General features: G+C 65.7%; 51 protein-coding genes, 1 other RNA gene and 1 pseudogene (2 of these 53 only partly in view). 19 read left to right on the top strand and 34 right to left on the bottom strand.

From position 1 onward, the window contains the following. Positions 1 to 344, bottom strand: partial view of a PepSY domain-containing protein gene (locus tag ABS761_RS00515; RefSeq protein WP_350405943.1) — the 5' portion only. It extends 43 nt beyond the left edge of the window; only the first 344 of its 387 coding nucleotides appear in the window; it begins with the start codon at positions 342 to 344; the stop codon falls past the left edge of the window. A gap of 147 nt (positions 345 to 491) precedes the next feature. Here ABS761_RS00515 and ABS761_RS00510 point away from each other — a divergent pair, with 147 nt between their 5' ends. Beyond that, positions 492 to 1,046, top strand: coding sequence for a cytochrome b (locus ABS761_RS00510; RefSeq protein ID WP_350405942.1), 555 nt, complete (start codon positions 492 to 494; stop codon positions 1,044 to 1,046). A gap of 15 nt (positions 1,047 to 1,061) precedes the next feature. Here ABS761_RS00510 and ABS761_RS00505 read toward each other — a convergent pair whose 3' ends face one another. From ABS761_RS00505 to ABS761_RS00480, 6 genes and pseudogenes are all read right to left on the bottom strand, one after another. After that, on the bottom strand, positions 1,062 to 1,286 hold the full coding sequence (locus ABS761_RS00505; protein ID WP_350405941.1) for a DUF2783 domain-containing protein: 225 nt from the start codon (positions 1,284 to 1,286) through the stop codon (positions 1,062 to 1,064). An 8-nt stretch (positions 1,287 to 1,294) separates the two neighbouring features. Continuing rightward, on the bottom strand, positions 1,295 to 2,959 hold the full coding sequence (locus ABS761_RS00500; RefSeq protein WP_350405940.1) for an FAD-dependent oxidoreductase: 1,665 nt from the start codon (positions 2,957 to 2,959) through the stop codon (positions 1,295 to 1,297). Positions 2,960 to 3,000: 41 nt separating this feature from the next. Beyond that, complete coding sequence (locus ABS761_RS00495) at positions 3,001 to 3,963, bottom strand: MBL fold metallo-hydrolase (RefSeq protein ID WP_350405939.1); 963 nt, start codon at positions 3,961 to 3,963, stop codon at positions 3,001 to 3,003. Between the two features lie 59 nt (positions 3,964 to 4,022). After that, complete coding sequence (locus tag ABS761_RS00490) at positions 4,023 to 4,724, bottom strand: ABC transporter ATP-binding protein (protein WP_350406599.1); 702 nt, start codon at positions 4,722 to 4,724, stop codon at positions 4,023 to 4,025. A 213-nt stretch (positions 4,725 to 4,937) separates the two neighbouring features. Then, positions 4,938 to 5,336: pseudogene (locus tag ABS761_RS00485) on the bottom strand (hemerythrin domain-containing protein); the annotation flags it as partial. 12 nt (positions 5,337 to 5,348) lie between these two features. Next, a complete protein-coding gene (locus ABS761_RS00480; protein WP_350405938.1) occupies positions 5,349 to 5,954 on the bottom strand; it encodes an ABC transporter ATP-binding protein in 606 nt (201 codons plus the stop codon). Here ABS761_RS00480 and ABS761_RS00475 point away from each other — a divergent pair. The 7 genes from ABS761_RS00475 (at position 5,944) to ABS761_RS00445 (ending at position 13,857) form a co-directional block, all read left to right on the top strand. Continuing rightward, positions 5,944 to 6,993: an aldehyde dehydrogenase family protein gene (locus ABS761_RS00475; protein WP_350405937.1), complete on the top strand. Its 1,050-nt coding sequence runs from the start codon at positions 5,944 to 5,946 to the stop codon at positions 6,991 to 6,993. The genes ABS761_RS00480 and ABS761_RS00475 overlap by 11 nt on opposite strands. A gap of 18 nt (positions 6,994 to 7,011) precedes the next feature. Next, a complete protein-coding gene (gene paaG / locus ABS761_RS00470) occupies positions 7,012 to 7,806 on the top strand; it encodes a 2-(1,2-epoxy-1,2-dihydrophenyl)acetyl-CoA isomerase PaaG (RefSeq protein ID WP_350405936.1) in 795 nt (264 codons plus the stop codon). Positions 7,807 to 7,825: 19 nt separating this feature from the next. Beyond that, positions 7,826 to 8,314, top strand: a complete 489-nt coding sequence (paaI, locus tag ABS761_RS00465; protein WP_350405934.1) for a hydroxyphenylacetyl-CoA thioesterase PaaI — start codon at positions 7,826 to 7,828, stop codon at positions 8,312 to 8,314. A gap of 27 nt (positions 8,315 to 8,341) precedes the next feature. Beyond that, positions 8,342 to 9,664: a phenylacetate--CoA ligase PaaK gene (gene paaK / locus ABS761_RS00460; protein WP_350405932.1), complete on the top strand. Its 1,323-nt coding sequence runs from the start codon at positions 8,342 to 8,344 to the stop codon at positions 9,662 to 9,664. A gap of 7 nt (positions 9,665 to 9,671) precedes the next feature. After that, entirely contained in the window at positions 9,672 to 10,898 is a 1,227-nt protein-coding gene (gene pcaF, locus ABS761_RS00455) for a 3-oxoadipyl-CoA thiolase (RefSeq protein WP_350405930.1), read from the top strand. Continuing rightward, positions 10,895 to 12,040 carry an ABC transporter substrate-binding protein gene (locus tag ABS761_RS00450; RefSeq protein WP_502881350.1) on the top strand — a complete coding sequence of 382 codons (1,146 nt, stop codon included), beginning with the start codon at positions 10,895 to 10,897 and terminating at the stop codon, positions 12,038 to 12,040. Before pcaF ends, ABS761_RS00450 begins: the two co-directional genes overlap by 4 nt. A gap of 185 nt (positions 12,041 to 12,225) precedes the next feature. After that, positions 12,226 to 13,857: an acyl-CoA synthetase gene (locus tag ABS761_RS00445; protein WP_350405928.1), complete on the top strand. Its 1,632-nt coding sequence runs from the start codon at positions 12,226 to 12,228 to the stop codon at positions 13,855 to 13,857. A gap of 173 nt (positions 13,858 to 14,030) precedes the next feature. Here ABS761_RS00445 and pstB read toward each other — a convergent pair whose 3' ends face one another. From pstB to ppk1, 5 genes are all read right to left on the bottom strand, one after another. Continuing rightward, positions 14,031 to 14,813 carry a phosphate ABC transporter ATP-binding protein PstB gene (gene pstB / locus ABS761_RS00440; protein WP_350405926.1) on the bottom strand — a complete coding sequence of 261 codons (783 nt, stop codon included), beginning with the start codon at positions 14,811 to 14,813 and terminating at the stop codon, positions 14,031 to 14,033. A 23-nt stretch (positions 14,814 to 14,836) separates the two neighbouring features. Further along, complete coding sequence (pstA, locus tag ABS761_RS00435) at positions 14,837 to 15,697, bottom strand: phosphate ABC transporter permease PstA (RefSeq protein WP_350405925.1); 861 nt, start codon at positions 15,695 to 15,697, stop codon at positions 14,837 to 14,839. A gap of 27 nt (positions 15,698 to 15,724) precedes the next feature. Then, positions 15,725 to 16,666, bottom strand: a complete 942-nt coding sequence (gene pstC, locus ABS761_RS00430; RefSeq protein ID WP_350405924.1) for a phosphate ABC transporter permease subunit PstC — start codon at positions 16,664 to 16,666, stop codon at positions 15,725 to 15,727. Between the two features lie 132 nt (positions 16,667 to 16,798). Next, complete coding sequence (pstS, locus tag ABS761_RS00425) at positions 16,799 to 17,842, bottom strand: phosphate ABC transporter substrate-binding protein PstS (RefSeq protein WP_350405923.1); 1,044 nt, start codon at positions 17,840 to 17,842, stop codon at positions 16,799 to 16,801. A gap of 115 nt (positions 17,843 to 17,957) precedes the next feature. After that, on the bottom strand, positions 17,958 to 20,030 hold the full coding sequence (gene ppk1, locus ABS761_RS00420) for a polyphosphate kinase 1 (RefSeq protein ID WP_350405922.1): 2,073 nt from the start codon (positions 20,028 to 20,030) through the stop codon (positions 17,958 to 17,960). A 66-nt stretch (positions 20,031 to 20,096) separates the two neighbouring features. Between ppk1 and ABS761_RS00415 the strand changes: the two genes are divergently transcribed. After that, positions 20,097 to 21,602, top strand: a complete 1,506-nt coding sequence (locus ABS761_RS00415; RefSeq protein ID WP_350405920.1) for a Ppx/GppA phosphatase family protein — start codon at positions 20,097 to 20,099, stop codon at positions 21,600 to 21,602. Positions 21,603 to 21,644: 42 nt separating this feature from the next. Here the strand turns inward: ABS761_RS00415 and ABS761_RS00410 are convergent, their stop codons facing one another. The 5 genes from ABS761_RS00410 to ABS761_RS00390 form a co-directional block, all read right to left on the bottom strand. Then, positions 21,645 to 22,427, bottom strand: a complete 783-nt coding sequence (locus ABS761_RS00410; protein ID WP_502881349.1) for a GNAT family N-acetyltransferase — start codon at positions 22,425 to 22,427, stop codon at positions 21,645 to 21,647. Between the two features lie 72 nt (positions 22,428 to 22,499). Beyond that, positions 22,500 to 23,840 carry a phosphoglucosamine mutase gene (gene glmM, locus ABS761_RS00405; RefSeq protein WP_350405919.1) on the bottom strand — a complete coding sequence of 447 codons (1,341 nt, stop codon included), beginning with the start codon at positions 23,838 to 23,840 and terminating at the stop codon, positions 22,500 to 22,502. Next, the gene (gene folP, locus ABS761_RS00400; RefSeq protein WP_350405917.1) at positions 23,837 to 24,673 is read right to left on the bottom strand and encodes a dihydropteroate synthase; all 837 of its coding nucleotides are present in this window, start codon (positions 24,671 to 24,673) and stop codon (positions 23,837 to 23,839) included. Before folP ends, glmM begins: the two co-directional genes overlap by 4 nt. An 11-nt stretch (positions 24,674 to 24,684) precedes the next feature. Further along, positions 24,685 to 26,583, bottom strand: a complete 1,899-nt coding sequence (gene ftsH / locus ABS761_RS00395; protein ID WP_350405915.1) for an ATP-dependent zinc metalloprotease FtsH — start codon at positions 26,581 to 26,583, stop codon at positions 24,685 to 24,687. A gap of 146 nt (positions 26,584 to 26,729) precedes the next feature. Beyond that, entirely contained in the window at positions 26,730 to 27,386 is a 657-nt protein-coding gene (locus ABS761_RS00390) for an RlmE family RNA methyltransferase (RefSeq protein ID WP_350405913.1), read from the bottom strand. 17 nt (positions 27,387 to 27,403) lie between these two features. Here ABS761_RS00390 and ABS761_RS00385 point away from each other — a divergent pair, with 17 nt between their 5' ends. After that, on the top strand, positions 27,404 to 28,027 hold the full coding sequence (locus tag ABS761_RS00385) for a YhbY family RNA-binding protein (RefSeq protein WP_350405911.1): 624 nt from the start codon (positions 27,404 to 27,406) through the stop codon (positions 28,025 to 28,027). Here ABS761_RS00385 and greA read toward each other — a convergent pair. From greA to carA, 4 genes are all read right to left on the bottom strand, one after another. Beyond that, positions 28,014 to 28,490, bottom strand: coding sequence for a transcription elongation factor GreA (gene greA, locus ABS761_RS00380; RefSeq protein WP_350405910.1), 477 nt, complete (start codon positions 28,488 to 28,490; stop codon positions 28,014 to 28,016). The two genes, ABS761_RS00385 and greA, sit on opposite strands and share 14 nt — an antisense overlap. A gap of 291 nt (positions 28,491 to 28,781) precedes the next feature. Then, positions 28,782 to 30,113, bottom strand: a complete 1,332-nt coding sequence (locus tag ABS761_RS00375; RefSeq protein ID WP_350405909.1) for a solute carrier family 23 protein — start codon at positions 30,111 to 30,113, stop codon at positions 28,782 to 28,784. Between the two features lie 209 nt (positions 30,114 to 30,322). Further along, on the bottom strand, positions 30,323 to 33,562 hold the full coding sequence (gene carB, locus ABS761_RS00370; protein WP_350405908.1) for a carbamoyl-phosphate synthase large subunit: 3,240 nt from the start codon (positions 33,560 to 33,562) through the stop codon (positions 30,323 to 30,325). Between the two features lie 18 nt (positions 33,563 to 33,580). After that, on the bottom strand, positions 33,581 to 34,750 hold the full coding sequence (gene carA / locus ABS761_RS00365; protein ID WP_350405906.1) for a glutamine-hydrolyzing carbamoyl-phosphate synthase small subunit: 1,170 nt from the start codon (positions 34,748 to 34,750) through the stop codon (positions 33,581 to 33,583). Positions 34,751 to 34,873: 123 nt separating this feature from the next. Between carA and tal the strand changes: the two genes are divergently transcribed. After that, on the top strand, positions 34,874 to 35,830 hold the full coding sequence (tal, locus tag ABS761_RS00360; protein WP_350405905.1) for a transaldolase: 957 nt from the start codon (positions 34,874 to 34,876) through the stop codon (positions 35,828 to 35,830). Positions 35,831 to 35,968: 138 nt separating this feature from the next. On the opposite strand, the gene recR is transcribed toward tal, so the two are convergent. From recR to ffs, 4 genes are all read right to left on the bottom strand, one after another. Further along, complete coding sequence (gene recR / locus ABS761_RS00355) at positions 35,969 to 36,577, bottom strand: recombination mediator RecR (RefSeq protein ID WP_350405904.1); 609 nt, start codon at positions 36,575 to 36,577, stop codon at positions 35,969 to 35,971. After that, positions 36,577 to 36,903 (bottom strand): YbaB/EbfC family nucleoid-associated protein, encoded by a 327-nt coding sequence (locus ABS761_RS00350; RefSeq protein WP_350405903.1) that lies wholly within the window; start codon positions 36,901 to 36,903, stop codon positions 36,577 to 36,579. The genes recR and ABS761_RS00350 overlap by 1 nt, the downstream gene beginning before the upstream one ends. Positions 36,904 to 36,954: 51 nt before the next feature. Next, the gene (gene dnaX, locus ABS761_RS00345) at positions 36,955 to 38,961 is read right to left on the bottom strand and encodes a DNA polymerase III subunit gamma/tau (protein ID WP_350405902.1); all 2,007 of its coding nucleotides are present in this window, start codon (positions 38,959 to 38,961) and stop codon (positions 36,955 to 36,957) included. A 27-nt stretch (positions 38,962 to 38,988) separates the two neighbouring features. Next, positions 38,989 to 39,086: signal recognition particle sRNA small type (gene ffs, locus ABS761_RS00340), an RNA gene on the bottom strand. 97 nt (positions 39,087 to 39,183) lie between these two features. Between ffs and ABS761_RS00335 the strand changes: the two genes are divergently transcribed. Beyond that, positions 39,184 to 39,996, top strand: coding sequence for a TOBE domain-containing protein (locus ABS761_RS00335; RefSeq protein ID WP_350405901.1), 813 nt, complete (start codon positions 39,184 to 39,186; stop codon positions 39,994 to 39,996). A gap of 11 nt (positions 39,997 to 40,007) precedes the next feature. Here the strand turns inward: ABS761_RS00335 and ABS761_RS00330 are convergent, their stop codons facing one another. The 3 genes from ABS761_RS00330 to modA are packed head-to-tail and all read right to left on the bottom strand — an operon-like array spanning position 40,008 to position 42,214. Beyond that, entirely contained in the window at positions 40,008 to 40,727 is a 720-nt protein-coding gene (locus tag ABS761_RS00330) for a sulfate/molybdate ABC transporter ATP-binding protein (protein ID WP_350405900.1), read from the bottom strand. Then, on the bottom strand, positions 40,724 to 41,410 hold the full coding sequence (modB, locus tag ABS761_RS00325) for a molybdate ABC transporter permease subunit (protein ID WP_350405899.1): 687 nt from the start codon (positions 41,408 to 41,410) through the stop codon (positions 40,724 to 40,726). Before modB ends, ABS761_RS00330 begins: the two co-directional genes overlap by 4 nt. Before the next feature lie 6 nt (positions 41,411 to 41,416). Beyond that, positions 41,417 to 42,214 carry a molybdate ABC transporter substrate-binding protein gene (gene modA, locus ABS761_RS00320; RefSeq protein WP_502881348.1) on the bottom strand — a complete coding sequence of 266 codons (798 nt, stop codon included), beginning with the start codon at positions 42,212 to 42,214 and terminating at the stop codon, positions 41,417 to 41,419. 250 nt (positions 42,215 to 42,464) lie between these two features. Between modA and ABS761_RS00315 the strand changes: the two genes are divergently transcribed. Further along, positions 42,465 to 43,328 carry an AraC family transcriptional regulator gene (locus ABS761_RS00315; RefSeq protein ID WP_350405898.1) on the top strand — a complete coding sequence of 288 codons (864 nt, stop codon included), beginning with the start codon at positions 42,465 to 42,467 and terminating at the stop codon, positions 43,326 to 43,328. A 113-nt stretch (positions 43,329 to 43,441) separates the two neighbouring features. Here the strand turns inward: ABS761_RS00315 and ABS761_RS00310 are convergent, their stop codons facing one another. Genes ABS761_RS00310 through ABS761_RS00290 form a run of 5 tightly spaced genes read right to left on the bottom strand, consistent with a single transcriptional unit; the run spans position 43,442 to position 50,098 of the window. Next, the gene (locus tag ABS761_RS00310) at positions 43,442 to 44,224 is read right to left on the bottom strand and encodes an enoyl-CoA hydratase/isomerase family protein (protein WP_350405896.1); all 783 of its coding nucleotides are present in this window, start codon (positions 44,222 to 44,224) and stop codon (positions 43,442 to 43,444) included. Between the two features lie 32 nt (positions 44,225 to 44,256). Further along, positions 44,257 to 45,774, bottom strand: coding sequence for an AMP-binding protein (locus tag ABS761_RS00305; RefSeq protein ID WP_350405895.1), 1,518 nt, complete (start codon positions 45,772 to 45,774; stop codon positions 44,257 to 44,259). Further along, on the bottom strand, positions 45,755 to 46,291 hold the full coding sequence (locus tag ABS761_RS00300; protein ID WP_350405894.1) for a (2Fe-2S)-binding protein: 537 nt from the start codon (positions 46,289 to 46,291) through the stop codon (positions 45,755 to 45,757). The genes ABS761_RS00305 and ABS761_RS00300 overlap by 20 nt, the downstream gene beginning before the upstream one ends. Beyond that, entirely contained in the window at positions 46,275 to 47,105 is an 831-nt protein-coding gene (locus tag ABS761_RS00295; protein ID WP_350405893.1) for an FAD binding domain-containing protein, read from the bottom strand. The genes ABS761_RS00300 and ABS761_RS00295 overlap by 17 nt, the downstream gene beginning before the upstream one ends. Then, positions 47,102 to 50,098 carry a xanthine dehydrogenase family protein molybdopterin-binding subunit gene (locus ABS761_RS00290; protein ID WP_350405891.1) on the bottom strand — a complete coding sequence of 999 codons (2,997 nt, stop codon included), beginning with the start codon at positions 50,096 to 50,098 and terminating at the stop codon, positions 47,102 to 47,104. The genes ABS761_RS00295 and ABS761_RS00290 overlap by 4 nt, the downstream gene beginning before the upstream one ends. 267 nt (positions 50,099 to 50,365) lie before the next feature. On the opposite strand from ABS761_RS00290, the gene ABS761_RS00285 reads away from it, so the two are divergent. Genes ABS761_RS00285 through ABS761_RS00260 form a run of 6 tightly spaced genes read left to right on the top strand, consistent with a single transcriptional unit; the run spans position 50,366 to position 55,941 of the window. Then, positions 50,366 to 51,550 (top strand): ABC transporter substrate-binding protein, encoded by a 1,185-nt coding sequence (locus tag ABS761_RS00285; protein WP_350405890.1) that lies wholly within the window; start codon positions 50,366 to 50,368, stop codon positions 51,548 to 51,550. Positions 51,551 to 51,558: 8 nt separating this feature from the next. Further along, positions 51,559 to 52,437, top strand: a complete 879-nt coding sequence (locus ABS761_RS00280) for a branched-chain amino acid ABC transporter permease (protein ID WP_350405889.1) — start codon at positions 51,559 to 51,561, stop codon at positions 52,435 to 52,437. 2 nt (positions 52,438 to 52,439) lie between these two features. Next, positions 52,440 to 53,432, top strand: a complete 993-nt coding sequence (locus ABS761_RS00275) for a branched-chain amino acid ABC transporter permease (RefSeq protein WP_350405888.1) — start codon at positions 52,440 to 52,442, stop codon at positions 53,430 to 53,432. After that, a complete protein-coding gene (locus tag ABS761_RS00270) occupies positions 53,429 to 54,172 on the top strand; it encodes an ABC transporter ATP-binding protein (protein ID WP_350405887.1) in 744 nt (247 codons plus the stop codon). The genes ABS761_RS00275 and ABS761_RS00270 overlap by 4 nt, the downstream gene beginning before the upstream one ends. 17 nt (positions 54,173 to 54,189) lie before the next feature. Next, complete coding sequence (locus tag ABS761_RS00265; RefSeq protein ID WP_350405886.1) at positions 54,190 to 54,888, top strand: ABC transporter ATP-binding protein; 699 nt, start codon at positions 54,190 to 54,192, stop codon at positions 54,886 to 54,888. Positions 54,889 to 54,933: 45 nt separating this feature from the next. Then, positions 54,934 to 55,941, top strand: coding sequence for a LysR family transcriptional regulator (locus ABS761_RS00260; protein ID WP_350405885.1), 1,008 nt, complete (start codon positions 54,934 to 54,936; stop codon positions 55,939 to 55,941). Here ABS761_RS00260 and ABS761_RS00255 read toward each other — a convergent pair. Beyond that, positions 55,896 to 57,292, bottom strand: partial view of an aldehyde dehydrogenase family protein gene (locus tag ABS761_RS00255; RefSeq protein WP_350405884.1) — the 3' portion only. The gene runs 85 nt beyond the window's last position; only the last 1,397 of its 1,482 coding nucleotides appear in the window; its start codon lies off the right edge, out of view; it ends in the stop codon at positions 55,896 to 55,898. The two genes, ABS761_RS00260 and ABS761_RS00255, sit on opposite strands and share 46 nt — an antisense overlap.

The following is a 57,292-nucleotide window of genomic DNA, read 5'->3' as shown; positions in this document are numbered from 1 at the left end:
ACGCTCAAGATCCGGCCATCGCGCGCATCGACCTTGAGTTTCACCAGTCGCCCCTCGCTTTGCAGGATCCTCAGCTCGTAGATCCAGCGCGACGGACAGGCGGCGGGCCGCGCGTCGCGCACGCAATCCTCGTCATCCTCGAATTCCACCCGCAGTACCTGGCCCGGATAGTCGCGGGCGACCAGTCCGAGGACCTCCTGCAAGGGCAGGACCTCGCCGGCGGCCTGCAGCCGCCCGGCAAGATCCTGGTCATGGCTGTGAGCCGAGGCGAGGACGGGCGCCGCAAGGGCGAGGCACAGCGCCAGCCACAGGGACGGCCCACCCGATCGTCCAAAAATGCGCATGCGAGATTTCCGCGAAAGTCATTGTCCCGACACCTTAGTCCGGCCAGGATGAATGATCAATGAACAGAAATCGGATCGCCGTTCATCCGACATTCATGCGGATATCGCCACAATCGAGTCATAATCCACCGACGCAAAGGAAACCTCATGTCTGGATCCACCGCCCCCCGCTACAGCCGCCCCCTGATCGCCTTGCACTGGATCACCCTCCTGCTGGTCGCGGCCGCCTACGCCCTGATGGAATTCAAGGGAATATTTCCCAAGGGCAGTGCCGAGCGCGACCTTATGAAGAACATCCACTACTCGGTGGGCGTGACCCTGCTCGGGCTCACCGCCTTGCGGCTGGCCCTGCGATGGGTGGCCGGGGCGGCGCCCGCCATCGTGCCGGAGCCGCCGCGCTGGCAGCAAGCGGCGGGCCATGCCATGCACCTCGCCCTGTATGCCATGCTGATCGTCCTGCCGGTCACCGGATGGCTGACCATGAACGGACACGGGGTGTCGATCAGCGCCTGGGGCGTGCCGCTGCCGACACTCATCGGCACCGACAAGGCCCTGGCCGGCAACCTGAAGGACATCCACGAAAGCATCGCCCTCGCCGGCTACGGCCTGATCGGCCTGCACGCGATGGCCGCGCTCTACCACCACTACGTGGCGCGCGACAACACCCTGCGCCGCATGCTGCCGGGCAAGACCGCGGCCTGATTTTCAACGCCGGGGTCAGAGGTGCTTGCGCGCGATGGCCATGGCCTCGCGCAAGACGGCCAGGTCGCCGATATGGTTGGCCAGCAGCAGGATCAGGCGCGCATTGACCTGCGCGCTCTGCTCGTCGCTGAGATCGCGGTGCAGCTCGATCAGTTCCTCGTAGAAATCATCGCCGGGCGTGTAGGCGCGGATATAGCGTTTGCCTTGTTCGCCCAGGTTGGGCCGCAAATTGATGGACATGAGGGCTCCTAGGACTTGCAGGTGGCGCGCGCCAGGGCGGCGCGGATGGCGGCGGGATCGACCTTGCGCCAGCGGGCGGCGACGTGCTGGTCGGGTCGCAGCAGGTACGTCGTTCCCGGGTGGGCATCGTAGCGTTCGGCGAAACGTCCCGTGTAATCCTCGAATACGCGCAACCCGTCGGGCGAGCGCCCGCCGCGCGGGGCCACCAGGATGACCTCGACGGGCACGTCGCCGGCGACCAGTGACTGCAGCGCCGCGGCTTGCGGCACCTTGGCGGGATCCTCGACATAGACCAGCAGTTGGAAATGGTTGCCCAGCCTGCCGAGCAGCCAGAAGTTGTCCACCTGGGCGCGCATCGGGCTGTCGTCGCACGGCGTGCCCGGCGCCATGTCTCCCAGGAAGGACGCGGTATCCGGGGTGTTCAGGCGCGACTCCTCGAGACAGCTGGGCACCGACAAGCGCCCCGAGTTGACCAGGGCGCGCGCAAAGGGATAGTCGCGCGCCAAAACCAGGACCGCATTGCGGAACACGAGCGACATGCGGCTCTTGGGCGTGATGAAGTCGGTCGAGCGCGTAGAGTTCAGGATGTTCTCGTCGGCGGCGTACACGCGTTCCTCGGAATAGGTGTCCAGCAGGGTCTCAGGCGCCCTGCCTTCGATCACGAGCTTGAGCTTCCAGATGAGGTTGTCGGTGTCCTGGATGCCGGAATTGGCCCCGCGGGCGCCAAACGGCGAGACCTGGTGCGCCGCGTCCCCCACGAACAGTGCGCGGCCGTGGCGGAACTTGCTCATCCGGCGGCACTGGAAGGTATAGACGCTCACCCATTCCAGCTCGAATTCCCGTTCGTCGCCCAGCATCGCGCGGATGCGGGGAATGACGTTCTCGGGGCGTTTCTCCTCCTCGGGATCGGCATCCCAGCCGAGCTGGAAATCGATGCGCCAGACGTTGTCGGCCTGGTGGTGCAGCAGCACCGATTGCCCGGGATGGAACGGCGGATCGAACCAGAACCAGCGCTCGGCCGGGAAATCGGCCTTCATCACCACGTCGGCGATCAGGAAGCGGTCCATGAAGATCTTGCCATCGACCTCGAGTTCCATCATGCGACGCACGCTGCTGCGCGCGCCGTCGGCCACCACCATCCAGTCGGCGTCCAGGGTATAGATGCCGTCCGGGGTTTCGACCTGCAGGGCCACGCCATCGGCCTCCTGGCTGACCGAGATGACCTTGTTGCGAAAGCGCAGATCCAGCCCGGGCAGCGCCTGCGCATGCCGCACCAGATATTCCTCGAGGTAATACTGCTGCAGATTGATCATGCCGGGACGCTTGTGGTCGGCCTGCGGCAAAAGGTTGAAATTGTAGACCTCCTCCTCGCGAAAGAATGTGCGGCCCACATTCCAGCTCACCCCTTTTTCCACGCACTCGTCGCCCACGCCCAGGCGATCGAGAATCTCGAGCGCCCGCTTGGCATAGCAGACCCCGCGCGAGCCAATCGATACCGTGTCGTCGTCATCGAGCAGGACCACCGGTACGCCCTGCTGGGCCATGTCGATGGCCGCGGCCAGGCCCACGGGCCCGGCACCCACCACGACCACGGGATGCCTCACGGTCACGTCGCCCCGCAGTTCGGGCGGCATCGAGTATTCATATTTCGGGTACTGATAGGTACTGAGCATGGGGGGTCTCCTCGATATGACTTCTTGTGCCGGCGCCGCCATCAGGATTGCAGGCCGTGCCACATTTCCTTGTCGCGCTCGGCCGTCCAGATTCTGGGGTGCTTCACGCCCTGGGCCTCGTCCATGGCCCGCACCACATCGAAGGGCAGGCAATGCTCGTAGATGAACACATCGGCGAACTTGGGATCCATCGCCTGGCGGATGTGCGCCATGGCGTCCTTGAGGCTCAGCTTGCGGGCAGCCGCTTCGCGCGCCGAGCCGTAGAGCGTGGTCACGAAATCGCGGGTGTAGGCCAGGCCCGCCGCGACTTTCTCGGGCGTGTCGAGCGCGGGGCCTCGCCCCGGGACGAGTTTTTCCGCACCCAAGACGGCCAGGGCGTCCAGCGTCGCGGGCCACTCCTCGAGCTGCGCGTCGCCGGTGTAGCAGGCCGCCTCGTACTCGACCAGATCGCCGGAGAACAGCACCCGCTCGGACGGCACCCACACCACGGTATCGCCGCGCGTATGGCCGGCGCCGGGATGCATGATCCGGACCTCGAGGCCTTCGCCCATCCACAGCGTGATTTCGTCAGGAAACACCAGCGTGGGCCAGGTCAGGCCCGGGATCGACTCGAAGGCCTGGAACAGGCGCGGAAAGCGCTCGTACTCGGACTGCATGTCCTGGGCGCCGCGCTCGACGATCATCTCGTAGGTGGCCTGGCTGGCGATGATCTCCTGCATGCCCTCGGCGCGATAGGCCGAGGCGCCCAGCACGCGCACGGCATGGTAGTGCGACAGCACCACGTATTTGATGGGCTTGTCGGTGAGCTTGCGGATCTCGGCGATCAGGCGGCCCGCCATGACCGGCGTGGCGAGCGCGTCGCAGATCAGCACGGCGTCCTCGCCGATGATCACGCCCGTGTTCGGATCGCCTTCGGCGGTATAGGCCCAGCAATGCTCGGACAGCCGGGCAAACGTGGTCGTTTTTTCCTCCAGATCGGCGACGGAGGCGAATTGCTTGCTCATGATGATTTCCTCTTGATGACGATGATTTCGGACAGGTCCGGCGCGCGGCGCCGCATGGCTCACATCCCGAGATATGCCGCCCGGACCTCCTCATTGCGGCTCATGTCGCGGCCCGTGCCCGAGAGCACGATGCGGCCGGTCTCGAGCACATAGGCGCGATCGGCGATTCCCAGGGCGGCGAAGGCGTTCTGCTCGACCAGCAGGATCGTGATGCCCTCGGCCTTGAGGGTCTTGATCACGTTGAAGACCTCCTCGACCAGCAAGGGCGCCAAGCCCATCGAGGGCTCGTCGAGCAGCAGCAGGCGCGGGCGGCCCATCAGCGCACGGCTGATGGCCAGCATCTGCTGCTGGCCGCCCGACAGCGTGCCGGCGGGCAGGCGGCGCTTTTCCTTGAGAATGGGGAACATGGCGTAGACGCGCTCCAGGTCCTGCTCGGCCTGCGCGCGCGGACGCGTATAGGCGCCCAGGCGCAGATTGTCCTCGATGGCGAGCGGGCCGAAGACCTGGCGCCCCTCGGGGCTGTGGCAAATGCCCCGGCGCACCCGCAGATCCGAGCGCAGTCGCGAAATGTCCTGGCCATTGAAGCGGATGCTGCCCGCGCTCATGGGCTGCACGCCCGAGAGTGTGCGCAGGAACGTGGTCTTGCCCGCGCCGTTGGCGCCAATCAAGGCCACCAGCTCGCCCTTGCGGACCTCGAGATCGATGCCCTTGAGCGCCTGAATGCGCCCGTAGCAGGATTCCAGGCCCGAGACCTGCAGCAAGGCGCTGTCGGCCTCCGCCGACAGGTGCCGCAAGCCGCCCGCAGTGCTGCCGCCCAGACCAATGGACTCGGGGGCGAGAGTTGCAATGCGGTGATAGAGCTCGCGATACTCGGCGCGCGCCTGCTCGCCGAACAGCGGGTCGGTGTTATCGCCGAATGCGGCGTCGATGCCGATCCAGTCCTCGGGCCGCAGCAACTCGCGCGCCAGCGGAAAGGCATCCTTTTCCTCGGAGCGGATGTGTGCTTTGAGGTCGCGTGCGTAGCCGCGCAGGCCGGTGATGAAGGCCTCGTGACGCACCAGCGCCTGTGCACCGCCGGCCAGATGCGCGCGCAAGGCGCGCAGGTTGGCGGGGCCGTTACGGTGCTCGGCCTGCAGGCGATCGAGAATGACTGCCGCCTCGACGCTGCGCCGCCGCATGGCCAGAAACAGGTATTCGTCCTCTTTGGCGTGGTGACAGCCGTCCATGAACTCGTGGATATAGTCGAACAGGGCCGTGAAAAACCCCAGATCGACCGTGCCGCCGTTGGCGAGTTCATCGGCCACCAGATCGATCGTGGTCGCGATCCGCCACAGGTTGCGATGCTCTTCCTGAATGATGTCGAGTGCGTGCATATCGGTTCCCGCTCAGGCGTGGCCGCCCAGGTATGCGGCGATGACCTCGGGGTTCTGGCGGACCTCGGGACCGGTGCCCTCGGCCAGCCGCTTGCCATAATCCAGCACCAGAATGCGGTCGGACAGGTGCATCACCATCTTCATGTCGTGCTCGACCAGGACGATGGTGATGCCCGAGGCGGCGATCTTGCGCACCAGCTCGTCCACGTCCTGGGTTTCTTTGGGATTGAGGCCGGCAGCCGGTTCGTCCAGAAAAATCATGCGCGGCTGCATCGCCAAGGCGCGCGCAATCTCGAGACGCTTGAGCGCGCCATAGGGCATGCTGTCGGCACGCGCACCCACGTAATCGCCCAGGCCGACGAAGGCCATCAGCTCGGCGGCCTCCTCGCGCAAGGCGCGGTCGCGGTTGCGCAGCGCGGGCAGACGCAGCATCGCCTTGAATATGCTGCGGTCCAGCCGCAGGTGCGCGCCGACCATGACGTTCTCGATGGCGCTCATATTCATCCAGACTTGGAGGTTCTGGAAGGTGCGCGCCACGCCGCGTCGCGCCAGCTCGTCGGGCGAGCGGCCCTGGATGTCATCCCCGTCCAGGCGGATCGAGCCGGAGGTGGGCCCCACCTGGAATACCTATCCAGGCCTGTTCGCCGCCCTCGCAACCGGCAATCCCGTCCTGCTCAAACCCCACGGCCAGGTGATCCTGCCGGCGGCCATCACGGTGCGCGTGATCCGCGAGGTCCTGGCCGAGCATGGCTTCGATCCCAACCTGGTGTCGCTGTGCGTGCCCGCCGACCGCGAGGCGGCGCGCGCGCTATTCATCCACCCCGAGGTCCGGTCGATCGACTACACAGGCGGCAACACGTTCGGCCACTGGCTGATCGAGCACTGTCGCCAGGCCCAGGTCTACGCCGAACTCGCGGGCGTCAACACCATCGTCATCGAATCCACCGACGCCTACCGCGCAATGCTGCGCAACCTCGCCTTCACACTATCGCTGTATTCAGGCCAGATGTGCACCACGTCCCAGGCCATCGTGGTGCCGGCCGGCGGCATCGACACCGACGAGGGCCACCGAACCTTCGAGCAGGTCGGCGAGGACCTGGCCGCCGCGATCGATGCCTTTCTGTCCAAGCCCGAGGTTGCGCACGCGGTGCTGGGCGCCATCCAGTCCGACGACACCCTGGCGCGCATCGAGCAGGCTTCGGCGGGGGCGATGGGACGCGTCGTCCTGGCCTCCCGGCCCCTCGACAACCCGGATCACCCCAAGGCGCGCGTGCGCACGCCGGTGCTGGTGGCCTGCGACGCCGAGGACGCCGCGCATTACTCGCAAGAGCAATTCGGTCCCATCAGTTTCATGGTGCGCGCCAAGGACGCCGATGCCGCCATCGCCCTGGCCGAGGACATCGTCCGCCGCCACGGGGCATTGACCGCCGCGATCTACAGCACGCGCGAGGATATCATCGAGGCCATGACGCAGGCCTCTTGGCGCGCCCAGGTCGCCCTGTCGATCAACCTGACCGGCGGCGTCTTCGTCAATCAATCGGCCGCGTTCTCGGATTTCCACGGCACGGGCGGCAACCCCGCGGCCAACGCATCCTACGCCGACTCGGCCTTCGTCGCCAACCGCTTCCGTGTCGTGCAGCGCCGCCGACACGCCTGAATCCACACCGGAGCCCCCATGGACTACGCCAATATCCTCTTTGAAACCGCTGACGGGATCGCCCGCATCACGCTCAACCGGCCCGACAAGCTCAACAGCTTCACCGAGGCCATGCACGCCGAACTACGCCACGCGCTCGACAGGATACAGACCGATGCGAGCGTGCGCGCGCTGGTGCTAAGCGGTGCCGGCCGCGGCTTTAGCGCGGGCCAGGATCTCGGAGACCGGGCCATGCAGATACAGGCGGGCCGCAAGCCCGACATCGGCCAGACCGTCGAGCGCTTCTACAAGCCGCTGGTCCTGGCCCTGCAAAACCTGCGGGTGCCCACCCTCGCCGCGGTCAACGGCATCGCGGCGGGCGCGGGCGCCTCGATCGCCCTGGCCTGCGACCTGGTCGTCGCGACCGAGTCGGCGTCCTTTCTGCAAGCCTTCAGCAAAATCGGCCTGATCCCCGACACGGGCGGCACTTGGTTCCTGCCGCAGCGCGTGGGCATGGCTCGGGCCATGGGCCTGGCCCTGCTGGCCGACAAGTTGCCCGCGCAACGGGCGGCCGAGTGGGGCCTGATCTGGGCCTGCGTGGCGGACGCCGACTTCGGTGCCGAGGTCGACCGCCTGGCGCGCCAACTCGCCCAAAGCCCGACCAAGGCGCTGGTGCGCACCCGCCAGGCCATGTATGCGGCGCCCACGCACACTCTCGAGCAGCAGCTCTCGATGGAGGCCGGCTTCATGCGCGAGCTGGGCTGGAGCGCGGATTACGCCGAAGGCGTGGCCGCCTTTACCGAAAAGCGGCTCGCCCGCTTCACGGGGGAATGATTTTCCACGAGGCCCATCCATGACAGAGACATCCGAGACCCAGGCCCAAGGCGCGCAGGCCACCGCCGAGGCCGCCGCGCAGGCCATGTGGCACCGCGACCTGACCGCCCACGCGCTGGACATGGCGCTGGCGGCGGTCGGCCCCGGCACGGCCATGCTGACCATGACCGTGCGCCGCGACATGCTCAACGGCCACGGCATGTGCCACGGCGGCATGATCTTCACGCTGGCCGACACGGCGTTCGCCTACGCCTGCAACAGCTACGACCAGAACACCGTCGCCTCGGCCTGCCACATCGATTTCCTCGCCCCGGCGCGGGAAAACGACGTGCTCCAGGCCACTGCCGCCGAGCGCGCCCTGGCGGGGCGCAGCGGAGTCTACGACATCACCGTGCGCAACCTCGCCACACAGCGGGACATTGCGCTGTTCCGGGGCAAGTCGCACCGCATCCAGGGCACGGTCACCGAATCGCTGGCGGACGAACCCGGCCCGGCGCCCCACGCCTGAAAGAACAAGCACACCAGGAGACCTCACATGCCCGTCAAACAACCCAAGCCGGGAGACCTCGAACCCATCGAGCGCGCGAGCCGCGACGAGATCACGGCACTGCAACTGCAGCGCCTGCAATGGACCGTCCGACACGCCTACGAACACGTTCCGCACTACAAGCGCGCCTTCGATGCGCACGGCGTCCACCCGGACGACCTCAAGACCCTCGCCGACATCGCCAAGTTTCCCTGTACCTCCAAAGCCGACCTGCGCGAGAACTACCCCTTTGGCATGTTCGCGGTGCCGCGCGAGCGCATCGCCCGCATCCACGCCTCCTCGGGCACCACCGGCAAGCCCACGGTCGTGGGCTACACGCTCAACGATATCGACCACTGGGCCAACCTGGTGGCGCGCTCGATCCGTGCGGCGGGCGGGCGCCCGGGGGACATCTGCCACGTGGCCTACGGCTACGGGCTGTTCACCGGCGGCCTGGGTGCCCACTACGGGGCCGAGCGCGCGGGCTGCACCGTCATCCCCATGTCCGGCGGCCAGACCGAAAAGCAGGTCCAGCTCATTCAGGACCTGCGTCCGGACATCATCATGGTGACCCCCTCGTATTCCCTGGTGATCGCCGAGGAGTTCGATCGTCAGGGCGTCGCGCCCGAGGACATCTCGCTAAAGGTCGGCATCTTTGGCGCCGAGCCCTGGGGCGAGGGCATGCGCGGCGAGATCGAGCGCAAGCTCGGCCTGGACGCCGTGGACATCTACGGCCTGTCCGAGGTGATGGGCCCGGGCGTCGCCTCGGAATGCGTCGAGACCAAGGACGGCCCCGTCATCTGGGAGGATCATTTCTACCCCGAGATCGTCAACCCCGAGACCGGCAAGCCGGTCCCGGACGGCGAAGAAGGCGAGTTGGTCTTCACCTCGCTCACCAAGGAGGCCCTGCCCATCATCCGCTACCGGACCCGCGACCTGACGCGCCTGCTGCCGCCCACCGCCCGCAGCTTCCGGCGCATGGGCCGCATCACGGGCCGTTCGGACGACATGCTGATCATCCGCGGCGTCAACGTGTTCCCCACCCAGATCGAGGAGCAGATCCTGCGCGATCCGGCGCTGGCGGGCACCTACCAGATCATGCTCACGCGCGAAGGCCCTCTCGACAACGTCGAGATCCGCTGCGAGCTGCAGCACGACGCCGACGGGCTGGGTCCCGAGCAGATCGCCGAGATCGCCAAGCGCCTGCAATACCACATCAAGACCCATATCGGAATTTCGACCAAGGTCTCGGTCACGCACTACGGCAACCTGCCACGCACCCAGACCGGCAAGGCCCGGCGGGTGTTCGACGACCGCCCGAAACAGCACTGAGGCCAGCATGCACGCATACATCTGCGACGCGATACGCACCCCGATCGGACGCTATGGCGGCGCGCTGTCCAGCGTCCGCGCCGACGACCTGGCCGCCCTGCCGCTGCGCGCATTGGCGGCGCGCGCAGCGGGCCTGGACACGGCGGCCATCGACGACGTCCTGATCGGCTGCGCCAACCAGGCGGGCGAGGACAACCGCAACGTGGCCCGCATGGCGACGCTGCTGGCCGGCCTGCCCGAGACCGTGCCGGGCACCACGCTCAACCGCCTCTGCGGCTCGGGGATGGATGCGGTGGGCCTGGCGGCACGCTCGATCAAGGCGGGCGAGGCGGACCTGATGATCGCCGGCGGGGTCGAGAGCATGTCGCGCGCGCCCTTCGTGATGGGCAAGGCCGAGCAGGCCTGGTCCCGCCAGGCCGCGATCTTCGACACCACGATCGGCTGGCGCTTCGTCAACCCGCGCATGCAAGAGGCCTACGGGACGCACTCCATGCCGCAGACGGCCGACAATGTCGCCGAGGATTTCGGCGTGTCGCGCGCCGATCAGGACGCGTTCGCGCTGCGCAGCCAGCAGCGCTGGGCCGCCGCCCACGCGGCGGGCCGGTTCAAGGACGAGATCCTGCCGGTCGAGATTCCACGCCGCAAGGCCGAGCCCCTGATCTTCGATACCGATGAGCATCCGCGGCCCGACACCACGCTTGAGGGCCTGGCCCGACTCAAAGGCATCAACGGTCCCGCGCTGACCGTGACCGCCGGCAACGCCTCGGGCGTCAACGACGGCGCCTGCGCGCTGCTGATCGCCTCCGAGGCGGCTGCCCGACGCCACGGCCTGACGCCGCGGGCACGGGTGGTCGGCATGGCAAGCGCCGGGGTTGCGCCACGCGTCATGGGCATGGGGCCCGCGCCCGCCGTGCGCAAGGTGCTCGAGCGGACCGGGCTCACGCTCGATCAGATGGACGTGATCGAGTTGAACGAGGCGTTCGCGGCGCAGTCACTGGCCGTGCTGCGCGCACTGGGCCTGCCCGATGATGCACCCCACGTCAATCCCAACGGCGGCGCGATCGCCATTGGCCACCCGCTAGGCATGAGCGGCGCGCGGCTGGTGACCACCGCCATGTACGAACTGGCCCGCCGCGGCGGACGGTACGCCTTATGCACGATGTGCATCGGAGTCGGCCAGGGCATCGCTCTGGTCATAGAAAACCTAGTCAATCCGCAAGGAGACAAACCATGAAGTTCACTTTAAAACATTGGGTGGCTGGCGCGGCTTTGGCCATGATCAGCCTCGGCGCGACCGCCGCTGATCCCATCAAGATCGGCTCGGTCCTGTCGGCCACCGGCCCGGCATCCTTCCTCGGGGACCCCGAGGTCAAGACCCTCGAGATGTACATCGAGTCCATCAACAAGGCCGGCGGCGTACTCGGCCGGCCGCTGGAGCTCGTCTACTATGACGATGGCAGCGATTCGAACAAGGCCAACGGCTTTGCCAAGCGCCTGATCCATGACGACAAGGTCGACCTCATCATCGGCGGCACCACCACCGGATCGACCATGTCGATGGATCCGCTGGTCGAAAAGGCAGGCATTCCCTTCATCTCGCTGGCTGGCGCGGTGGTGATCATCGACCCCGTCAAAAAATGGCTCTTCAAGACCCCGCACACCGACCGGATGGCTGCGGAAAAGGTCTTCGAAGACATGAAGAAACAAGGCATCACCAAGATCGCCCTGGTGACCGAGACCAGCGGCTTCGGCCAATCCGGCAAGAAGGAAGCCGAGACCGTGGTGGGCAAGTACGGCATCCAGATTGTCGCCGAGGAAACCTACGGGCCCAAGGACACCGACATGAGCCCGCAGTTCACTAAAATCAAGAACAACGCCGACGCGCAGGCCGTCTTCATCATCGGCCTGGGTCAGGGCCCGGCGCTCGCCACGCGCAACTACAAGCAGCTCGGCATCAAGTTGCCGCTCTACCACGCGCACGGCGTGTGCTCGGATGAGTTCATCAAACTCTCGCGCGATGCCGCCGAAGGCGTGCGCCTGCCCTGCGCGGCCCTGGTCGTGGCCAACAAGCTGCCCGACAGCGACGCACAGAAACCCGTCGTCACGGCCTACAGCAAAGCCTACAAAGAGCGCTGGAAATCCGATGTCTCCACCTTCGGCGGCCACGCCTATGACGGCCTGATGATCGCGGTCGACGCCATCAAGCGTGCCGGCAGCACCGACAAGGAAAAAGTCCGCGATGCGATCGAAAGCACCAAGGGCTTGATGGGCACCGGCGGCGAGTTCAACCTGTCGCCGACCGATCACATGGGTCTGGATCTCAGCGCCTTCCGCATGCTGGAAATCAAGAACGGCGACTGGGCGCTCATCGACTGACGCCCGCCGACCGCTGGCCGACCGCGCCCCGCGCGGCCCGGCCACCGGCCGCAGCCCCCCCCGCCGCGATGCCTTCCGACCCGGAGGCATCGCGGTTTTCATTGGAGCGCGCGCCGGTATCATCCGCAGTACGATAAAGGCACGTCGATCCATAAGTAAAACAATCACCCCACGAGGTACGCCCCATGCTGCATCCCGGTGCCGACTACGAACAGACCGCGCAATCTTTCTCCTGGACGATTCCCGAGCGCTACAACATCGGTGTCGACGCCTGCGACAAGTGGGCCGACGGCAGCGGGCGCCTCGCACTGATCGTCGACACGCTCGATGGCACGGCACAACGCTACACCTTTGATCAACTCAAGGACTGGTCGGACAGGTTCGCGCAGGCCCTGAGATCACGGGGCGTGGATCGCGGCGATCGCGTCGGCATCCTCCTGCCACAGTCGCTCGAGACCGCGATCGCCCACCTGGCCATCTACAAGCTCGGTGCCATCGCCGTACCGCTGTTCACGCTGTTTGGCACCGAGGCCCTGCAATACCGGCTGTCGAACTCGGGCGCCCGCGCCCTGGTGACCCACCGCGAGGGCCTGGACAAGATCGCCGCCATCCGCGGCGAGCTCCCCGAGCTGGCGTCCATTTTCACTATCGAGGGGGATGAGGCCTCGGGCCCCGGCCTGCACGCATTCTGGCAGGCGATCGAGGGTCAGGACGGTGTTTTCACCCCAGTCGACACTCTGGCCGAGGATCCCGCCTTGATCATCTACACCTCGGGCACCACCGGCAAACCCAAGGGGGCGCTGCACGCGCACCGGGTGCTCCTGGGCCACCTCCCGGGGGTCGAGATCTCGCACAATTTCTTTCCCGACCGGGCCGCGCTCATGTGGACCCCGGCGGACTGGGCCTGGATCGGCGGACTGCTGGACGTGCTGATGCCCTCGTTGCACCACGGCATCCCCGTGCTGTCCTGCCGCCTGCCCAAGTTCGACGCGGACACCGCGCTCGCCCTCATGGCGCGACACGGCGTCACCCACGTGTTCCTGCCACCCACCGCGCTCAAGCTGCTGCGGGCCGCCGGCGACCCGGCACGCCATGGTCCCTACGCCCTCGTATCGATCGCCAGCGGCGGCGAGACCCTGGGCAAGGAGCTCGTCGAATGGGGCCGCGACAAACTGGGCCTGACCATCAACGAATTCTATGGCCAGACCGAGTGCAATATGATCGTCTCCTCGTGCGCCGCTCTGTTCGAGCCGCGCATCGGCGCGATCGGCAAGCCGGTGCCCGGTCACGAGGTGCAGATCGTCGACGACGCGGGCGAGACCCTGCCCGATAGCGTCGAGGGCCACATCGCCGTGCGCCGCCCCGATCCCGTGATGTTCCTGGAATACTGGTGGAACCCCCGAGCCACGGCCGACAGTTTCGCCGGTCATTTCCTGCTGACCGGCGATCGCGGCATGCGCGATGCCGACGGCTACATCTGGTTCATGGGGCGCGGCGACGACGTGATCACCACGGCCGGCTACCGCGTGGGCCCGGGCCCCATCGAGGATTGCCTGCTGGGCCACCCCGCCGTACGCATGGCAGCGGTGATCGGCGTGCCGGATACCGAACGCACCGAGATCATCAAGGCCTGCATCGTGCTCAACGACGGCTACGGGGGCAGTCCAGAGCTGGTCGCCGAGCTGCAGGAGCATGTGCGCCACAAGGCCGCCGCCCATGAGTATCCCCGCCTGGTGGAATTCATGGATTCACTGCCGATGACGACGACTGGCAAGGTGATCCGCAAGGAGCTAAGGCGCATGCACGAGGAGAGATAGTCCTCAAACCGGGGCAGCTCTGCACCTCGCGGCTTGCACGCCGCTCCGATTCGCTAGGCATAGAGCAGTCCGCAGGGACTCTCAAACCGGGGCAGCTCTCCACGTCGCGGCTTGCACGCCGCTCCGATTCGCTAGGCATAGAGCAGTCCGCAGGGACTGCTCTATGTCCGAGCTCATCCAAATCTCCCGGTGATGTAGCCTTCGGTTTCCTTGCGGGCGGGTTTGACGAAGATCTGGTCCGTGCGGCCGAATTCCATGAGTTCGCCCAGGTACATGTAGGCGGTGTAGTCCGAGCAACGCGCCGCCTGCTGCATGTTGTGGGTCACGATGACTACGGTGTAGTCGGACTTGAGCTCGGCGATCAGTTCCTCGATCTTGGCCGTCGAGATCGGGTCCAGCGCCGAGCAGGGCTCGTCGAGCAGCAGCACCTCGGGTTTGATCGCCACGCCGCGTGCGATGCACAGGCGCTGCTGCTGACCGCCGGACAGGCCGTTGCCACTCTGGTCAAGCTTGTCCTTGACCTCGTTCCACAGGGCCGCCTTGGTCAGGGCCCATTCCACGCGCTCGTCCATCTCGCCCTTGCTCAGGCGCTCGAACAAGCGCACGCCAAAGGCGATGTTGTCGTAGATGCTCATGGGAAACGGCGTGGGCTTTTGGAACACCATGCCGACCTTGGCCCGGATCAGGGAAATGTCCAGGCGGGAATTGAGCAGGTTCTCGCCATCGAGCTCGATGGCGCCCTCGGCGCGCTGGCCCGGGTACAGCTCGAACATCCGGTTGAATGTGCGCAACAGCGTGGACTTGCCGCAGCCCGAGGGTCCGATGAACGCCGTCACCTTGTTTTCAGCAATCGACATATTGATGTCGCGCAGCGCGTGGAAGGACCCGTAGTAGAAATTCAGGTTCCGCACGGCGATCTTGGTGCGTTCGTCCATGGGAGTCGTAGTCGTGGTCATGGTGGCGATGGCCTATCCTGGAATCATTTGCGGAACAGACTGCGGGCGACGATGTTGATCGCCAGCACCAGCAGGGTGATCAGAACCGCGCCCGCCCACGCGAGACGGTTCCAGTCCTCGAAGGGGCTGGCCGCGTACTGGAAAATCACGACCGGCAGGTTGGCGATGGGGGCGTTCATGTTCATCGACATGAACTGGTTGTTGAGCGCGGTGAACAGCAGGGGCGCGGTCTCGCCCGCGATCCGGGCGACCGCCAGCAGCACGCCGGTCATAATGCCCGAGCGCGCCGCCCGGTAGCAGATGAACACGATCACCCGCCACTGGGGGCAACCCAGCGCGGCCGCGGCCTCGCGCAGGCTGTTGGGCACCAGGCCCAGCATATTGTCAGTCGCCCGCACCACCACGGGGATCACCAGGATGGCCAGCGCGAAGGCGCCGGCCCAACCGGAATAGTGGCCGACCTGGGCCACGTAAACGGCATAGATGAAAAGGCCAATAATGATGGACGGCGCCGACAGGAGCACATCGTTGAGGAATCGGGTGGCGGGCGCGAGCCAGCCGCGCTGGCCGTATTCCGCCAGATAGGTGCCGGCGAGGATGCCGATGGGCGCACCGATCAGCGTCCCCACCGCCGACATCATGAAGCTGCCCAGGATGGCGTTGAGCAGGCCGCCGTCCTGCCCGGGCGGCGGGGTGCTCTCGAGCAACAGGGCGGGCGACAGGGCGTCCGCCCCCTTGACCAGCAGCGTGGCGATGATCCAGGCCAGCCAGAACAGGCCCGAGACGAGCGCGAAGCCCGAGACACCGAGCATGAGCCGGTTGAAGCGCTGGCGCCGGCGGTAGACCGGGTTGGAGTGGACGACGACGGAATCCGTGGCGGACATGATGTGCGATCCTTGGTCTCAAAGGCCCTAGTGCTTGCGGCCTTCTTTGCGAGAGAGCTGCAGCAGCATGATTTTCGACAGGACCAGGACCACCGTGGTGATGAGAAACAGGATCAGGCCCAGCTCGAGCAGCGCGGACTTCTGCATGCCGCCCGCCTCGTTGAATTCGTTGGCCAGGGCGGAGGCGATCGAGTTCGAGGGTGAAAAAATCGATTCTGGCATGTTGAACGCATTGCCGATCACGAAGGTGACCGCCATGGTCTCGCCCAGCGCGCGGCCCAGGCCAAGCATGATGCCGCCGATCACGCCATGCTTGGTATAGGGCAGCATGACCTTCCAGACGACTTCCCAGGTGGTGCTGCCCAGGCCGTAGGCGGACTCTTTGAGCATCGACGGGACTTGCTCGAACACGTCGCGCATCACGGCTGTGATGAAGGGGATCACCATGATGGACAGGATGAGGCCCGCGGTGAACAGGCCGATGCCGAAGGGCGGCCCGGCGAAAACGTGCTCGAGCACCGGCACACCCTCGAAAAGATCGATGACCGTGGGCTGGACGTATTCCTGGAAGAGCGGCACGAAAACGAACAGGCCCCACATGCCGTAGATGATGGACGGGATCGCCGCGAGCATCTCGATGGCGGTGCCCAGGGGCCGGCGCAGCCAGACCGGCGAGAGCTCGGTCAGGAACATGGCGATTCCGAAGGACACCGGAATGGCGATCGCCAGGGCGATGAAGGAACTGATCACCGTGCCGGTAATGGTCACCAGGGCGCCGTAGTGGTTGCGCACCGGATCCCAGTCGTTGGTCCAGAGAAAAGCGACGCCGTGCTCGACGATGGACTCGCGGCTGCCGTAGGTCAGGGACAGCATGATCCCCGCCAGCAGGATGAATACAAAGAACGCAAACATGCGGGTCAAGTGTTTGAACCCGGCATCCACTAAAAGGTTGCGTTGTTTGTCGATCATGCTGTCATCCGCGGCGGCCGGCCACCGGTTGTGGGGCGCCGCTCAGAAACTTGAAACCGTTATTTTCACATAAATGGGGCGGTGCGCCGCGCGCCGCCCCGGGAACGGAGGCCATCCGGGCCCCCTGGGTCTTTATTTCCAGACCGGCGCGCCGTCGGCCGCCTTGATGTCGGCCGCCCAGACCCCACGCACTTTTGCGGTGACCTCGTCGGGCAAGGGCACGTAATCCAGGTCGCGGGCCATGTCGGCCCCCTTGCGATAGGCCCAGTCAAAGAAGGCCAGGATCTCGTGGGCCTTTGCGGCATCCTCCTGGCGGCCATGCACCAGGATGAAGGTCGCCGCCGTCACCGGCCACGACTCGGCGCCGGGCTCGTTGTTCAGGATCACCCCCATGCCGGGCGCGCCGTCCCAGTCGGCATTGGCCGCCGCCGCCGCGAAGGCCGGCTGCGAGGGCTGCACGAACTGCCCATCACGGTTCTGCAGCTGGGTCCAGGCGAGCTTGTTCTGCTTGGCATAGGCGTACTCGACGTAGCCGATCGAGTTGACGAGCTGACGCACGTAGGCGGCCACGCCCTCATTGCCCTTGCCACCCTGACCCGTGGGCCACTTCACGGCTTTGCCCTGCCCGACCTTGTCCTGCCACTCGGGTGACACCTGGGACAAATAGTTGGTCCAGCCGAAGGTCGTGCCCGAACCGTCCGAACGGTGCACCACCACGATGGACTTGGACGGCAGCGTCAAGCCGGCATTGAGCCGGGCGATGGCCGGATCGTCCCATTTCTTGATCTTGCCCAGAAAGATGTCGGCCAGCACGGCGCCGGTGAGCTTGAGTTGGCCGGGGGCCACACCCTCGACGTTCACCACCGGGACTGTGCCCCCGATCACCGCGGGAAACTGCACCAGGCCGTTTTCCGTCAAGGCCTCGGGCTTCATGGGATCGTCGGTCGCGCCGAAATCCACGGTCTTGGCGATGATCTGCTGCTGGCCGCCGCCCGAACCGATCGACTGGTAGTTCACGCGATGCCCGGTCTCGGCATGGTATTGGCTGGCCCACTTGGCATAGATCGGATAGGGAAAGGAAGCGCCCGCGCCGGTGAGGTCGGCGGCGCTCACCGTGGCGGCGACGGCCGCCATGGCCAGCCCGGTGCTGCATTGCACCAGTATGCGATTGAACATGTCGAATCCTTGTAAGGTCTTTCACTCGTTCGACGGGTGATCCCGTCAGGACAGCATGTTAGGGCCGCGTCGTGACACCTTGATGACAGCGGCGACATCGCCGTCACATCGCCGCTCACCCCCCGAGGCGGGCCATCAGGTGCTGATGCAGGTTCATGGGCGCGCGCCGGTTGCGCACGCGCAAATAGCGTCCATCGGGCTGCATGCTCCAGGCGAGCTGGTTATCGCGCAAGGCGAACGTAAAGGCCTCATCGATCACCCGGCGGCGCAGGTTCTTGTCCAGCACCGGAAAGCCCAGCTCGACCCGGCGGAAGAAATTGCGGTCCATCCAGTCGGCCGAGGACAGGTACAGCGCGCCCTCGCCCTCGCGGTGAAAATAGAACACCCTGGAATGCTCGAGGAAACGCCCGATGATCGAGCGCACGCGGATGTTCTCGGACAAGCCGGGCACGCCGGCCTGCAACGCGCAGGCGCCGCGCACAATGAGGTCGACGCGCACGCCGGCGCGACTGGCATTGTACAGCGCCTCGATCATGGAGGGCTCGAGCAGCGAGTTCATCTTGGCCATGATGCGCGCGCGCTTGCCCGCGCGCGCGCTCTCAGTCTCGCTCTTGACCATCCCGATGAGCGTATCGTGAAGGGTGAACGGCGATTGCAGCAGGAGCGTGAGCGCGCGCCGCGACCCCAGGCCGGTCAGCAGGGAAAAGACCTGGTCCATGTCCTCGCACATCTGGGGATTGGCGGTGAGCAGGCCAAAGTCGGTGTACAGGCGCGCCGTGCGCGGGTGGTAGTTGCCCGTGCCCAGGTGCCCGTAGCGGCGGATTCGGCCCTCCTCGCGGCGCAGTACCAGCGCCATCTTGGCGTGGGTCTTGTGGCCCACCACGCCGTAGCTGACGTGCGCGCCGACCTCCTCGAGGCGTGCCGCCCAGTTGATGTTGGTCTGCTCGTCGAAGCGCGCCATCAGCTCGACCACCACGGTGACTTCCTTGCCCGCCTTGGCCGCCGTCAGCAGCAGCCCCATCAATTCGGAATCCTCGCCGGTGCGGTAGATGGTCTGCTTGATGCCCACCACCTGGGGATCCTTGGCGGCCGCCCGCAGAAATTGCAGCACGGGCTGGAAGGACTGGTAGGGATGATGCAGCAGATGGTCGCGCGCGGCGATCGCGGCGAACAGCTCGGCAGGTTCCTCCAGGTCGCCGTCGAAAGGCGCGGGCACCCGGGGGCGGTAGGGGGGGTATTCGAGGTCGGCGCGGCTCACTCGGTTGCAGAGCTGCATCAGCCGCGCGAGATTCACGGGCCCGTTGACCCGATAGGTGTCGGCCGGGCCGAGGCCGAATTCACGTTGCAGAAAAAGCTCCAGGTCCGGCGGCATCGCATGGGCGATTTCGAGGCGCACCGAGGCGCCGAAATTGCGCTGCGACAGCTCGCCCTGCAGGGCTTGGCGCAAATTGGTGATTTCCTCTTCGTCGACGAACAGGTCGCTGTTGCGGGTGACCCGCCACTGGTAGCATCCCTGCACGTCCATGCCGGGGAACAGCTCGCCCACAAAGGCGCTGATCAGGGTGGTGAGCAGCATGAAACCGTCGGGAATGCCGGCGATCTCGGCCGGGACTTTGATCATCCGCGGCAAGGCGCGCGGCGCCTGGACGATGGCAATATGGCCCTCGCGCCCGAAGGCGTCCTCGCCCGAGAGCGCTACGATGAAATTCAGGCTCTTGTTGTAGACCCTGGGAAAGGGATGCGCAGGGTCCAGGCCAATGGGCGTGAGCAGCGGCATCACGTCGCGCTGAAACAGTCCGTGCGCCCATTCGCGCTGCAGGTCGGTCCAGGCGGTCGAATAGATCAACCCCACGCCCTGCTCAAGGAGCTTGGGCATGACGTCGCCCGTCAGCAGACGGTTCTGGCGGTCGACCAGCACGTGAACGGCGCGCTGGACCCGATCGAAGGCCTCGTCCGGCGTCAGGCCATCGACCCCGACGAGCTCGGGCGTCTGGCGCTGCTGCTCTTTGAGGCTGGCCATGCGGATTTCGAAAAATTCGTCGAGATTCGACCCCACGATGCACAGGTAACGGAGACGTTCCAGGAGCGGCGTATCCGTGCGCTCGGCCATGGCCAGGACCCGTTCGTTGAACTTGAGGATGGACAGCTCGCGATTCGACAAAACGGGGGATGTCCCGCTGGCCTCCATAGATGCTCCATATTGTGTCATGACCGGCCACTATAATCGCACAATGTGACACTATCGGGTACAAGCATGGACGACCGGCTGGCTTCGATCGACCTGGGTTCCAATACCTTCAGGCTCTCCATCGGGCGCGTGGTGCGGCACGACGGCAAGGCGCAGATCTACGCCGAGGACAAGCTGCGCGAGGTGGTCAACCTCGCCAGCGGGCTGGACGAGTACAAGCGCATACGACCCGAGGCCGTGGCGCGGGCGATCGCCACACTGGAGCGCTTTGGCGAACGGCTGCAGGGCTTCCCCCCCTCCAACGTCCGCGCGGTCGCGACCAACACCTTCCGAGTGGCGCGCAATGCCTCCGAGATCCTGCCCCGCGCCGAGCGCGCGCTGGGCTTTCCGATCGAGATCATCTCGGGCCAGGAAGAGGCGCGCCTGATCTTTTCCGGCGTGATCAACGAGCTGCCCCCCTCGGACCAGCGGCGCCTGGTGATCGACATTGGCGGGGGCTCGACCGAATTCATCATCGGCCAGGGCCGCAAACCCCTGCGCCTGGCGTCTCTGGCCATCGGCTGCACCACCCACACCCGGGCCTATTTCCCCAACGGCCGCATCACCGAAGCGCGGATGCGCCAGGCGATCCTCGGCGCCCGGCGCGAGATCGAGGCGATCGCACGTCCCTATCGGCACACCGGCTGGGAAAAGGCTTTCGGCTCCTCGGGCACGGCCAAGGGCCTGCTGGCCATCCTGGTGGAAAACGGCCTGTCGCAACGCGCCATCACGCTCGAGGGCATGGAGCGGCTGCGCGAGGCCCTGATCCGCGCCGGCGAGGTTCGCCTGCAGGACTGGGCCGGGCTGAAGGCCGAGCGCGCCCCGGTGCTGGCGGGCGGGCTGGCCATCATGATCGCGGCCTTCCAGGAACTCGGCATCGAGGCCATGGGCGCGGGCGAGGGCGCACTGCGCGTGGGCGTGCTGTACGATCTGCTGGGCCGCGACCTCCAGCACGACAAGCGCGACGAGACCGTGCGCCATTTCGCCAAGCGTTACCAAGTCGACGAGACCCAGGCGGCGCGGGTGTCGGCACTGGCGCAAACCCTGTTCGATCAGGCCGGCCTGGACGCCGACCCCGAGTACGAGGACCTGCGCCGCGCCCTGGTCTGGACGGCCTCTCTGCACGAGTGTGGCCTAGCCATCGCCCACGCCGACTATCACAAGCATAGCGCCTACATCCTCGAGCACGCCGACATGCCGGGATTCTCGCGCGATGACCAGGAACTGCTGGCCTTCCTCGCGCGAGGGCACCAGGGCAAACTGGGCAAGCTGCGCGACCGGGCCCCCAGCCGGGCCCGCTGGCTGACGCTGTGCTGCCTGCGCCTGGCGGTGTTGATGCACCGCCGCCGCGAAGAGGTCCCGCCCCTGCCCTTGCGCCTGCACGCGCACGGTACTTTCCTGGACATGGCCATCGACTCGCAGTGGCTGTCGGCCCACCCCCTGAGCGAGTTCACCCTGCGCGCAGAGGCCGAGGTCTGGCGCAAGGCGGGATTCGAGCTGCGCCTGACGCGTACCGCGACGCAGGCCGCCTGATTCGATCCGAAAACCGGCGGGGCCCGCGCCGCGCGGGTGCGCTCAATCCATCCCGAAGTGCCGCCGGTAGCGGGGGTCCAGGCGTTCGAGATCCAGCAGTATCGGAAAATCCGCGGTATTGAAATCAGGATCCCAGGCGGGTTCGCCGCAAATCGTGGCGCCGATCTTGAGATAGCCCTTGATCAGGGGCGGCACGCGCGCCGGCAGCGTGCTGTCGAGGCGTTCGACCGGATAGCGGTGGATGGGGACGATGCGTGGGGCCGCGGGATCGCGCGCCATCAGGCGCTGGGCGATGCGCCACACCTCGGCGGCCGCCACCCCGTCGTCTCGCAGGCTGACGCTGGCGCAGCCCAGCATGTAGCGGTAGCCGCCGTGCATCATGATCTGCGCAAGCCCGGACCACAACAGCATGATGACGCCGCCGTGACGGAAGTCGGCATCGATGCACGAGCGGCCGACCTCGACCAGGTGCGGACGCATCGCCCGCAGCGGCGACAGATCGAATTCCGATTCGGAATAATAGCCGCCCGCCTGGACGGCGGCCTCTGGGGTCAGGACCCGGTAAGTGCCCACCACGCGATCGGCGGCTGTGTCGCGCACCTGGAAATGCGCGCACCAGTCATCGAAGTGGTCCACATCCCGGTCGCCCACGGCGGAGGGGAAGACCGCTGCCAATTCATCAGTGAAGACCCGATACCGCAGGCGCTGCAAGGCCTCGATCTCATCGGGCGTTCTGGCGATGCTCAGCGCCAGATTCCCGATCTCGGTGCCCATCCAATCTGTGCGTTCCATCGGATCGGTGTAAAAGGATAAAGGTCGATGCATCGGCCACCTCCTGAAGACATGCCAGTCAGCATTGTGACTGCGGTATGTTGCAGTTTTGAGGCGATGGTCCGTTCAGGCCAATCTTACTGCCACGAGCCGGCGCACGCCGTCCTCGGCGAGGGCCTCGTCCTCGGCCTCGACCATCAGGCGCAGCTTGGGCTCGGTCCCCGAGGCGCGGATCAGGACGCGGCCGCGCTCGCCGAGGCTGTCACTCACGGCCCGGGCCGCGGCCTTCAGGCCCTCGTGCTGTTCCCAGGCCATACCCGGGGCCAGGGGGATATTGACCATTCTCTGGGGGTACATCTTCAAGTCGGCGACCAGCTCGTCCAGCCGTGCCTGGCCATGGCGCATCGCCGCAACGACCTGCAAGGCGGCGACGATGCCGTCCCCGGTCGTGTGGCGGTCCAGACACAGCAGGTGCCCGGAGCTCTCGCCGCCGAACAGCCAGCCGCGTTGGCGCAGGGCCTCGAGGACGTAGCGGTCCCCCACCTGGGTGCGCTCAAACGGAATGCCCAGGTCGCGCATGCGCTTTTCAAAGCCAAAATTGGTCATCAGGGTACCCGCCACCCCGCCGATCGGCTGGGTGCGCGAGCGGTCGCGCACGATGGCGTACAGCAGTTCGTCGCCGTTATAGAGGCGCCCCGCGCCGTCGATCATCTGCAGGCGATCGGCGTCACCGTCCAGAGCGATGCCAAGGTCCGCGCCCTGCGCCCGCACGGCGGCGACCAGCGCCTCGGGATGGGTTGCGCCCACCCCTTCGTTGATATTGAAGCCGTCGGGCTCGCAGCCGATGGTCGAGACCTCGGCGCCCAGTTCGCGGAATACGTGCGGCGCGATGTGGTAGGCGGCGCCGTGCGCCGCGTCCACCACGATGCGCAGCCCCAGCAGATCGAGCTCGTTGGGAAAGGTGCTCTTGCAGAACTCGATATAGCGTCCGGCCGCGTCGTTGATGCGCCGTGCCCGCCCCAGCCCCCCGGAGTCCGCGCACCCGATGGGCTCGTCAAGCATGGCCTCGATGGCGGCCTCGGTCTCATCGGGCAGTTTGGTGCCGGCGGCGGAAAAGAATTTGATGCCGTTGTCGTAATGTGGATTGTGCGACGCACTGATGACAATGCCAGCCGCCAGCCGCCAGGCACGGGTCAGGTAGGCCACGGCGGGCGTCGGAATAGGGCCGGCAAGCATCACGTCCACGCCGGCGGCCGACAGCCCCGCCTCGAGGGCGGATTCGAGCATATAGCCCGAGATTCGGGTGTCCTTGCCGATGACCACCGTGGGCCGGCCTGCGCCGGCGGCGCCGCGCGCCAGGACGCGGCCCGCGGCGTAGCCCAGCCGCAGGGCGAACTCGGCGTTGATGGTCTCGCCGCCCACGATGCCGCGCACCCCGTCGGTGCCGAAATACTTGCGTGCGCTCATGCGCCGACTCCTTCCACCTTTGCCCAGATTTTGAGGGCGTCCACCGTATCGGCCACGTCGTGCACCCGCAGGATGCTGGCACCGCGCGCTGCGCCCGCGAGGGCCGCCGCGATGCTGCCGCCCAGGCGCCGGTCGGCCGACCGCCCGGTCACCGCACCGATCATCGATTTGCGGGACACGCCCAGCAACAAGGGATAATCCCCGGCCCGCAGCTCGCGCAAGTGCGCAAGCAGCGTGTAATTATGCGCTATCGTCTTGCCAAATCCGAATCCCGGATCGAGCACGATGCGGCCCGGCGCCACGCCCAGTTCGCGCAGCGCCCGCGCACGAGCAGCCAGGTAGTCGCCTACCTCGCGCACCACGTCGGCATAGACCGGTGCGTCCTGCATGGTCCGTGGTTCGCCGCGCATGTGCATGACACACAGCGCGCACGCGGCGCCAGCGACCGCCTCCGCGGCGCCTGGCGTCCCGAACCCCATGATGTCGTTGATCATATCCGCCCCGGCCTCGAGGGCGGCGCTCATCACCGCGGGCTTGCAGGTGTCAACCGACAGGGGCACACCGCAATCGCGCAGGGCCTGGATCACCGGCACCACGCGCCGCAATTCCTCGTCGACCGGCACGGCTTGCGCCCCTGGCCGCGTGGATTCGCCGCCGACATCGAGAATGTCGGCACCCTCGTCGATCAGCCGCTGTGCGTGCGCGATCGCCTCGTCGGCGCGGAAGTGCTGCGCGCCGTCCGAGAACGAATCGGGGGTGACATTGACGATCCCCATCACCAGCGGGCGCCGCAGGGACAAGCAATAGCGCCCGCACTCGAGGTGGCCGGACATCGAGGGTCCAATCAGACGGGAGTGGCCGCCGGACCCTTGTCGCCGCTGGGCGCCGCCTGGCCCGCCGAAGGCGGCGGCGCACTGCTGTCACCCGAGGTGGGGGGCTGCGGCGCGCGCGGCGGACGGCCTTGCATGATGTCCTCGATCTGCTCGGCGTCGATGGTTTCCCACTCGAGCAGGGCCTTGGCCATGGCGTGCATCTTGTCCTGGTTGGACTCGATCAGGTTGCGGGCCACGGCGTACTGGGCGTCGATGATGCTGCGGATCTCGTGGTCGACCTTTTGCATGGTCGCCTCGGACACATGGGTGGTCTTGGTCACGCTGCGGCCGAGGAAGACCTCGCCCTCGTTCTCGGCGTAGACCACGGGCCCCAGCGAGTCGGTCATGCCGTAACGTGTGACGATGTCGCGGGCGATGGCCGTGGCGCGCTCGAAGTCATTGGAGGCGCCGGTGGTCATCTGGTTCATGAAGACCTCTTCGGCGATCCGGCCGCCGAACAGCACGGCGATCGTGTTCAGCAGCCGATCCTTGTCCATGCTGTAGCGGTCAGTCTCGGGCAACTGCATGGTCACGCCCAGTGCCCGGCCGCGCGGAATGATGGTGACCTTGTGGACGGGATCGGTCTTTGGCAGCAGGCGCGCCACCAAGGCATGCCCGGACTCGTGGTAGGCGGTGTTGCGGCGTTCCTCCTCGGGCATGATCAGCGAACGGCGCTCGGCGCCCATGATGATCTTGTCCTTGGCCTTTTCGAGGTCGGACATATCGACGGTGCGGCCGTTGCGCCGGGCGGCGAACAAGGCGGCCTCGTTGATGAGGTTGGCCAGGTCGGCGCCGGAAAAGCCCGGCGTCCCGCGCGCCAGCACGGTCGGGTCGACATTCTGGGCGATAGGTACCTTGCGCATGTGGACCTTGAGGATCTGCTCGCGCCCACGGATGTCGGGCAGCGAGACCACCACCTGGCGGTCGAAGCGGCCCGGACGCAGGAGCGCCGGGTCCAGCACGTCGGGCCGGTTGGTGGCGGCGACCACCAGCACGCCCTGCCCGGTCTCAAAGCCGTCCATCTCGACCAGGAGTTGGTTCAGGGTCTGCTCGCGCTCGTCGTTGCCGCCGCCCAGGCCAGCGCCGCGCTGACGGCCCACCGCGTCGATTTCATCGATGAAAATGATGCAGGGGGATTGTTTTTTTGCGTTCTCGAACATGTCGCGCACTCGCGCGGCACCCACGCCGACGAACATTTCGACGAAATCCGAGCCCGAGATGCTGAAGAACGGCACCTTGGCCTCGCCGGCGATGGCCTTGGCGAGTAGGGTCTTGCCGGTGCCCGGGGGGCCGACCATCAGCACGCCGCGCGGAATCCGTCCGCCCAGCCGCTGGAACTTGGTCGGATCGCGCAGGAAATCGACCAGCTCCTGGACGTCCTCTTTGGCCTCGTCGCAGCCGGCGACGTCGGCGAAGGTGATGGTGTTGTTGTTTTCATCGAGCATGCGCGCGCGCGACTTGCCGAAGCTGAACGCCCCGCCCTTGCCGCCGCCCTGCATCTGGCGCATGAAGAAAATCCACACTCCGATCAGCAACAGCATCGGGAACCACGAAATGAACAGGCTGGTCAGGAAGGAGGGCTCCTCGCGCGCGCGGCCCGAGACCTGGACGCCGTTCTTGACGAGTTCGGGCACCATCCACAAGTCACCCGGCGAGGTCAGGCTGTACGAACGGCCGGATTCCGGCGTCACGAAGATCGTGTCGCCCTGGATGTCGACCTTGTTGATGCGTCCGGCCCGCGCATCGTTCATGAACTGCGTGTAGCTCACGGTGTCGCTCGTGACCGGATGGCCCTCGAACTGCTTGAACACCGTGAAAAGCACGAGCGCGATCACCATCCAGACCGCGATCTTGGAAAACGAGTTGTTCAAAGCCAACCTCCTGCGTGTACTGTCGTCGGTTCGGCTCGCCTGTTTACAACAAGCTGACAAAACCGTCAATGCTTCATTCTACCTGAATCCCGGCGTCAAACCGTGCCGGGCACCGCAACCGAAATGCCGATCGGCCAAACAGCACACTAGCCTTCCGATCCCCCGGACCCCTCTTTGAGGCCACGCGCCACCAGGAAGGTTTCGGAGGATTTATCCCTCGAGGCCTTGGGCTTGCGCTCCACGACCCGGACGAAGTGGCGCTTGAAGGACTCGACCACCTGGGAGAAGCCGCTGCCGTGGAACGCCTTGACCACCAGCGCACCCTCGGGCGCGAGGTGGCCGCGGGCGAATTCCAGCGCCAGCTCGCAAACGTGGGCGATGCGCGCGGCGTCGGCCGAGGCCACACCCGACAAATTGGGGGCCATGTCCGAAATCACAAGGTCCACCGCCTGGCCGCCCAGACGCTCGTGCAGTTCCTCGAGGACGGCGTCCTCGCGGAAATCCCCCAGAATGAACTCGACCCCGGCGATGGGCTCCATCGGCAACAGGTCCAGCGCGATGAGTCGCCCATCGATCACGCCTCCCGGGCCAGCAAGCCGCTCGCGCACGACCTGGGACCAACTGCCGGGGGCCGACCCGAGGTCCACCACCACATCGCCGCGGCGCAACAAGCGCTCGGCGTCCAGAATCTCGGACAGCTTGAACGCCGCCCGGGCGCGATAGCCCTTCTGTTGCGCCATTTTGACGTAAGGGTCATTGATGTGCTGCTGGACCCAGGCTTTGGAGAATTTTTTCTTGGCCATTACCGTACAATTCCACTATGCCCAAACTCGAACTAACATCCCATGAACGCAGCGCCCTGCGCGCCGCGGCCCACCCCCTGCGCCCCGTCGTGCTGATCGGCGACCGGGGCCTGAGCGCATCCGTCCTGAATGAAATCGACCGCGGCCTCACCGCGCACGAGTTGATCAAGGTGCGCGTCGCGGGCGCCGAGCGCGAGGAACGCGAGGCCATGCTCGAGGCGATCTGCGAGGCGCTCTCGTGCGCGGCGGTCCATCATCTGGGCAAGACGCTGATTATCTATCGGCCCGATGCCGCTGCGCAACACGCCCAGGCCGAGGCCCGAAACGCCACCCGTGCGTTGCGCAAGCCCTCGGAGCCCCACATCCCCAAAAAACAGGCCGCCCTCGCACGCGGGGAGGCCAAATCCGGCCACGGTGTCAAACCCGCCCGCGCGGCCGACGGTGCCCGCAAGGCCGCGCCCGCCGGGGCAAAGACGCCGGCACGAAAAAGCGACGCTCCCGACTCGCGAGAGCGCCGCCCCGGGGCGCAGACGCGCACCCCCCGCCGCCCGGCCGCCACTCCGGGCATCCCACGCCGCAGCGGCGGCAGCGCTCTGACGCTGCGCGCCGGGGCGCGGCGCGGTCGCACTACACGTAGCTGACCGAGCACACCTCGTATTCGCGCACGCCCGCCGGTGCCTTGACCTCGACCACGTCGCCTTCGCTCCTGCCAATGAGGGCGCGCGCCACGGGGCTGGAGACCGAAATCATATTGGCGCGGATGTCGGCCTCGAGATCGCCCACGATCTGATAGCGCAGGCGCTCGCCCGATTCCAGATCCTCGATCTCGACGGTCGCGCCGAACACGGCCTGGCCGGCGACATCGAGATCGGCCGGATTGATGATCTGGGCGTTGGACAGCGTGCCCTCAAGTTCCTGGATGCGGCCCTCGACGAATCCCTGGCGTTCGCGCGCCGCATCGTATTCGGCGTTCTCGGACAAGTCGCCCTGCGCCCGCGCCTCGGCGATGGCGCTGATGACCTCGGGGCGGTCGACCGTCTTGAGGCGATGCAATTCAGCTTGTAAGCGCTCTGCCCCGCGAGCTGTCAAAGGAATCGCAGACATAATGTACCTGACTCAAAATGGCCCTCATGCCGTGCCCGCGCCGGGCAGCCCCCCTCGGGGGCGCCTCTGCGTTGGGACGACCTGATGGCAAACGTAAAAAACGCCCCGGATGCGAAGGGGGGCGCCTGGCTTTGCACGTAGGCGATGGGGCGGGCCTGCTCGGCACTCGGCCGATTCTGCGTGAAACGCCCTGCGAGCGCTCGCCCAAAATAAAGCCCCGGCCGAACCCGCCGGGGTACTGGGGCCTATTGTGGTCAAAATGCCGGGAAAAAGCAAGCCCCGGCCGAGCCGCTACACCGTCGGCTGTCGATCCGGCTTGCCGCGCCGCAGCAACGCATACAGGATGATCGCGCCGAAAGTCGCGGTGCCGATCCCATCGAGGCGGAAGGCGCCGATCGCGATCGAGAAATTCCCGGCCCCCAGAATCAGGGTGACCGCCGCCACGATCAGGTTGCGGTTATCGCTGAAATCGACTTGGTTCACGACCCAGATCCGCGCCCCGGCAATGGTGATCAGGCCGAACACCACGATGGACATGCCGCCCAGCACGGGCGCCGGAATAGCCTGGATCGCGGCCCCGAACTTGGGCGAGAAGCCCAGGCAGATCGCGATCAGCGCGGCGACCACGAAGACGACCGTGGAATAGATGCGGGTGACCGTCATGACCCCGATATTCTCGGCATAAGTAGTCACGCCGGTGCCCCCGACCGCGCCCGATACCATGGTGGCCACCCCGTCGCCGATGAAGGCACGCCCCAGGTAGCGGTCCAGGTTCTGCCCGGTCATGGCGCTCACAGCCTTGATATGACCGAGGTTCTCGGCCACCAGAATGATGGCCACCGGCGCGATCAGGCTGATGGCGTGAGCCTCGAACACCGGGGCCGAGAACGTCGGCAGGCCCAGCCAGGGCGCCGCGCCGATGGCGCCGAAATCAATGGGCTTGCCCAGCCCGAGCCCATTGGCGAGGATCGCGTAGATCACGCAGGCCAGCAGCAGGCCCACCAGAATCAGCAGGCGCTGGACCATGCCCCGGGTATGGACCGCCACACCGCCGACGCACAGAATCGTCATGAGCGCCATCCCGGATTCGAACAGCGAACCGCCCATGGCCCCCTTGGCGGCGATGGGCGCGAGATTCAGGCCGATGACCGCCACCACGGCGCCGGTGACCACCGGCGGCATCCAGGCATCGATCCAGTCTGATCCCCCGCCCGTGCGGGCGTTCAGCCACGCGGTCAGCAGGCCGATCGCCGTGTAGACGAGGCCGCAGACGATGATGGCCCCCAGGGCGACGCCGATGTTCGCATTCGGGCCGCTGCCCGCATAGCCCGTCACCGCGATGACGCCGCCGATGAATGCGAAGCTGGACCCTAGGTAGCTGGGGACGCGTCCCCCCACGAAAAGAAAGAAGATCAGCGTGCCGATCCCCGACATCAGGATGGCCATGTTGGGATCGAAGCCCATGATCAGGGGGGCGAGAATCGTGGAGCCGAACATGGCGACCACATGCTGCGCGCCCATCGCCACGGTCTGGGGCCAGGGCATGATTTCGTCCGGCTGGACCACGGCGCCCTCCGTGGCACCGGCGGTCAGGCGCCAGCGGGGAAAATAAGAATCGGACATGGGAACCGCCTTGATCTGGGGGTGGACGGAGAAAACTCGCGAAAGTGTATGGCCTGGCCGCGAGTTCATGCAAGACGTATTCGATGGCCGGCGCGCGCCCGCGGGACGACGAGGCGCATCCGGCAGGTGGCGGAGTGGTCCTGGAGAACCCAAAAAGACTGCGGGGCCCGGCGCAGTCGGGGAACGCGGAAGGGCCGAGGGTCCGCCGTCTACGCCGCCCCGGCCGCGTGCATGGCCTGCAGGGCATAGACCTTGAGCCCGCCGCCGTGGCGCAGGTACTGCAGGCCCTCGACCGCGGCGCGCGCGCCGGCGATGGTGGTGAAGAACGTCACCCGGTTGGCCAAGGATTGGATACGGATGGTGCGCGAGTCGGCGATCGCATTGCGGCGTTCCTCGACCGTATTGATGACCATCGCGATCTCGCCGTTCTTGAGCATGTCGACCACGTTGGGACGCCCTTCGGTCACCTTGTTGACGACCTGGACCTTCAGGCCCGCCGCCTCGATCACCGCGGCGGTGCCGCGCGTGGCCACCAGGTCGAACCCCATCGAGGCCAGGCCGCGGGCCACCTCGACGGCGCGCGGCTTGTCCTGGTCGCGCACGCTGATGAAGACACGGCCGGACTCGGGCAGCCAGGCGCCCGCGGCGATCTGCGATTTCACGAAGGCCTCGCCGAAGGATTCGCCCACGCCCATGACCTCGCCGGTGGATTTCATCTCGGGACCCAGGATGGTATCCACGCCGGGGAACTTCACAAAGGGAAAGACCGCCTCTTTGACGCAGTAGTGGCGCGGTGCCGGGATCGATTCGATCCCCTGGGCCGCCAGCGAGCGGCCCGCCATGATCCGCGCCGCGATCTTGGCCAGTTGCTTGCCCGTCGCCTTGGAGACGTAGGGCACCGTGCGCGAGGCGCGCGGATTGACCTCGAGCACGTAGACGTCGCCCTCTTGGATGGCGAACTGCACGTTCATCAGGCCCTTGACGTTCAGGGCCCGCGCCATCAAGGCAGTCTGGCGCTCGATTTCGGCGACGATCTCGGGCGTCAGGGAATACGGTGGCAGACTGCAGGCGGAATCGCCTGAATGCACACCCGCCTGCTCGATGTGCTCCATCACGCCGCCGATGATGACCTGCTCGCCATCGGCCAGGCAGTCCACGTCGACCTCGGTGGCGTTGTTGAGGAAGTGATCCAGCAATACCGGCGAATCGTTGCTGACCTTGACCGCCTCGCGCATATAGCGCTCGAGGTCCTGGGGCTCGTGGACGATTTCCATGGCGCGGCCGCCCAGGACATAGCTGGGGCGCACCACCAGCGGATAGCCGATCTCGCCGGCCAAGGCCAGGGCCTCGCTCTCGGTGCGCGCCGTGCGATTGGGGGGTTGGCGCAGACCGAGCTTGGTGAGGAGCTTTTGGAACCGCTCGCGGTCCTCGGCGACGTCGATCGAATCCGGGCTGGTGCCGATGATGGGCACGCCGTTGGCCTCGAGCGCGCGCGCGAGCTTCAGCGGGGTCTGGCCACCGTATTGGACAATCACGCCCACCGGATTTTCCTTATGGACGATCTCGAGCACGTCCTCGAGCGTCAGGGGCTCGAAGTACAGGCGGTCGGAGGTATCGTAATCCGTGGACACGGTCTCGGGATTGCAGTTGACCATGATGGTCTCAAAGCCATCCTCGCGCAGCGCCAGCGCGGCGTGCACGCAGCAGTAGTCGAACTCGATGCCCTGGCCGATGCGGTTGGGCCCGCCGCCCAGGACGATGATCTTTTTGCGGTCGGTCGGCTCGGCCTCGTCCTCGTCCTCGTAGGTCGAGTACATATAGGCCGTCGTCGTGGCGAATTCGGCAGCGCAGGTGTCAACGCGCTTGTACACCGGACGCACGTTCATCTGGTGGCGCAGCTTGCGCACCTCGGACTCGGTGGTATCCAGCAGGAACGCCAGGCGCCGGTCGGAGAAGCCGCGGCGCTTGAGTTCGCGCATGGTGTCGTCGTCCAGTTCGGACAGGGTGCGCTGCTCGAGCGCCAGCTCGATATCGACGATTTCCTTGATTTGCGCGAGGAACCAGGGATCGATCTTGGTCAGGTTGTGGACTTCTTCGAGGGAGAATCCCTGGGCGAAGGCGTCGCCCACGTACCAGATCCGCTCGGGGCCGGGCTCGCCCAGCTCGATTTGCAGGCGCTCGCGATCGGTGGTCTTTTGATTCAGGCCGTCGACGCCGACCTCGAGGCCGCGCAGGGCCTTCTGGAAGGATTCCTGGAAGGTGCGGCCGATGGCCATGACCTCGCCCACCGCCTTCATCTGGGTCGTCAGGCGCGAATCGGCCTGGGGGAATTTTTCGAAGGCAAAGCGCGGCACCTTGGTGACGACGTAGTCCAGGGCCGGCTCGAACGAGGCCGGCGTGGCGCCGCCGGTGATCTCATTGTGAAGTTCGTCCAGCGTATAGCCCACGGCTAGGCGCGCGGCGACCTTGGCGATCGGAAAGCCGGTGGCCTTGGAGGCCAGCGCCGAGGAGCGCGATACGCGCGGGTTCATCTCGATGACGATCATGCGGCCGTTGGCCGGATTGACCGCGAACTGGACGTTCGAGCCGCCGGTGTCCACGCCGACCTCGCGCAGCACCGCGATCGACGCGTTGCGCATGATCTGGTATTCCTTGTCGGTCAGCGTCTGCGCGGGCGCGACGGTGATCGAGTCGCCGGTGTGTACGCCCATGGGGTCGAGGTTTTCGATGGCGCACACGATGATGCAGTTGTCGGCGCAGTCGCGCACAACCTCCATCTCGAATTCCTTCCAGCCCAGCAGGGACTCCTCGATCAGGAGCTCATGGGTGGGCGACGCCTCGAGGCCGCGGCGGCAGATGGTCTCGAATTCCTCGGCGTTGTAGGCGATGCCGCCGCCCGTGCCGCCCAGCGTGAAGCTGGGGCGGATGACCGCGGGGAAGCCGGAATTGCCCACCTCGGCGGCAATGCGCTTTTGCACGGCCCAGGCGTCGTCCATGCTGTGGGCGATGCCGGACTTGGCGGACTCCAGACCGATGGCCGTCATCGCGTCCTTGAACTTGAGGCGATCCTCGGCCTTGTCGATGGCCTTGGCGTTGGCGCCGATGAGCTCCACACCGTGCTTTGCCAGTACGCCGTGGCGATCCAGATCCAGCGCGCAATTCAGCGCCGTCTGCCCGCCCATGGTGGGCAGCAGCGCATCCGGTTTTTCGATCTCGATGATCTTTTCCAACGCCTGCCAGGTGATGGGCTCTATGTAGGTGACATCGGCCGTTTCCGGGTCCGTCATGATAGTGGCGGGGTTGCTGTTGACCAGGATGGTGCGGAAACCGTCGGCCTTCAGGGCCTTGCAGGCCTGGGCCCCGGAATAGTCGAATTCGCAAGCCTGGCCGATGATGATCGGACCGGCGCCGATGATGAGGATACTCTGGATGTCTGAACGCTTGGGCATGGGATGGCAGTGGTTTTCTTATTGGGAGGCCTGGGCCTTGTGGCGGGCCATCAGGTCGATGAACTTGTCGAACAGCACCAGGATATCGTGCGGCCCGGGGCTGGCCTCGGGGTGCCCCTGAAAGCAGAATACCGGACGGTCCGTAAGCTCGAATCCCTGGAGGGAGCCGTCGAAAAGCGACACGTGCGTGACCCGGGCGTTGGCCGGCAGGCTGTCGCCGTCCACGGTGAAGCCGTGGTTCTGGCTGGTGATGAATACCCGGCCGGTATCGAGGTCCTGAACCGGGTGATTGGCGCCATGGTGGCCGGTCTTCATCTTGACCGTGCGCCCGCCCAGGGTCAGGCCCAGGACTTGCTGGCCCAGGCAGATGCCGAACAGCGGGATGCCATTGTCGAGGACGGCGCGGCAGGTGTCGGCCGCGTAGTCGCAGGCGGCTGGATCGCCCGGGCCATTGGACAGGAACACGCCGTCGGGCCGCTGGCCGAGGATGTCCTGGACCGGCGTGGTGGCGGGCACCAGCGTGATGCGGCAGCCCCGGTCGGCAAGCAGGCGCAGGATATTGGCCTTGATGCCATAGTCGTAGGCGATGACGTGAAACTGGTTGCCCTCGCGGCGTCTGAACCCGCGCCCCAGCGCCCAGGTGCCCTGGGCCCAGGCGCCGGCCTGCCGCGTGCCGACCGATGCGGCGAGGTCCTGGCCGGCCATGCCGGGAAAGCCGCGCGCGAGTTCGACGGCGCGCTCGACGTCCTCGCCGACCATGATGCAGGCGCCCTGGGCGCCGTGCTCGCGCAGGATGCGCGTGAGCTTGCGCGTGTCGATACCCGAGATCGCGACCACGCCCTGCGCCTTCAGGTACTCGGGCAGGGTCTGGCTGGCGCGGAAACTCGATATCCGGGCAGGGCAATCCCGCACGACCAGGCCGGCGGCGTGTACCCTGGAAGACTCGACGTCCTCGGGGTTGACGCCGGTATTGCCGATGTGCGGATACGTGAGCGTGATGATCTGGCCGCTATAGCTGGGATCCGTGAGGATTTCCTGATAACCGGTCATCGAGGTGTTGAAGACGATCTCGGCCACGCTGTGGCCTTCGGCCCCGATGGATACCCCTCTAAAGACAGTGCCGTCGGCCAAGGCTAGGATCGCTGGAACAAGGCCGCTGGGACCCTCGGGAAAGATTGACGGCAGCAAGATAAACCCCGGTTGTAAAGTCGATATTCAAACTTTCCTATTATACAGTCTCGTGCCGTCCCACCCCCCGGCTCGGCCGAAATGCACTACAGTAGGGCTCCTGACCTTTCCTACCGCCGCACAATGCCTACCGAACTCGAATCCCTGCGTGCACTGACCACGGTCGTCGCCGACACCGGCGATTTCGAGGCCATGCGCGCCTACCGCCCCACCGACGCGACGACCAACCCCTCGTTGATCCTCAAGGCCGTCCAGCTCGAGGCCTATCGGCCCCTGCTCGAACGCGTGCTGCGCGACCACCCGAGCGCGCCGCTGGTCGAACAGATCGACCGCCTGCTGGTCGCCTTTGGTTGCGAAATCCTCGCCATCGTCCCGGGTCGCGTGTCGACCGAGGTCGATGCCCGGCTGTCCTTCGACACCCTGGCCAGCATCGAGCGCGCCCGCCAGATCATCGGCCTGTACGAGCGCGCCGGCATTGCGCGCGAGCGGGTTCTGATCAAGCTCGCCTCCACCTGGGAAGGCATCCAGGCCGCCCGAGTGCTGCAGGCCGAGGGCATCCAATGCAACCTCACCCTGCTGTTCTCGCTGCCCCAGGCGATCGCCTGCGCGCAGGCCAAGGTCACCCTGATCTCGCCCTTTGTGGGCCGCATCTACGACTGGTACAAGAAATCCGCGGGGGCCGGCTGGGACGAGGCCGCCCACGCCGGGCCGGCCGACCCGGGCGTCCAGTCGGTCGAACGTATCTATAACTACTACAAGGCCTACGACATCCCCACGCAGGTCATGGGGGCGAGCTTTCGCAATATCGGCCAGATCCGCGCCCTGGCGGGCTGCGACCTGCTGACGATCAGCCCCGATCTGCTTCAGCAGCTCGCCGACAGCCACGAGCCGCTTGCGGCCCGCCTGACCATCGATCAGGCCAAGGCGTACGCGCCCGCGTGGCAGGCCAGCAACGAGGTGGCCTTCCGCACCGAGCTGAACCAGGATGCCATGGCCACGGAAAAACTGGCCGAGGGCATCCGCGCGTTCACGGCCGACGCCTTCAAGCTCGACACCCTGGTGACGCAGTTGCGGGGCTAGTGTCCTGTTCGGTTCATCCGTACGTTCAAATTCGGATGGATGCGCGGTACAGACAAGGCGAAAACCGCAGCGATCGCAGCGGCTATCACGAGGATTGGCAACGCGGGATCGCCGGCGGCGGACCGCCGGGGCATTCGCTCAGCTGGGACGGCGCTCGTGCAGGGCCCAGGCGATGGTTCCGGCGTCCACATACTCGAGCTCGCCGCCGCTGGGCACGCCACGGGCCAGACGACTGACCGACAGCCCGCGAGCGCGCAGCATGTCGGACAAATAATGCGCCGTGGTTTCCCCCTCGGCGGTGAAGTTCGTCGCCAGAATCACCTCGCGTACGGCACCGTCGGTGGCGCGCTCGAGCAGGCGTGAGAACTGCAACTGGTCTGGACCCACGCCCTCGAGCGGCGCGAGCCGCCCCATCAGCACGTAGTACAGCCCCCGGTAGCCGTGGCTGGCCTCGATCATGTTCTGGTCGGCGGGGGTCTCGACCACGCACAACAGGTTCTGGTCACGGTCCGCATGGGTACAGGTCGGACACAGGTCCGCCTGCGAGAAGGAATTGCACCGCAGGCAATGGCGCAACTGCCCCACCGCGTCCTGCAAGGCCCGGCCCAGGCGCAAGGCGCCGTCGGGATCATGCTGCAGCAAGTGGTAGGCCATGCGCCGCGCCGAGCGCGCCCCCACGCCCGGCAGGCCCCGCAGGGCCTGGATCAGCGCCCGCAGCGGCTCGGGCTCCGGCAGGCTGGGGTCCATCAGAACGGCAGCTTCATCCCGGGCGGCAGGGACATGCCGGCGGTGACGGCCGACATTTTCTCCTGGGCCGTGGACTCGGCCTTGCGCAGGGCGTCGTTGAAGGCGGCCGCCACGAGATCCTCGATCATGTCGCGGTCGTCGTCGAACAGGCTGGGGTCGATCGCCACGCGCTTGACATCATGTTTGCAGCTCATGGACACCTTGACCAGGCCGCCGCCGGCGGCGCCCTCGACAAGGATGTCGGCCAGGGCGTCCTGCGCCTTTTTCATGTTTTCCTGCATCTGCTGAGCCTGGCGCATCAAGCCCGCGATCTGACCTTTCATCATGGAAGCATCCGTCCTGAATGACTGAACAAACTATCTGACCAAAGAATGGGACTATACCGCAGGCGGGCGCACCGACCCCGGCACCACGCGGGCGCCGAAGGCCTGTGTCATCGCCTGCACCACCGCATCCTCTGATACCGCGTCCTCGGCGGCCTGCTGGCGCGCGGCCCGCACGGACTGATCGACCGCGTAGGCGGTGTCCTCACCGGTCTCGCCGCACTCGATCTCGAGCCGGATCACCCGTCCGAAATGCTCGGAGAGCACGGTGCGCAAGCGCTCGGGGCCAGCGCCCTCGGACAAGGATCGGATCGCGACCCGCAGGCGCACGAGGTGCTCGTCGCCCGAGAGCCATTCGCTGTTGACGGCAAGCTCGGCGGCCACGCCCGTGACCGGCAGGGCGGCAGCCAGCGCAGGCCAGTCGCGCGCGCCCACATCCCTCGGGTCGGGCGGGGGCATGGCAATCGCGGCGGCCGCCTTGCGCCCTACCGCGGCAGATGCGCGAGGCCCGCCCGGCGGCGGCGCTTCGTCAAAAAAATCCACGCCCTCATCGCTGCCGACAGGCACCAGGTCATCATCGCCCTCGGGAAAGTCCGGAACATCCTCATCCCAGGCCGGTGGCCCCTCATCCTCCGGTGGCTCAACGGGGGGGGCTTGCGCGGCGGGCTCTTGCGCGGAGGGGGCGCCCGCGGCGACGGACTCGCAAGCGAGAGACCCTTGCGCGACCGGTTCTTGTGTGGGAGGCTCGCACCCTGCGGCATCGGGCGCAGCGTCATCAGGCGCATCAACGGCGGACACGACGGCGGGCGCTGGGTGGGGCACGGACGCAGGCGCGGGCATGATCGCGGGGCGCGGCGCCGGCGCCGCTGGCCCTGGATCCGAGGCCACGACGGTCTCAATGGCGGATGCCGCGGACTCGACAACGGGTGCGGGGATCGGCGGCGCGGGGACCGGCGGCACGGGCGCCGCCACCCGGCCGGCGGGCAGGAGCGCCAGCATGCGCAGGCATGCCATGACAAAGCCCGCATACTCGTCGGGCGCCAGAGACAGCTCCTGGCGGCTGTTGACCGCCACGGCGTAAAAAAGCTGGACCTCGTCGGGCTGCATGGCCTGGGCCAGGACCTGGATTTCGGGAGCCAGGGGATCGTCGCCCTCGCGCGGCGCGCCCAGGCGCTGGGCGATGGCGATCCGCGACAACAGCACGGCCAGGTCGGCGAGCGCGGCCTGGTAGGACAGCCCGCGCGCCGCCAGGTCGTCGGCGACCGCGAGAATCCCGGGCGTGTCCCCCCCGGCCAGGGCGCGCAGCAGCGCCACCAGGTGGTGCTGGTCGAGGGTCCCCAGCATGTCGCGCGCGGCCTCACCGGTAAGCTGGCCCGCACTAAACGAAATGGCCTGGTCCGTGAGTGACAGCGCATCACGCATCGAGCCGGCCGCGGCCTGCGCGATCAGCCGCAGGGCCTCGGGCTCGGCCGGAATGGACTCCTCGCCAAGGACCCGCCGCAGGTGCTCGACGATGGCCGGGACGGTCATCTGCTTGAGATTGAACTGCAGGCAGCGCGACAGCACCGTGACCGGGATTTTTTGCGGATCGGTGGTCGCGAGAATGAACTTGACGTGCTCGGGAGGTTCCTCGAGGGTCTTGAGCATGGCGTTGAAAGCATGCCCGGTCAACATGTGGACCTCGTCGATCATGTAGACCTTGTAGCGGGCCGAGGACGGTGCGTAAACGGCCTGCTCGAGTAGCTGGGTCATCTCGTCGACGCCACGATTCGATGCGGCGTCGAGCTCGATGTAGTCCACAAAGCGGCCCGCATCGATTTCCATGCACGCCCGGCAACGCCCGCACGGCGCCGCGGTCACGCCCTGTTCGCAGTTCAGGGCCTTGGCCAGGATGCGCGACAGCGTGGTCTTGCCCACGCCGCGAGTGCCGGTGAACAGCCACGCATGGTGCAGGCGGCCGCTGTCGAGTGCGTGCGTGAGCGCACGGACGACATGGTCCTGGCCGATCAGCGTGTCAAACGAACGGGGACGCCATTTGCGCGCCAATACGAGATAGCTCATGGGTAAGCCGCAATCATGGTCGAAAGAAGAGGCGAGCCTGACTTCGGCACTGGTTCCGCGCGGCTGTGGCTGCTTCGTTCCCGACCTGACCAGGTTCACCGCCGAACCATGCGAAGGGGCCCGCCTTTGTCATTCTAACAGGACTTTGACGCGGGCCCACAGATACCAGCGCAGGCCGGCCGACCCTTGAGCGATCGGAGCCACCCGCTTACACTGCGGCGCATGACCCGCGCACCCAACCGCCCCGAGCTCACGACCTCTCTGACCCTGCGCAGCCAGGAACAGAACTGGGGCACCGAGCGCCGCATGGCCTTGCTGGCGGCCATCGGCACCGAGGGTTCGATCAGTGCCGCGGCGCGCAAGGTGGGCCTGAGCTACAAGGCCGCCTGGGATGCGGTGGACACCATGAACAACCTCGCCGACAGCCCGCTGGTCGAGCGCGTGACGGGCGGCAAGCGCGGCGGCGGGGCCACCCTGACGCCGCGCGCCCGCGAACTGGTGGACTGGTACGAGCGCATCCACCATGAGCACCAGCGGTTCATGGATGTGCTGGCGCGCTTCGGGCCCGAGGCGCCGCGCAACCTCGAGCTGCTGCAGTACATGATGGTGCAGACCTCGGCGCGCAACCGGCTGCTGGGCACCATCCGGAGCATCGTCCGGGGCGAAATCAACGACGAGATCACGCTCGAGACCGCCGAAGGCCTGCCCATCGTGGCGCTCATCACACACGCGAGCACGACCGCCCTGGACCTGCGCAAGGGCCGCCGCGCCCTGGCCTTCATCAAGGCGCCGTCCGTGACGCTCGCGCAGCTCGGACCGGATGCGCGGCTATCGGCCCGCAACCAGCTACGCGGCACGATCTCCAGGATCACGGGCGGCGACCTCCAGGCCGAGGTCGGCGTGGACGTCGCGCCGAATACCCGCATCACCGCCACCCTGGGCGGCGAGGACCTGCGCGCCATGGCGCTGGCCGAGGGTCAGGACATCACCGCGGTCTTCAAGGCCTCGGACGTGCTGCTGGGCACGCTGGACTAAAGCTCTCTGGACTAAGGCTCTCTGGACTGAGCATCCCGCCACGGCCCCGTTCCACGCACCAGGCCCCGCCCCTGGATGCGGCCCTGGCCGACATGGAAGACCTCGTCGGCCAGGATATCGACGTCGCCGGGGTCATGGGTGATCAACACCGTGGGGATCTCGATCTGCGCCTGCAACCGTGCCAGTTCCCGCCGCATCTGGGCGCGCAGGTCCGCATCCAGTGCGGACAGGGGCTCGTCGAGCAGCATCAACCCCGGATTCGTCGACAGGGCGCGGGCCAAGGCCACGCGCTGGCGCTGCCCGCCCGATAGCTGCGCGGGATAGTGGTCGAGCAGGGATTCCAGGCGAAAAGCCTCGACCCAGCGCTGCGCGGCCGCCGGCAACGGACGCCGGCCGTGCCGGTTGAACCAGCCACGCGTCAGGCCAAAGCCAATGTTCTGGCGCACCGTCAAGTGCGGAAACAACGCATAATCCTGGAACAGATACGCCAGACGCCGGGCACGCGGAGGCACGTCGATGCCACGCGCACTGTCGAACAGGACCCGGCCCCCCGCCTCGATACGGCCTTCGTCCGGCCGCAACAGGCCGGCGATGGCCTGCATGGTCAGGCTCTTGCCCGCCCCCGAGGGCCCGAACAACGCGATGCGCCGCGCCGTGGTCTCTAAACGGATGTCAAGTCTGAAGCCCGCCTCCCCGCCCACGCGGCGGCGAATCTCGACCCGCAGGCTCATGGCGAGCTCCTTGCCTTGCGCAAGCGATTGGCACCGGGCGCCAGCCAGGCGGCCAGGCACAGGGCCACGACGCAGGTGGCCGAGGTGACCAGGACCAGGAAATTGGCATATCCGTCCTCGCCCGCCTGGACGGCCTCGTAGATCGCGATCGACAGGGTCTGGGTCCGGCCCGGAATGCTGCCGGCGACCATCAAGGTCGCGCCGAACTCGCCCAGGGCCCGCGCAAAAGCCAGCAGCACCCCCGCCAGGATGCCGCGGGCCGCCAGGGGCAGGCTGACCCGAAAGAACACCGCCACCGGGGACACGCCCAGGACGGCCGCCGCCTGCTCGAGGCGATGGTCCACGTCCAGGAAGGCGGCGCGCGCGGCTTTCAGCACCATGGGAAACGCCACGACCGAGGCCGCCACGACGGCACCCTGCCAGGTGAACACCAGCTCGATGCCCCTCTCGGCCAGCCAGGGGCCGAGCCATCCGCGCCGGCCCAGGAGCACCAGCAGGTAATAGCCCGTTACCGTGGGCGGCAGAACCATGGGCAGGGTCAGGACCGCATCGACTAGGTCACACCAGCGCGAGGACCACAGCGACAGCCCGTAGGCGACGGCCACGCCCAGCACCGTCGCCAGCAGCGTGGCCCAGGCGGCCACCTTGAGAGACAGCAACAAGGGAACCCAGACGCTGCTCATAAGTGTTCAAGGCTTTGCAAAACCGTACTTGGCCAATACCGCCTGGCCCGCGTCCGAGAGCACATAGTCGAGGAAGCCCTGCGCCCCGGGCGCCCGGCCATCGCGCCGCACCAGCGCGATCGGATAGACCACGGGTGTCGGTGTTTGCAGGACCTGAACGACCTTGACCTTGTCCTGCATCAGGGCGGCATCGGTGGCGAACACGAAGCCCGCATCGACCTCGCCGCGCTCGACATAGCTCAGGACCTGCCGGACGTTCTGGCCCAGGATCTCGCGCGAATGGACCGCCTGCCAGTCGCCGGACTGCTCGAGCGCCGCCTGGGTATAACGGCCGACCGGCACGGAGGCCGGATTGCCGAAGGCGACGCGCGTGACCCGGTCTCCATGCAGGTCGGCCAGCGAGCCAATTCCGGAGGGATTGTCGACGGGCACGATCAACACCACCTCGTTGCGCACGAAATCGCGCCGGGTCGCCGGATCCACGGCCTTGGCCTCGACCGCCCGGTCCATGGCCTTTTGGTCGGCCGACGCGAACACGTCCGCGGGCGCGCCCTGGACGATCTGTTGCAGCACGACATCGGAGGCGCCGAAATTAGTCTGGACCTGGAGGCCCGGATGCGCCGCCTCGTACTGCGTGGCCAGATCCTTGAAGGCGTTGGTCAGGCTGGCCGCCGCCGACACCAGGAGGTCGGCGGCCATGGCGGGCATCGTGACACCGTACAAGGCGCAGGCGAGCGCCAGGTTCCGGACCAGCGACGGCCCCCCGTTGCGGCGGTGTGATGAGCATGGAGTGGTGAGCGTCATGGGATCTCTCTTGGTTCGTAATATATATAACTATATACCGATATACAGAGCGGTGGGCTGTCACCCGCCGCCCACCGGAAAGAGCGCCATGGGCACGACGATGTCCGCCACAAACCGCGCCGACAAGGCCGCACCAAACCCGTTGACAGGCGCCGACGCATCGTATAGGTGTTACTATTTTGACAAGTAAAGGGGTGTGACGTCTGAAAGATTCCGCCCCGGCGTCACCCCCATGTCGACGAGGTCATCAATGTCATCCGCTATCCGGGTTCTCCAGGGGCAATTTGGACGCATCGCCCTGCTCAACATGGACCATCCGCTGGTCAATCATGCGCATTCCCAATGCCATGTGCTGATCAAGGTTGGCGGTTCCGACACTTTCTTTCGCGTGGGCAACCGGTACTGCCCGCTGAACGCGGACACCGCGGTCCTGATCAACGCCTGGGAGCCGCACGCATATACCCATCACAATCACAACGCGCCACACACGGTGATCCTGGCTTTCTACATCGAGCCCCTTTGGCTCAGCGAAATCGACAAGTCGTTCATATCCAGCCAGTCGCCCAATTTTTTCCCGCAACCCTGCGTAGAGCTGCCGCACCAGATCCGGGCGCTGTCCGAGAACTTGGCGACGACGATGCTGTACGGCGGGCAGCTCAGCGACGACGCGCTGCAAACGCAGTTGTCGAACCTGATGGTGCTGGTGATCGACGCGTTCTCGGAATGGCGCAGCGCGACACACCTCAGCGCCTATGAGTTTCCGCACATCCAGGATTCCAGGATACGCCGCGCGATTTCCTACATGCAGGCGAACGCCGGTTCAAAGGTCGACACCGCGGCACTGGCGTCCGAGGCCTGTCTGTCGCGCGCCCATTTCTTCAAGCTGTTTCGCGAACAGACAAACCTGACGCCCACCCTCTACAACAATATCCTGCGGGTCGAGGCGGCCATCCACGGCATCTCGGACACGCGCGAATCCATGAGCGCCCTGTCCGCCAACCTGGGATTCAATGCGCAAAGCCATTTCACGCGATTCTTCCAGCAGCACACGGGGGTGCTGCCCAGCCAGTACCGCCAGGTGGTCGACGTCTACCAGACGAGCAAGGCCTTATAGCCGGCGCACGGCCGGCGTTGTTGGCCCTCGCGATCCCCGCCCGAGGCCGTACAAGCGGCGCGGGCGGATGGCCCAGGATTCCTAGTGTCCTGTCCGGTGAATCCGTACTGGGCCTAGACCCCGCGAAAGACGGCTGGCCGTTTTTCGTGGAAGGCTTCCACGCCTTCGCGGAAATCCTCGGATGAGCGCAAGCGGCTATAGCAATGGCCCTCGAGTTCGATGGCCGTCGACAAGCTGGCATCGTCCGTGTCGTTCAGCAATTTCTTGGCCGTGCGCTGGGCCAGGGGCGAAAAGGCCAGGAGCTCGCGGGCCATGGCGTCCGTTGCCTCTTCGAGCTGGGCATCCTCGACGCACTGCGTGGCAATACCCCAGTCATACGCCTGCTCGCCGGAGATGCGGCGCGAACGCATGACCACGTCCTTGGTCCGCGTAATGCCGATCATTTTTTGCAGGCGCGCGGAACCGCCGGAACCTGGGATCTGCCCGAGTTTTTGTTCAGGCAGGGCGTACTGGGTGGTGTTCGTGACGATGCGAAAATCGCACGCCAGCGACAGTTCGAACCCGACCCCGAAACAATAACCGCGGTTGGCCGCGATCACGGGCTTGCTGCAGCGATACGGCGCGGCGACGTTCCAGGCCAGCTTGGAGACATGCTCGGGCGATGCGGCCAGGAAACCCTTGATGTCGCCGCCGCTGGAAAAATGGGTCCCTTGCGCACGCAGCACAATGACCCGCACGGCGTCATTGATGTCCAACGCCTCGAACACCTGGCGCAACTGGTCGCGCTGCGGCATGGAAATAACGTTGAGGGGGGGGCGATCGAGGATAATATCGGCGCGCTGCGCCTCGGCGTTTATCTGCACGCTGAAGCCATCATAGTGATTCGTGTGATCCATTGTCTCTGCCTAGATTTGATAAATATTAAGGGTCATGCGGATGCATGCTTTTCCTTGATCACCCGGCGCAGAATTTTGCCAACAGGTGATTTGGGCATTTCGTCCACAAAGACGTAATCCCGTGGACGCTTGTAATTGGGTAGGCTCGACGAGCGGCAATACGCATCCAGTTCCTCGGGGCTGACCTCGGCCCGGGCCTTCACAAACGCCGTGACCTTTTCACCCCATCGCTCGTCGGGCAGGCCCACGACGGCGACCTCGTCGACGGCGGGATGCAGCGACAGGAGGCTTTCGATGTCGGTGGGCGATATGTTTTCCCCGCCGCTGACAATCATGTCGTCCACCCGCCCCGTCACGAACAGGTCGCCGTCCTCGTCGTAATAGCCCAGGTCGCCGGTCAGGAACCAGCCACCGCGTATCGCCTTGGCATCCGCATCGGGGCGCTTCCAGTAGCCCTCGAAAGCTTCGTCCCCGGCTAGGTCCGCGGCGATCTCGCCTTCTTCACCGACGGGTGCCCGGGTGTCCATATCATCCGATCCGTACTTGATGACGCGAATGCGCTGGTTCAGGGCGGATTTTCCGGCGCTCCCCGGCTTGCTCACGACATCGGGCTCTATGGTGCAGGTATAGACCTCGGAGGACCCGTAATGGTTGACGAACAAATCGGGCTTGAAGACCTCTTGCAGGCGCTTGACCAAGCCGGCCGTCATGGGCGCGCCCGCATAGCCGAGCCTGCGGACCGAGCGGATGTCGGTCGCCGCCAGATCCGGATGCTGGACGATGTCGTGATACAGCGTGGGGACGAGGTAGAGATTGGTGATCTTTTCCTGCTGGATCGAGCGCAAGGCCAGCGGCACATCGAACTTGCGCACGCAGACGAAGCAGCCGTTCAGGATGGACATGGCCAACAGCGAGCGCACGCCCATGGTGTGATAGAGCGGCATGACCCCCAAGGTGCGCTCGCCGCGCGCATACAGGTTTTGCGCAATATGCGCCAGAGCGGCGGACCGCTCGTGCTGGTGCCGGCGCGGCACGCCCTTGGGGCGCCCCGTGGTACCGGAGGTAAACAGCATCAGCGACCAGTCCTGCGCGTGCGCATTGATCAACTGTGCCGCAGGGGCGGCGTCCATCAATTCCTCAAAGCCCAGGGTGCCGCCGCCCGCCCCGTCCAGAGCGACCCGGGGAACGCCGCCCGCGGACTGCGCGCCCTGCACGGCCTCCGCGGAAACCCCCTCGTAGACGATCGCGCGCGATTCGGAATACTGCAGGCAGTAATCCACCTCGTCGGGCTTTGCCCGCCAGTTCAGGGGCGTCATGACCGCACCCAGCAACTGGCAGGCCCAGTGCAGGCTGGCCATTTCCCAGCGGTTCTGCATGATGGCCATGACACGGTCCCCATGCCCGATGCCCAGTTTGACCAACCCGCCTTCGATTCCACGGATTTTTTCGAACCATTTCCCGTAGGTCAGACGCAAATCGCCATCGACGATGGCCAATGCGTCAGGGCTGCGTTCAACGGATGCTACGAAGCTACGACCCAGATCGAACATTCTCGACTCCCTCCTCCTTGATTCCGCTGCGCCGCGCCACCACGGCCTGAAGCGCCTGTACGATATTGGTGTAGCCGGTGCACCGGCATAAGTGGCCGGACAGCATGTCGCGCAATTGCGCCTCGTCCGGACAGGGAACCTGCCTCAGATAAGCATCGCTGGACATCAAGATGCCCGCCGTGCAAAAGCCGCACTGCAGCGCATGGTGATCCTTGAACGCCTGCTGCAAGTCCGTGAGTTCGACCGCGCAATCGCGGTTCAGGCCCTCGACGGTTTCTATGGAACGCCCTTCGGCCTGCACCGCGAGCATCAGGCATGCGCGAGCCGCCACACCATCGATCTGCACGGTGCAGGCACCGCACACCCCATGCTCGCAACCGACATGCACGCCGGTCGCCCCGAGAACCTGCCGCAGAAAATCGGACAGCAGCATGCGCGACGTTGCCTGGGCGCTGACCTCGCGGCCGTTCAGGGTCAGGCGGACGGTGTGCGGCGTGTCACTACGATACGGTTTCATCGAGTACCTCGGTGATCAGTCTTTGGCCCAGCGAGCGGACCAGATGGCGGCGGTACTGCGCGCTGACATGGGGATCGCTCTGTGCCTGCAGATCCCATGCGAACGCGGCCAGCGCGGCCGGCAGCTCGCCGGCGAGGGGCAGCGGCCAGCGCCTGGCCACGGGCCGATCCGCCACGCCGCCGACGGTCAGGGCAATTTCCGTTGCACTGGCCACGACAGCGAGGCTGACGATGGCGAAATCGCCGCGCCGCATGGCCACCTCGTCGAACCGATAGCGCCGCCCCTCGGAGGCCAGGGGGAATCGCACCTCTTCGATGAATTCACCCTCCGCGATCGCCGTCATGAGCATGCCCGTGAAAAACTCGTCCGCGGCCAGGGTGCGCCGCCCCGTCTTGGACCGCAACACGACCTTGCCCTGCAGGGCCGTGAGGCACAAGGGCAGCTCGGCGCTGGGATCGGCGTGCGCGATCGATCCGCATACCGTGCCGCGGTTGCGGATCTGGAAATGGGAAATGTATGGAAAGGCGAGATGCAGCAGCGGAACTTCGTGGGCCAGGGCATCGCGCTGCTGGACCGTGGCCTGGGTAACCGCCGCCCCGATGACCAGATGGCCGTCTCGGACCTGCACATAATCCAGCTCGGCGCAACGGGAAATATCGACCAGGGCCTTGGGACGCGCCAGCCGGTAGTTGATCATGGGCATGAGGGATTGCCCGCCGGCCAGAATGCGCGCCTCCTGGCCATAATGGTCGAAAGCCTCGAAAATATCCTGTATGCGATCCGCGCGCACGTAATCGAAAGAACTGGGTTTCATCGGCCAACCCCAAGAAATGCCAGCAGGCGCCGCCACCAGGAGGGCCGGACGGCGACCGTTTCGCCGGACGCCTTGCGGCCGAGCCGCTCGAAGAGCTGCTGCAGGATGATCTTGGCGGCCCCCTCAAGCATGCGGCTGCCGACCGCCGCAATCTTGCCGCTGACCGCAACGTCATAGTCATATGTCAGGCGGGTGCCGCCCGCCACCGGCTCGAGACGCACCTTGCCGCTGCCCTGCGCCGCCCCCAGCGCGCTCTCGCCCTTGCCCCCCAGGGACAAGCCATGGGGCGGCTCGAGGTCGCTCAGCGTGATCTGCGCCTGGTAGCGAGCCTTGACGACCCCAATGCCGATCGTCACCTCCGCGCGGTAGGTCTGCTCATCCACCCGCTCCAGGGCATGGCACCCCGGGATCACGCTGGCCAGCGCGTCCGGGTCCATGAGGACGGCATAGACCTGTTCAGGGGCGGCGGCAAGCTGTACCGTGCCGGCCATGCGCAGCGTATCGCGCCCGGCACCCGCCCTGCCGGCTGCCGGCCGGGGCGCGACGGCGGCGTCGGCCGGCGCCGACTCGGGCTCGGGTTCGGGCTCGGCCAGCAGCGCATGCACGCGCGACGGCGTGAGCGGCAAGCGGACATCGGCCACGCCCAAAGCGTCGGCGACCGCATTGGCAATGCACACCGGCGTACTCATGTTATTGCCCTCGCCGATGCCTTTGGCGCCGAGGGGCGTGAAGGGCGAAGGGGTTTCAAGGTGCACGATCATGGGCTCCGGCACCTCGCAGGCGGTGGGCATCAGGTAGTCCGCCAAGGTGCCCGACAAGAAACTGCCGTCGGCCCCGTACCGGTACTCCTCGAGCAGGGCCGCCCCCAGGCCCTGGGCGAAGCCTCCCCGTATCTGGCCTTCGGCCAAGGCGGGATTCAGCAGCCGGCCGGCATCGTGGGATGTGACGTACCGGTCGATATGCACCCGTCCCGTGGCGCGATCGACCTCGACGGCACAGATGTCGAAGATGAACCCATACGCGGCGGAACTGTTGATCACGTCCTTTTCATCGGGCGCCTCGGCCTGCGGCGGCGACCAGAAAACCGTTTCGCGCAGGCCCGGCTGCATGCCATCGGGCAAGGAACCCGGCGACCAATGCGTGAGGCCCGCCACGCGATGGAAACGCAAAGTCCGCTCGGGCGCCTCGCTGGAATACAGCATGCCGCCGGCAAATACGATCGTGTTCGGCGGCACCTTCAGGGTATCCGCGGCGATCCGGGCCATTTTCTCGCGGATCCGCGTGGCGGCCACATGCGCGCTGCCCGCGACGGCGCCGGCAAAGCGACTGGAATAGTTCCCCGCCGCAATCGACCAGGCATCCTTTTGCGTGTCGAGTTCGGTGTTGACGATGATGTCATCCGGCGCAAGGCCCAGCACATCCGCCACGACCTGGGCCGTCGCCGTGCGGTGCCCTTGGCCGCCTGGCACGGAATCGATGATCACTGTCACGCAGCCCAGCGGATCGATGCTCACGGTGGCGCTGGCGATCGCGCCATTCTTGGGGCCCGCCTTGGCGCGCGCATCGGCCGTCATGACGGTCGTGATGTAGCCCATATTGGAAATGGAGGGCTCGACGATGGCGGCATAGCCGATGCCGTACAAGCGGCCTGCCGCGCGCGCGGCCTGGCGCCGCAACCGCAATTCGTCGAGATTGCCGCGGCCCACCGCCAGGGCCAGCGATTCCTGATAGTTGCCGGAGCCTATCAGCGCGCCGGCGGGCGCGCGATAAGGGAACGCATCAGGTTCGATCAGATTGCGCCGGATGACCTCCAGCGGGTCCAGATCCAGCTCGACCGCGATGCGCTGCATCAGGCGCTCGAGCGCAAAATACATCTGGGGCCCGCCAAAACCGCGCACCAGGGCGCTGGGCGTCTTGTTGGTCAGCACGACCCGATTGCGCACCGCCAGGTTGCGGACTTTATACGCCCCGGTCATGATGCCGTGCATTCGATACAGCGTGGCCGGCTCGGGAGCACGCAGATAGGCGCCGCAATCGTCCATCTGATCGTAGCGCAGCGCCGCGAGGGTGCCATCGGCATGCACGGCGGCCTCTATCGTCGTGACCCGGTTCGGCGCGGCGGCCGAGGCCATCAAGTGCTCGTAGCGGTCCTCCACCCATTTGACGGGCGCCCCGGCCTTGCGCGCGGCCAGGCACAGCAGGGCCACGTAGGTCGATACCGCCTGCTTGACGCCGAAGCTGCCGCCCGAGTCCTTGACAAAGCGCAGACGCAACCTCGAGCTGCCGACCTTCAGGGCGCGCGCCACCACCGTATGGATGGCAAAGGGCCCCTGGAAGTTCGACAGGACGTCGTAACCCTGTCCACCGGCCAGGTGTTCGGCCACCACGACGAACCCTTCGATCGGCGTCGTCGAGTTGCGCGGGTAGTGGATCTTGAGAGACACGCGGTGTTCGGCGGACGCGAACGCCGCATCGGGGTCCCCATAGGAAAAATGCCGATCGCTGACGACATTGGACCCCACCGCGTCATGCAGCACCGGGGCCTGCGCGTCGGCCGCCGCTTCGGGGTCGATGGCGACCGGCAACTGACGGTACTCGACCTTCACGAAATCCAGCGCGTCTTCAGCGAGATAGCGGTCCTCTGCGATCACGACGGCGACGGGCTCCCCAACGTAACGCACCCTGTCGATGGCAATACACCAATGTTCCATGGGCTGGTGCACGCCGACGGGAAACGGGGCCGCCCATTGCCGGGCGTCCGCGCCCGTGAGCACGGCCCGCACGCCGGGCTGCCGCTCGGCCTGCGCCGTGTCGATGGACACGATTTCGGCATGCGCGTACGGCGCCCGAAGGATTGCGGCCTGCAACGTACCGGGTTTGACGCCGACGTCATCCGCATAATGCCCTCGGCCGGTCAGCAAGGCTGCGTCTTCGACGCGCAAGGCGCGGCGACCGACATGCGGGCCTGATTCATTCACCAATTCGGAACTCATGTCTCTGACTTTCTGGCTGTGGTATCCACCCTGTCTGACCATGGTAGATCAAAGCCCACGCCGAAGTCTTTATCATGCAGTGCTTGTATTTACCGATGAGTATGATTTACTTGCCAAAATGAATCCTCCATCAATCGGAAAATCCTTAAAAAAGACCCAAAGATAAATCAGCGGACACGTTGATAATGGTTTTCGTATCCACTGCCTATAAGATAAATCGCCGATACACAGAAACCTTTTCAACCATAAGAACGGAGACTTGAAATCATGAATAAAGTCGTTTGTCAGTTTGCCACCAGCCTCACGGCGGCATTGGTGGCTGCCGCCTGCGCACCTGCCTTGGCGGCCGAGCCGCCCATCAAGATCGGCGTGCTGACGCCGCTCTCAGGCGCCTATGCCCCGATTGGCCAACAGGTCAAGTGGGGCACCGAACTGGCCGTCGAGGAAATCAACGCCTCGGGCGGGATCGCGGGCCGCCAGATCCAGCTTATTTTCGAAGACGGCGAGGCGGACCCGGCTGTCATGACCCGCAAGGCGGAAAAGCTGTTCCAGAGCGACAAGGTCGATTTCCTGACGGGCGTGGTGAATTCCGGCGGCACCATCGCCGTAGGCCAGGTGGCCGAGCGCAACAAACGCCTGGCGTCCACGACCGTCTCGCTGTCCGACGCCATCACCGGATCCAGGTGCTCGCCCAATCTTTTCCGCGTCAATGCGCCCGGCGGCATGCAGGCCACCGGCTTGGTGCAATGGATCAAGAACCACCAAGCGGACGCCCGCATCATGGCGGTCGGCCCGGACTATGAAATGGGGCGCAATACCGTCGCCGGTTTCGTGAGCACGGCCAAGGCCGCGGGCCTGAATATCGTGGGCGAACTCTTCCCGCCGCTGGGCGAAAAGGATTTCACGTCCTATTTCGGGCAAATCCGCCAGAGCCGTCCGGGCATCATTTACACCTCAACAGCCGGCAATGACACCGTGCGCTTCTTTTCCCAGCTCGAGGAATATGGGCTGCGCAGCCGCATGACGCTGGCGGGAGCCTCGGTCGCCGTCACCGCGCAAAACATACAGGCCATGGGCAATACCGCGGAAGGGTTCGTGACCGTCGCCGGCTACTCGCCGGACCTGGATTCGCCCGAAAACAAGAAATTCACCAACGACTTCCACAAGAAAACCAATGCGACGCCCGACCTGTATGGCGCCGACTCGTACGGTGTCGTGTATTTCTACAAGACGGCCGTCGAAAAAGCGGGCAGCACCGATACCGATGCCGTCCGGACCGCGATGCGCGGCCTGACCTGGGATACGCCTCAGGGCAAGAAAGAGATGCGCGCCGGGGACCACCAGGCCATCATGGACGTTTACGTCCTGCAGGTGAAAGACGGCAGATTCACCATCGTCGACAAGATCAAGGGTGCGGACGCCGCGGGTGCCGACACGTGTGAACGCTTCTAAGAACCGACATGATCGAATATCTGCAATTTGTCCTGGGGCCACAGGTCGTCAACGGCTTGACGATCGGTGTGGCCATTATCCTGGTGTCCCTGGGGCTGAGCATCATATTCGGCTTGCTGGACGTCGTGAATATGGCCCATGGCGAGTTCTACGCCATGGGCGCATTCATCAGCATGACGCTGTACGCCCTGGGCCTGGGGTTCTGGGCGGCGCTGATCATCACGCCATTGCTGGTGATGCCCATCGGCGCCCTCGTCGAGCGGTGCCTGATCCGGTTCGTGTATCACAGCCCGGATCGGCACACCTTGACCCTTTTGCTGACGATCGGCCTGTCCATCATTCTCAAGGACTTGTACGACGTGCTGTACGGCCCCAACACGATGAAGCCCGAGAACCCCATTTCGGGCGTGACTGAAATCGCAGGGATCATCATTCCGAATTATCGGCTGTTCCTGTTGGTGTTCGGCACGCTGATCATCACGCTGACCTGGTTCGTGCTGTTTCGAACCCGCCTCGGCGCCGTGATTCGCGCCGCCGCCCACGACAAGGACATGACGGCCAGCCTGGGCGTGCCGGTGCGGTTAATCTATTCCGGCGCCTTTGCATTCGGCATTTCGCTGGCGGCATTGGCGGGCGTGCTGCTGGCGCCGATTTACTCGGTATTTCCCACGATGGGCCACGATTTCATTCTGCTTGCCTTCACCGTGGTCATCGTCGGCGGGATCGGCAGCTTCTGGGGCACGGTGGTGGCTGGGTTGCTGCTGACGCAGATCGAATCCATCGCCAGCCTGTACATCGCACCCAACTGGGGGGAACCGCTGATCTTCAGCATCATGATCGCCGTGCTGGTCGTTCGCCCACAGGGCTTGTTCAACTGGAGCCGATGATCGTGGGTGCGCAAAAGTTCAGCGGAGTGACCCGCACCAGGCTCCTGGCCTGGATTTTTTTCGTGGTGGCCATCGCCTTCGCCATCATCGCCGGCATCAGCCAGGAAACCTTCTACCTGCGCCTGGCCACCGAGGCCCTGATCTTTTCCGGCATCGCCCTCAGCGTCGACCTGCTGCTGGGGTACACCGGGCTTTTCTCACTGGGCCAGGCGCTGTACTTCGGCATGGGCGCCTACCTGACGGCCCTGTTGCTGCTGGATGACGGCGGCTACGGATTCTGGGGCGCACTGGGCGTGAGCCTGCTGGTCTCCACCGTCGTATCGCTGGTGATCGGCGCGATCGCTATCCGGTCCAGAGGCGTCTACTTCATCCTGATCACATTCGGCCTCGCCCAGGTGGCCGGGCGGGCGGTGTACAACACGCGATCCCTGGGTGGTTCGGACGGCATCACCGGCATTCCCGTGCTGGACATCAACTTTGGGCTGTTCAGCCTGAACCTGGGTGACCCGGTCAGCTTTTTCATGCTGTCGCTGTTCTTCGTCCTGGTGATGTACCTGGGCTTGCAGTACCTGACGCACACGCCATTCGGACGCGTGCTGATCGCCATCCGCTCGAACGAAGAACGCGTGCGCGCCCTGGGCTACAACCCCTGGCGATACAAGCTCGCGTCCTACGTGATCGCCGCGGATATCGCCGCACTGGCGGGCACCCTGTATCCCTTGCTGCGCGGCTTCGTCTCCCCGGAGCTCATGTATTTCGACATCTCGGTGAATGCCGTCATCATGGTGATCCTCGGGGGAACGGGGACGCTCATCGGGCCGCTCTATGGCAGCGTATTCCTGATTGCCCTCAAGACCTTCATCAGCAGTTGGACGGTACACCACGGCATCGTGATCGGCATCATTTTCATGCTGACGGTGATCTTCTTCCCAGCGGGATTCGTCGGCCTTTACAAGCGGCTGGTGGGCAGGACCAAAAAGGGGCAATCCTCATGACCGACGTCATCCTCAACGTGGAAGGAGTCAGTGTCTCCTTTGGCGGGCTGCAGGCGGTCAACAACGTCAGCCTGCAGGCGCGCGACCGGCAGATCACCTCGGTGATCGGCCCCAACGGGGCGGGCAAGAGCACCTTGTTCAACCTGATCGTCGGCGCCATCCGCTCGAATTCCGGACACGTCCGATTCCAGGACCAGGACATCACCGGCTGGCCGTCAAATCGAATTTGCCGGGCCGGCCTGGCGCGCTCCTTTCAGATCACCAAATTGTTCTTCGACCTGACGGTGGAGGAAAACCTGCGGCTGGCCGGCCAGGCCCTCGAGCCCGGCAACCGCCTGCTGCGGCCCCTGGCCCATAGCACGCGCGCCGACGCCAAGGCCCAGGAGCTCCTGGAGCGTTTCCTCCTGGGCAAGCGGCGCAACGACCTGGCCGGCTACCTGTCCCACGGGGAGCAGCGTCGGCTGGAAATCGCCCTGGCGCTTGCCAGCGAACCCAGGATGCTGCTGCTCGACGAGCCGACGCAAGGCATGTCGCACGGCGATACGGAAGACACCAAAAGCATGATCCGCGATATCGCCCAGGAAATCGCCGTCATGCTGGTGGAGCATGACATCGAGCTGGTGATGGACCTGTCGCACTGGATCGTCGTCATGCATCAAGGCCAGAAATTGGCCGAGGGGATCCCGCAGGACGTCCGGGCGAACCGGGTGGTACGCGAAGCCTATCTCGGAGAGGCGTGAACAATATGATATTGCGTATGACGGGGGTACACTCCTACTATGGCCTGAGCCACATCCTGCAAGGCGTGGATCTGGAAATCGCAGCCGGCGAAATCGTCGGCCTCTTCGGCCGCAACGGTGTCGGCAAGACCACCACGCTGCGAACGATTGCCGGATGGGTCAAGCCAACACAAGGGGACATCCTTTTCCAGGATGTGAGGCTCAACAGCCTCGAGCAGGACGTCATTACCCGCCACGGGATTGCCTTCATTCCCGAGGATCGGCGCATTTTCCCGGGGCTCAGCGTCGAAGAAAACCTCCAACTGGGGCTGCTGCAAAACCGCTCGCTGTCCAAGGCCGAACAGCGCCGGGGCCTGAGCGACATCTATCAGCGCTTCCCGAGGCTGCACGAACGGCGTTCACAGGCGGGAATCACGCTGTCCGGCGGCGAACAGCAAATGCTGACGATCGCCAGGGCGTTGATCGGCCGACCGCGCCTCATGCTGATCGACGAGCCCAGCGAAGGCCTTGCGCCCATGATCGTCGACGACATCTTCCAACTGCTCGAGGAGCTCAAGAAAGAAGGGGTATCCATCCTATTGGTAGAGCAGAACGTCAAGCGGTCCTTGATGGTGGTGGACCGTTTCTACGTCATGAAGCGCGGTAGCATCACACTGACCGGCAAGGCGAACGAACCCGCGGACCAAGAGCAACTCCTGCGGGAGATCGCCATATAAGCGCTTTTCGTGCCGGCGGCCGCGCAGTGGAAACCCAACAGGGGGATGATGATGGAGTTACGCCAGATTCAGTATTTTCTCTGCTTGTTCGAGGAAGGCACCGTGACGCGGGCCGCCAAGCGACTGAATATCGTTCAACCCGCGCTCAGCATGCAGATCGCGCGGCTCGAAGAAGAGCTCGACCAGAAGCTGTTCAAACGCAGCCCGCGCGGGATGCAGCCGACGACGGCGGGGCGCCAGATGTATCAATTGTTTTTCCCCATCATGCGCGACCTGACGCATGCGCGCGAACAATTGCTGCGGGCCAAGGGCGAGCTGCGGGGCCACATCAACGTCGGCATGATCGCGTCCATCGCCCACGGAGCGCTCGCCAGCACCCTGCTCGAATTCAAGAGCCAGCACCCCAAGGTCAACGTGACGATCGCCGACGGCTATAGCGCCATATTGGCGGATTGGGTGGCCGGGGGCCGCCTGGACGCCGCCATCATCAACAAGCCGACCCGTCCATTGGGCCTGGACATGGAAATCATCACCGACGAAGACATGGTGCTGATCACCAGCGTCAATCACCGGCGCGCCCTGCCCGAGGCCGTCCCCTTGCGCATCGTCGACACGCTGGAACTCGCGCTGCTCACACGGCATCACGGCCTGCGCGGCATCATGGAATACTACGCCCAGGGGGCGGACATCAACCTGTCGCCGACCATCGAGTCCGATTCGGTCACGTCGATCCTGAACCTGGTCAGCAACACACAACTGGCGACCATCCTCCCGGGCATCACCCTGAGCGGGCAGCCATGGAGCCCGCGCCTGCAGACACATCGCATCGTCGAGCCGACGCTGACCCGTCGCGTCGTGTGCGTGACCCATCCCCGGCATCCGCTGAATCAGGCGACCTCAGCCTTTATCGAGCTGCTGACCCAGCATCTGCAATCAATGCAGATCGGTGCGGGCGTCCCCAAAAAAATCGCGGCCCCGCAGAAACCCAGCCTCACGCGGGGTACACCTCAGGAAGCCGAGGCCGACATGTCGTCGACCACACCGGCGCTCTGACAGATATGCTTGATTTCAGTAAAGTCGGCGAGCGCGTCATAGCCATGCAAGCGACCCAGGCCGCTGCGCCGATAGCCGCCCGTCGCAGCCTCGGCAAACAGGTGATTGTGATCGTTGATCCACACGGTTCCGTCGCGTAAGGCGCGCGCAACGCGCCAGGCGCGCGCGCCGTCGCGCGTCCACACGCTGGCGGACAGGCCGTAGACCGTGTGGTTGGCCCGCCGCACGGCTTCGCGCTCGTCCTCGAAACGCTCCAGCACCACCAGGGGGCCAAAGATCTCCTCTTGGATGAAGCTGGCACTGGTATCGTGATGCGCGACCAGGGTCGGCAGCATAAAGCTCCCCTGCTGGAATCCAGCCCCGGGGCGCCCACCGCGCAGGATGACCTCATCAGCCGTTTGCAGCACCTCGTCAACGCTGGCCGCGACACGATCCCGGGCCTGCTCGTCGATCAAGGGGCCATACTGCACGCCCTCGTCGAGCCCATTGCCCATCCGCATGGCCTCGAGCGCCCGCGCGAGCGCTTTTTTCATGGCATCAAAGCGCGAGGCATGCACCAATACCCGGCGCGCGGCCGTGCACTGCTGCCCCGCGATGATCATGGCCGCGGCCGCGATCCTGGCCGCAACAGCATCGACCTCCACATCGTCAAACACCAGACAACTCGACTTGCCGCCCAGTTCCAAAGAGAGCTTCTTCATCGTTGGCGCGGCCGCCGCCATGATGCGCTGGCCTGTGGCATTCGAGCCGGTGAAGCTGATGACATCGACCTGCGCGGATTCGACCAGGCGCTGGGCCACGGCATGGCCTTGTTCGGACACGAAATTCACCACGCCGGCCGGCAGCTGCTTATCGTCCTGCAAGGCGCGCATGAGGGCGGCGGACAGCAGCGCGGTTTGCGGCGCGGGCTTGACCACCGCGGTGCAGCCCGCCGCCAGCGCCGGCGCCAGCGAACGTATCAACAGGATGGCCGGCGCGTTCCAGGGCACGATGATGCCCGCCACGCCAGCCGGCTCCTTGAGCTGGCTGGAAAATACACCCGGCGCGACCTCCAGCATCTGCCCCGGAATGAAACGGGCTACGCCGGCGTAATACCGGATTTCCGAGACACTGCCACGGATTTCGCCGCGAGACTCGGCCAGCGGTTTGCCATTCTCGAGTGTCAGCAATCGGGCGAGCGCCTCGCTTTGCGCCTCTACACGGTCGGCCCAACGCAACATGATCAATTGGCGCAAACGCGGGTTCTGGGCCCATTCGGGACGCTCGAATGCCCGCCGAGCCGCCGCGATCGCGGCATCGGCATCGGCTGGGCCGCTGTCGGCAAACTCGCCCACCATGCTGCCATCGGCCG

The sequence above is a fragment of the Castellaniella sp. GW247-6E4 genome, assembly GCF_040276065.1.
Classification (GTDB): domain Bacteria; phylum Pseudomonadota; class Gammaproteobacteria; order Burkholderiales; family Burkholderiaceae_B; genus Castellaniella.
Note: the sequence above shows the minus strand (reverse complement) of the source record. Positions and strands in the feature narration are given on the sequence as shown.

Coding starts and splice junctions, on each gene's coding strand:
- glmM (WP_350405919.1), bottom strand. CDS start 23,840: ATGAGCGCACGCAAGTATTTCGGCACCGACGGGGTGCGCGGCATCGTG.
- greA (WP_350405910.1), bottom strand. CDS start 28,490: ATGTCTGCGATTCCTTTGACAGCTCGCGGGGCAGAGCGCTTACAAGCT.
- ABS761_RS00510 (WP_350405942.1), top strand. CDS start 492: ATGTCTGGATCCACCGCCCCCCGCTACAGCCGCCCCCTGATCGCCTTG.
- ABS761_RS00335 (WP_350405901.1), top strand. CDS start 39,184: ATGACCCGCGCACCCAACCGCCCCGAGCTCACGACCTCTCTGACCCTG.
- ABS761_RS00265 (WP_350405886.1), top strand. CDS start 54,190: ATGACGGGGGTACACTCCTACTATGGCCTGAGCCACATCCTGCAAGGC.
- ABS761_RS00390 (WP_350405913.1), bottom strand. CDS start 27,386: ATGGCCAAGAAAAAATTCTCCAAAGCCTGGGTCCAGCAGCACATCAAT.
- ABS761_RS00350 (WP_350405903.1), bottom strand. CDS start 36,903: ATGATGAAAGGTCAGATCGCGGGCTTGATGCGCCAGGCTCAGCAGATG.
- ABS761_RS00450 (WP_502881350.1), top strand. CDS start 10,895: ATGAAGTTCACTTTAAAACATTGGGTGGCTGGCGCGGCTTTGGCCATG.
- carB (WP_350405908.1), bottom strand. CDS start 33,562: ATGCCCAAGCGTTCAGACATCCAGAGTATCCTCATCATCGGCGCCGGT.
- ABS761_RS00375 (WP_350405909.1), bottom strand. CDS start 30,113: ATGTCCGATTCTTATTTTCCCCGCTGGCGCCTGACCGCCGGTGCCACG.
- ABS761_RS00500 (WP_350405940.1), bottom strand. CDS start 2,959: ATGCTCAGTACCTATCAGTACCCGAAATATGAATACTCGATGCCGCCC.
- recR (WP_350405904.1), bottom strand. CDS start 36,577: ATGGACCCCAGCCTGCCGGAGCCCGAGCCGCTGCGGGCGCTGATCCAG.
- ABS761_RS00310 (WP_350405896.1), bottom strand. CDS start 44,224: ATGGATCACACGAATCACTATGATGGCTTCAGCGTGCAGATAAACGCC.
- ABS761_RS00315 (WP_350405898.1), top strand. CDS start 42,465: ATGTCATCCGCTATCCGGGTTCTCCAGGGGCAATTTGGACGCATCGCC.
- modB (WP_350405899.1), bottom strand. CDS start 41,410: ATGAGCAGCGTCTGGGTTCCCTTGTTGCTGTCTCTCAAGGTGGCCGCC.
- ABS761_RS00305 (WP_350405895.1), bottom strand. CDS start 45,774: ATGTTCGATCTGGGTCGTAGCTTCGTAGCATCCGTTGAACGCAGCCCT.
- ABS761_RS00495 (WP_350405939.1), bottom strand. CDS start 3,963: ATGAGCAAGCAATTCGCCTCCGTCGCCGATCTGGAGGAAAAAACGACC.
- ABS761_RS00330 (WP_350405900.1), bottom strand. CDS start 40,727: ATGAGCCTGCGGGTCGAGATTCGCCGCCGCGTGGGCGGGGAGGCGGGC.
- ABS761_RS00445 (WP_350405928.1), top strand. CDS start 12,226: ATGCTGCATCCCGGTGCCGACTACGAACAGACCGCGCAATCTTTCTCC.
- ABS761_RS00295 (WP_350405893.1), bottom strand. CDS start 47,105: ATGAAACCCAGTTCTTTCGATTACGTGCGCGCGGATCGCATACAGGAT.
- ABS761_RS00385 (WP_350405911.1), top strand. CDS start 27,404: ATGCCCAAACTCGAACTAACATCCCATGAACGCAGCGCCCTGCGCGCC.
- dnaX (WP_350405902.1), bottom strand. CDS start 38,961: ATGAGCTATCTCGTATTGGCGCGCAAATGGCGTCCCCGTTCGTTTGAC.
- tal (WP_350405905.1), top strand. CDS start 34,874: ATGCCTACCGAACTCGAATCCCTGCGTGCACTGACCACGGTCGTCGCC.
- folP (WP_350405917.1), bottom strand. CDS start 24,673: ATGTCCGGCCACCTCGAGTGCGGGCGCTATTGCTTGTCCCTGCGGCGC.
- ppk1 (WP_350405922.1), bottom strand. CDS start 20,030: ATGGAGGCCAGCGGGACATCCCCCGTTTTGTCGAATCGCGAGCTGTCC.
- pstS (WP_350405923.1), bottom strand. CDS start 17,842: ATGTTCAATCGCATACTGGTGCAATGCAGCACCGGGCTGGCCATGGCG.
- pstA (WP_350405925.1), bottom strand. CDS start 15,697: ATGTCCGCCACGGATTCCGTCGTCGTCCACTCCAACCCGGTCTACCGC.
- ABS761_RS00260 (WP_350405885.1), top strand. CDS start 54,934: ATGATGATGGAGTTACGCCAGATTCAGTATTTTCTCTGCTTGTTCGAG.
- ABS761_RS00270 (WP_350405887.1), top strand. CDS start 53,429: ATGACCGACGTCATCCTCAACGTGGAAGGAGTCAGTGTCTCCTTTGGC.
- ABS761_RS00280 (WP_350405889.1), top strand. CDS start 51,559: ATGATCGAATATCTGCAATTTGTCCTGGGGCCACAGGTCGTCAACGGC.
- paaK (WP_350405932.1), top strand. CDS start 8,342: ATGCCCGTCAAACAACCCAAGCCGGGAGACCTCGAACCCATCGAGCGC.
- ABS761_RS00415 (WP_350405920.1), top strand. CDS start 20,097: ATGGACGACCGGCTGGCTTCGATCGACCTGGGTTCCAATACCTTCAGG.
- pstB (WP_350405926.1), bottom strand. CDS start 14,813: ATGACCACGACTACGACTCCCATGGACGAACGCACCAAGATCGCCGTG.
- ABS761_RS00410 (WP_502881349.1), bottom strand. CDS start 22,427: ATGCATCGACCTTTATCCTTTTACACCGATCCGATGGAACGCACAGAT.
- modA (WP_502881348.1), bottom strand. CDS start 42,214: ATGACGCTCACCACTCCATGCTCATCACACCGCCGCAACGGGGGGCCG.
- pcaF (WP_350405930.1), top strand. CDS start 9,672: ATGCACGCATACATCTGCGACGCGATACGCACCCCGATCGGACGCTAT.
- paaI (WP_350405934.1), top strand. CDS start 7,826: ATGACAGAGACATCCGAGACCCAGGCCCAAGGCGCGCAGGCCACCGCC.
- ABS761_RS00300 (WP_350405894.1), bottom strand. CDS start 46,291: ATGAAACCGTATCGTAGTGACACGCCGCACACCGTCCGCCTGACCCTG.
- paaG (WP_350405936.1), top strand. CDS start 7,012: ATGGACTACGCCAATATCCTCTTTGAAACCGCTGACGGGATCGCCCGC.
- pstC (WP_350405924.1), bottom strand. CDS start 16,666: ATGATCGACAAACAACGCAACCTTTTAGTGGATGCCGGGTTCAAACAC.
- ABS761_RS00290 (WP_350405891.1), bottom strand. CDS start 50,098: ATGAGTTCCGAATTGGTGAATGAATCAGGCCCGCATGTCGGTCGCCGC.
- ABS761_RS00505 (WP_350405941.1), bottom strand. CDS start 1,286: ATGTCCATCAATTTGCGGCCCAACCTGGGCGAACAAGGCAAACGCTAT.
- ABS761_RS00285 (WP_350405890.1), top strand. CDS start 50,366: ATGAATAAAGTCGTTTGTCAGTTTGCCACCAGCCTCACGGCGGCATTG.